Origin of the sequence: Streptococcus sp. k-402 (genome assembly GCF_013277515.1) — a bacterium.
Lineage (GTDB): Bacteria > Bacillota > Bacilli > Lactobacillales > Streptococcaceae > Streptococcus.
Genome location: NZ_VMNB01000004.1, coordinates 159227 through 203580 on the forward strand (window position 1 = coordinate 159227; position 44354 = coordinate 203580).

The 44354-nt window shown below is 40.1% G+C and carries 42 protein-coding genes and 2 pseudogenes; 36 read left to right on the plus strand and 8 right to left on the minus strand.

Annotation, left to right across the window (positions count from 1 at the left end; translation table 11 throughout):
- Positions 1–27: 27 nt before the first annotated feature.
- Positions 28–1035, plus strand: coding sequence for a 6-phosphofructokinase (pfkA, locus tag HT724_RS03510; RefSeq protein WP_173276226.1), 1008 nt, complete (start codon positions 28–30; stop codon positions 1033–1035).
- Between the two features lie 58 nt (positions 1036–1093).
- Positions 1094–2599 (plus strand): pyruvate kinase, encoded by a 1506-nt coding sequence (gene pyk / locus HT724_RS03515; RefSeq protein ID WP_050224194.1) that lies wholly within the window; start codon positions 1094–1096, stop codon positions 2597–2599.
- A 304-nt stretch (positions 2600–2903) separates the two neighbouring features.
- Here pyk and HT724_RS03520 read toward each other — a convergent pair whose 3' ends face one another.
- Positions 2904–3890: an L-lactate dehydrogenase gene (locus HT724_RS03520; protein ID WP_000204727.1), complete on the minus strand. Its 987-nt coding sequence runs from the start codon at positions 3888–3890 to the stop codon at positions 2904–2906.
- Between the two features lie 193 nt (positions 3891–4083).
- On the opposite strand from HT724_RS03520, the gene gyrA reads away from it, so the two are divergent.
- The 15 genes from gyrA to lepA all read left to right on the plus strand — a co-directional run bounded on the left by gyrA (position 4084) and on the right by lepA (position 20733).
- Entirely contained in the window at positions 4084–6552 is a 2469-nt protein-coding gene (gene gyrA / locus HT724_RS03525; protein WP_173276225.1) for a DNA gyrase subunit A, read from the plus strand.
- The gene (srtA, locus tag HT724_RS03530) at positions 6552–7295 is read left to right on the plus strand and encodes a sortase SrtA (protein WP_173251689.1); all 744 of its coding nucleotides are present in this window, start codon (positions 6552–6554) and stop codon (positions 7293–7295) included. Before gyrA ends, srtA begins: the two co-directional genes overlap by 1 nt.
- Before the next feature lie 136 nt (positions 7296–7431).
- On the plus strand, positions 7432–8229 hold the full coding sequence (locus HT724_RS03535) for a formate/nitrite transporter family protein (RefSeq protein WP_000254780.1): 798 nt from the start codon (positions 7432–7434) through the stop codon (positions 8227–8229).
- A gap of 145 nt (positions 8230–8374) precedes the next feature.
- Positions 8375–9655: an O-acetylhomoserine aminocarboxypropyltransferase/cysteine synthase family protein gene (locus HT724_RS03540; protein WP_060805569.1), complete on the plus strand. Its 1281-nt coding sequence runs from the start codon at positions 8375–8377 to the stop codon at positions 9653–9655.
- A 95-nt stretch (positions 9656–9750) separates the two neighbouring features.
- On the plus strand, positions 9751–11025 hold the full coding sequence (locus tag HT724_RS03545; protein ID WP_173276224.1) for a DUF2130 domain-containing protein: 1275 nt from the start codon (positions 9751–9753) through the stop codon (positions 11023–11025).
- A gap of 10 nt (positions 11026–11035) precedes the next feature.
- A complete protein-coding gene (gene truB, locus HT724_RS03550) occupies positions 11036–11914 on the plus strand; it encodes a tRNA pseudouridine(55) synthase TruB (RefSeq protein ID WP_173276223.1) in 879 nt (292 codons plus the stop codon).
- Between the two features lie 112 nt (positions 11915–12026).
- Entirely contained in the window at positions 12027–12665 is a 639-nt protein-coding gene (gene udk, locus HT724_RS03555) for a uridine kinase (protein ID WP_001181377.1), read from the plus strand.
- Positions 12666–12792: 127 nt separating this feature from the next.
- Positions 12793–14133: an exodeoxyribonuclease VII large subunit gene (gene xseA, locus HT724_RS03560; protein ID WP_173276222.1), complete on the plus strand. Its 1341-nt coding sequence runs from the start codon at positions 12793–12795 to the stop codon at positions 14131–14133.
- Complete coding sequence (locus tag HT724_RS03565; protein ID WP_000043226.1) at positions 14111–14323, plus strand: exodeoxyribonuclease VII small subunit; 213 nt, start codon at positions 14111–14113, stop codon at positions 14321–14323. Before xseA ends, HT724_RS03565 begins: the two co-directional genes overlap by 23 nt.
- Positions 14320–15195, plus strand: coding sequence for a polyprenyl synthetase family protein (locus tag HT724_RS03570; RefSeq protein WP_173218491.1), 876 nt, complete (start codon positions 14320–14322; stop codon positions 15193–15195). Before HT724_RS03565 ends, HT724_RS03570 begins: the two co-directional genes overlap by 4 nt.
- A complete protein-coding gene (locus HT724_RS03575) occupies positions 15188–16003 on the plus strand; it encodes a TlyA family RNA methyltransferase (protein ID WP_173276221.1) in 816 nt (271 codons plus the stop codon). The genes HT724_RS03570 and HT724_RS03575 overlap by 8 nt, the downstream gene beginning before the upstream one ends.
- On the plus strand, positions 15996–16427 hold the full coding sequence (locus HT724_RS03580) for an arginine repressor (protein ID WP_001034395.1): 432 nt from the start codon (positions 15996–15998) through the stop codon (positions 16425–16427). The genes HT724_RS03575 and HT724_RS03580 overlap by 8 nt, the downstream gene beginning before the upstream one ends.
- 6 nt (positions 16428–16433) lie before the next feature.
- Positions 16434–18101 (plus strand): DNA repair protein RecN, encoded by a 1668-nt coding sequence (gene recN, locus HT724_RS03585; RefSeq protein ID WP_173276220.1) that lies wholly within the window; start codon positions 16434–16436, stop codon positions 18099–18101.
- Between the two features lies 1 nt (position 18102).
- Positions 18103–18831 carry a metallophosphoesterase family protein gene (locus HT724_RS03590; RefSeq protein WP_024057651.1) on the plus strand — a complete coding sequence of 243 codons (729 nt, stop codon included), beginning with the start codon at positions 18103–18105 and terminating at the stop codon, positions 18829–18831.
- A 78-nt stretch (positions 18832–18909) separates the two neighbouring features.
- A complete protein-coding gene (lepA, locus tag HT724_RS03595; protein ID WP_001047207.1) occupies positions 18910–20733 on the plus strand; it encodes a translation elongation factor 4 in 1824 nt (607 codons plus the stop codon).
- A gap of 79 nt (positions 20734–20812) precedes the next feature.
- On the opposite strand, the gene HT724_RS10205 is transcribed toward lepA, so the two are convergent.
- Positions 20813–21010 (minus strand): hypothetical protein, encoded by a 198-nt coding sequence (locus HT724_RS10205; RefSeq protein WP_240156716.1) that lies wholly within the window; start codon positions 21008–21010, stop codon positions 20813–20815.
- 180 nt (positions 21011–21190) lie between these two features.
- On the opposite strand from HT724_RS10205, the gene HT724_RS03605 reads away from it, so the two are divergent.
- The 14 genes from HT724_RS03605 to HT724_RS03670 all read left to right on the plus strand — a co-directional run bounded on the left by HT724_RS03605 (position 21191) and on the right by HT724_RS03670 (position 32880).
- Positions 21191–21667: a PTS sugar transporter subunit IIA gene (locus HT724_RS03605; protein ID WP_000521974.1), complete on the plus strand. Its 477-nt coding sequence runs from the start codon at positions 21191–21193 to the stop codon at positions 21665–21667.
- Between the two features lie 38 nt (positions 21668–21705).
- Positions 21706–22011 carry a PTS sugar transporter subunit IIB gene (locus tag HT724_RS03610; protein ID WP_173276219.1) on the plus strand — a complete coding sequence of 102 codons (306 nt, stop codon included), beginning with the start codon at positions 21706–21708 and terminating at the stop codon, positions 22009–22011.
- A gap of 44 nt (positions 22012–22055) precedes the next feature.
- A complete protein-coding gene (locus tag HT724_RS03615; RefSeq protein ID WP_173276218.1) occupies positions 22056–23531 on the plus strand; it encodes a PTS galactitol transporter subunit IIC in 1476 nt (491 codons plus the stop codon).
- Positions 23532–23556: 25 nt separating this feature from the next.
- Complete coding sequence (locus tag HT724_RS03620) at positions 23557–23703, plus strand: chlorohydrolase (protein WP_082242418.1); 147 nt, start codon at positions 23557–23559, stop codon at positions 23701–23703.
- Between the two features lie 78 nt (positions 23704–23781).
- Positions 23782–24678 carry an aldose 1-epimerase family protein gene (locus HT724_RS03625; protein ID WP_173252907.1) on the plus strand — a complete coding sequence of 299 codons (897 nt, stop codon included), beginning with the start codon at positions 23782–23784 and terminating at the stop codon, positions 24676–24678.
- 156 nt (positions 24679–24834) lie between these two features.
- Complete coding sequence (lacA, locus tag HT724_RS03630) at positions 24835–25260, plus strand: galactose-6-phosphate isomerase subunit LacA (RefSeq protein WP_173276217.1); 426 nt, start codon at positions 24835–24837, stop codon at positions 25258–25260.
- 148 nt (positions 25261–25408) lie between these two features.
- The gene (gene lacB, locus HT724_RS03635) at positions 25409–25924 is read left to right on the plus strand and encodes a galactose-6-phosphate isomerase subunit LacB (RefSeq protein WP_001216910.1); all 516 of its coding nucleotides are present in this window, start codon (positions 25409–25411) and stop codon (positions 25922–25924) included.
- Positions 25925–25934: 10 nt separating this feature from the next.
- A complete protein-coding gene (locus HT724_RS03640) occupies positions 25935–26864 on the plus strand; it encodes a tagatose-6-phosphate kinase (RefSeq protein ID WP_173276216.1) in 930 nt (309 codons plus the stop codon).
- A gap of 1 nt (position 26865) precedes the next feature.
- On the plus strand, positions 26866–27846 hold the full coding sequence (lacD, locus tag HT724_RS03645; RefSeq protein ID WP_001229114.1) for a tagatose-bisphosphate aldolase: 981 nt from the start codon (positions 26866–26868) through the stop codon (positions 27844–27846).
- A 233-nt stretch (positions 27847–28079) separates the two neighbouring features.
- Positions 28080–28916 carry a transcription antiterminator gene (locus HT724_RS03650; protein ID WP_173276215.1) on the plus strand — a complete coding sequence of 279 codons (837 nt, stop codon included), beginning with the start codon at positions 28080–28082 and terminating at the stop codon, positions 28914–28916.
- Between the two features lie 34 nt (positions 28917–28950).
- A complete protein-coding gene (locus tag HT724_RS03655) occupies positions 28951–29268 on the plus strand; it encodes a PTS lactose/cellobiose transporter subunit IIA (RefSeq protein WP_001078335.1) in 318 nt (105 codons plus the stop codon).
- Positions 29268–30959, plus strand: a complete 1692-nt coding sequence (locus HT724_RS03660) for a lactose-specific PTS transporter subunit EIIC (protein ID WP_173276214.1) — start codon at positions 29268–29270, stop codon at positions 30957–30959. Before HT724_RS03655 ends, HT724_RS03660 begins: the two co-directional genes overlap by 1 nt.
- Positions 30960–31173: 214 nt before the next feature.
- Complete coding sequence (gene lacG / locus HT724_RS03665) at positions 31174–32580, plus strand: 6-phospho-beta-galactosidase (protein WP_173276213.1); 1407 nt, start codon at positions 31174–31176, stop codon at positions 32578–32580.
- Between the two features lie 42 nt (positions 32581–32622).
- On the plus strand, positions 32623–32880 hold the full coding sequence (locus tag HT724_RS03670) for a DUF3884 family protein (RefSeq protein ID WP_173276212.1): 258 nt from the start codon (positions 32623–32625) through the stop codon (positions 32878–32880).
- 283 nt (positions 32881–33163) lie between these two features.
- Here the strand turns inward: HT724_RS03670 and HT724_RS03680 are convergent, their stop codons facing one another.
- Positions 33164–33925 (minus strand): DeoR/GlpR family DNA-binding transcription regulator, encoded by a 762-nt coding sequence (locus tag HT724_RS03680; RefSeq protein WP_000917603.1) that lies wholly within the window; start codon positions 33923–33925, stop codon positions 33164–33166.
- Between the two features lie 189 nt (positions 33926–34114).
- Here HT724_RS03680 and HT724_RS10210 point away from each other — a divergent pair, with 189 nt between their 5' ends.
- Positions 34115–34261, plus strand: a complete 147-nt coding sequence (locus tag HT724_RS10210; protein ID WP_240156717.1) for a hypothetical protein — start codon at positions 34115–34117, stop codon at positions 34259–34261.
- Here HT724_RS10210 and nrdF read toward each other — a convergent pair.
- The 3 genes from nrdF to nrdH all read right to left on the minus strand — a co-directional run bounded on the left by nrdF (position 34258) and on the right by nrdH (position 37865).
- A complete protein-coding gene (gene nrdF, locus HT724_RS03690; RefSeq protein WP_000451369.1) occupies positions 34258–35220 on the minus strand; it encodes a class 1b ribonucleoside-diphosphate reductase subunit beta in 963 nt (320 codons plus the stop codon). The two genes, HT724_RS10210 and nrdF, sit on opposite strands and share 4 nt — an antisense overlap.
- Positions 35221–35407: 187 nt before the next feature.
- Positions 35408–37567, minus strand: a complete 2160-nt coding sequence (gene nrdE / locus HT724_RS03695; protein ID WP_173276210.1) for a class 1b ribonucleoside-diphosphate reductase subunit alpha — start codon at positions 37565–37567, stop codon at positions 35408–35410.
- A 79-nt stretch (positions 37568–37646) separates the two neighbouring features.
- Complete coding sequence (gene nrdH / locus HT724_RS03700; protein ID WP_000259243.1) at positions 37647–37865, minus strand: glutaredoxin-like protein NrdH; 219 nt, start codon at positions 37863–37865, stop codon at positions 37647–37649.
- 349 nt (positions 37866–38214) lie between these two features.
- Here nrdH and HT724_RS03705 point away from each other — a divergent pair, with 349 nt between their 5' ends.
- The 4 genes and pseudogenes from HT724_RS03705 to HT724_RS03720 all read left to right on the plus strand — a co-directional run bounded on the left by HT724_RS03705 (position 38215) and on the right by HT724_RS03720 (position 41442).
- Positions 38215–38478 (plus strand): phosphocarrier protein HPr, encoded by a 264-nt coding sequence (locus HT724_RS03705; protein ID WP_000146947.1) that lies wholly within the window; start codon positions 38215–38217, stop codon positions 38476–38478.
- 5 nt (positions 38479–38483) lie between these two features.
- A complete protein-coding gene (gene ptsP, locus HT724_RS03710) occupies positions 38484–40217 on the plus strand; it encodes a phosphoenolpyruvate--protein phosphotransferase (RefSeq protein WP_050253025.1) in 1734 nt (577 codons plus the stop codon).
- A 135-nt stretch (positions 40218–40352) separates the two neighbouring features.
- Positions 40353–40847, plus strand: coding sequence for a YkgJ family cysteine cluster protein (locus HT724_RS03715; RefSeq protein ID WP_000031484.1), 495 nt, complete (start codon positions 40353–40355; stop codon positions 40845–40847).
- 56 nt (positions 40848–40903) lie between these two features.
- Positions 40904–41442, plus strand: a pseudogene (locus HT724_RS03720) (ClbS/DfsB family four-helix bundle protein).
- Between the two features lie 739 nt (positions 41443–42181).
- Here the strand turns inward: HT724_RS03720 and HT724_RS03725 are convergent.
- The gene (locus tag HT724_RS03725) at positions 42182–43081 is read right to left on the minus strand and encodes an Rpn family recombination-promoting nuclease/putative transposase (RefSeq protein WP_057487138.1); all 900 of its coding nucleotides are present in this window, start codon (positions 43079–43081) and stop codon (positions 42182–42184) included.
- A gap of 998 nt (positions 43082–44079) precedes the next feature.
- Positions 44080–44354, minus strand: a pseudogene (locus HT724_RS03730) (choline-binding protein); the annotation flags it as partial.

The window sequence follows — 44354 nt, forward strand, 5'->3', positions numbered from 1 at the left end:
GTTAAAAGAAAAAGGAGCATAACCAATATGAAACGTATTGCTGTTTTGACTAGTGGTGGAGACGCCCCTGGTATGAACGCTGCTATCCGTGCAGTTGTTCGTCAAGCAATTTCAGAAGGAATGGAAGTGTTTGGTATCTATGACGGATATGCTGGTATGGTTGCCGGTGAAATTCATCCCTTAAATGCGGCTTCAGTAGGAAACATCATTTCTCGTGGTGGTACCTTCCTTCACTCAGCTCGTTACCCAGAGTTCGCTCAACTTGAAGGGCAACTTAAAGGGATTGAGCAATTGAAAAAACACGGCATTGAAGGTGTAGTTGTTATCGGTGGTGACGGTTCTTACCACGGCGCTATGCGTTTGACTGAGCATGGTTTCCCAGCTATCGGTCTTCCAGGTACAATTGATAACGATATCGTTGGTACTGACTTCACAATCGGTTTTGACACAGCGGTTACGACTGCTATGGACGCTATCGATAAGATTCGTGATACATCATTAAGTCACCGTCGTACTTTTGTCATCGAAGTTATGGGGCGTAACGCTGGTGATATCGCTCTTTGGGCTGGTATCGCAACTGGTGCTGATGAAATTATCATCCCTGAAGAAGACTTCAAAATTGAAGATATCGTAGCAAGTATCAGAGCTGGCTATGAATGTGGTAAAAGACACAATATCATCGTTTTGGCAGAAGGTGTTATGTCAGCAGATGAATTTGCTCAAAAACTAAAAGAAGCTGGAGATACGACCGATCTTCGTGTGACAGAACTTGGACATATTCAACGTGGTGGTTCTCCAACTGCGCGTGACCGTGTATTAGCGTCACGTATGGGTGCCCATGCCGTTAAACTTCTTAAAAAAGGTATCGGTGGTGTTGCAGTAGGTATTCGTAACGAAAAAATGGTTGAAAATCCAATTCTTGGTACTGCAGAAGAAGGAGCATTATTTAGTTTGGCAGCAGACGGTAAGATTATTGTAAATAATCCACACAAAGCTGATCTTGAACTGTCACAATTGAACAATTGCTTGTCATAATTCATAATTTAGTTAATAAGACCAAAAGGTCATATATATAAAGGAGTCACAAAAAATCATGAACAAACGTGTAAAAATCGTTGCAACTTTGGGTCCTGCGGTAGAAATCCGTGGTGGTAAAAAATTCGGTGATGACGGATACTGGGGTGAAAAACTTGATGTTGAAGCTTCAGCTAAAAACATTGCTAAATTGATTGAAGCTGGTGCTAACACATTCCGTTTCAACTTCTCACACGGTGACCACCAAGAACAAGGTGAGCGTATGGCAACTGTTAAACTTGCAGAAAAACTTGCAGGTAAAAAAGTTGGTTTCCTTCTTGATACAAAAGGACCAGAAATCCGTACAGAATTGTTCGAAGGTGAAGCTAAAGAGTATTCATACAAAACTGGTGAAAAAATCCGTGTTGCAACTAAACAAGGAATCAAATCAACTCGTGAAGTGATTGCATTAAACGTTGCTGGTGCTCTTGATATCTATGATGATGTTGAAGTTGGTCGTCAAGTTTTGGTTGACGATGGTAAACTTGGTCTTCGTGTGGTTGCTAAAGATGATGCAACTCGTGAGTTTGAAGTTGAAGTTGAAAATGACGGCGTAATTGCTAAACAAAAAGGTGTGAACATCCCTAACACTAAAATTCCTTTCCCAGCTCTTGCTGAACGCGATAACGACGATATCCGTTTCGGTCTTGAACAAGGTATCAACTTCATCGCGATTTCATTCGTACGTACTGCAAAAGACGTGAACGAAGTTCGTGCAATCTGTGAAGAAACTGGAAACGGACATGTTCAATTGTTCGCTAAAATCGAAAACCAACAAGGTATCGATAACTTGGATGAAATCATCGAAGCAGCTGATGGTATCATGATCGCTCGTGGTGACATGGGTATCGAAGTACCATTCGAAATGGTTCCAGTTTACCAAAAAATGATTATCAAGAAAGTCAATGCTGCAGGTAAGGTTGTTATCACTGCAACAAACATGCTTGAAACAATGACTGAAAAACCACGTGCAACTCGTTCAGAAGTATCAGACGTATTCAACGCTGTTATCGACGGAACTGACGCTACAATGCTATCAGGTGAGTCTGCAAACGGTAAATACCCACTCGAGTCAGTAACTACAATGGCTACAATCGACAAGAACGCTCAAACTCTTCTTAATGAATATGGACGTCTTGATTCAGATTCATTTGAGCGTAACTCTAAGACAGAAGTAATGGCTTCTGCTGTTAAAGATGCGACTAACTCAATGGACATTAAATTGGTTGTAACTCTTACTAAGACAGGTCACACTGCACGTTTGATCTCTAAATACCGTCCAAATGCTGACATCTTGGCATTGACATTTGATGAATTGACAGAACGTGGATTGATGTTGAACTGGGGTGTTATCCCAATGTTGACAGATGCTCCATCTTCAACTGACGATATGTTCGAAATCGCTGAACGTAAAGCGGTAGAAGCAGGTCTCGTTGAGTCAGGCGATGATATCGTTATCGTTGCTGGTGTGCCAGTAGGAGAAGCCGTTCGCACAAACACAATGCGTATCCGCACAGTACGTTAAGAAAAATATAAAAACCTATCATATCCAGCTTTAGAGCTTGTGTGATAGGCTTTTTTGTATAGAGGGTAAAGCTTTTACTTTTGATTTTATGCAACTGTAGCTAAAGAGTAGATAGTTGCTTGTTCCATACTTTTTGTGATGTGAGTATAAATCTGATTGGCCGTCTTTTTGTCTTCATGCTCAGACCATGACCTGATAGCTTTTAAAGGGATGTTATTTTTTGAACGAAAATTTCATAAAAAGTTTAGTTTTAATACAGAAAAAAACAACTCCCTGATGATTCAAGGAGTTGTCTATAGTTAAATTAGTTTTTAGAAGCTTCTTGGAATTCTGGGTTTTTCCATGCTTCGTCAATGATAGCTTGCAATTCTTTAGCAGATGCTTGCATTTTTTGAGTTTCTGCGTCGTTCAATGGGATATTTACTGGACGAACAATACCATGTGCACCAACAACAGCTGGTTGACCGATAAAGACGTTCTCAACTCCGTATTGCCCTTCTTGGAATACTGAAAGTGGAAGTACTGCATTTTCATCGTCAAGGATTGCTTTAGTGATACGAGCAAGGGCTACTGCGATACCGTAGTATGTTGCCCCTTTTTTGTTGATGATTGTGTAGGCTGCGTCACGAACACCTTCGAACAATTCAATCAATTCAGCTTCTTGAACATTTTGAGTGTCTTTAAGGAATTCTTCAAGGTTTACACCAGCGATGTTTGCGTGTGACCAAACAGCGAACTCAGAGTCACCGTGTTCACCCATGATGTAAGCGTGAACTGAACGAGCATCTACATCCAATTTTTCAGCAAGTGCTTGACGGAAACGAGCTGAGTCAAGTGAAGTACCTGAACCGATAACGCGTTCTTTAGGGAAACCAGAGAATTTCCAAGTTGAGTAAGTCAAAACGTCAACTGGGTTAGCAGCAACAAGGAAGATACCTTTGAAACCTGATTCAACAACTTGAGTTACGATTGATTTGTTGATAGCAAGGTTTTTACCTACAAGGTCAAGACGTGTTTCACCTGGTTTTTGAGGAGCACCTGCAGTGATTACAACAAGGTCAGCGTCTGCACAGTCAGAGTATTGAGCTGCATAGATTTTTTTAGGTGAAGTGAAGGCAAGGGCGTGACTAAGGTCAAGCGCGTCACCAACAGCTTTTTCATGCAATTGTGGAATTTCGATAATTCCAAGCTCTTGTGCAATTCCTTGGTTAACAAGTGCAAAAGCGTAAGATGAACCTACAGCACCATCACCGACAAGAATAACTTTTTTGTGTTGTTTAGTTGAAGTCATTGTTCTAAACATCTCCTTAATTTTATTAGGGGATTTTCCCCAGACAACTTCATTCTATCACTTTTAAAAAACTTTGTCACGAATATGCCTTATAGTTCTCGATGTAAACGTTTTAGTGGGTTAGAGTCTGAAATAGATGGGAATTTATGGTATAATGTTGTTACTTACTAATTGTGAAATGAGGCATTTATTAATGCAGGATAAAAATTTAGTGAATGTCAATCTGACAAAGGAGATGAAGACGAGCTTTATCGATTACGCCATGAGTGTTATCGTAGCCCGGGCTCTTCCTGATGTTCGAGATGGCTTGAAACCTGTTCACCGTCGCATTCTCTACGGAATGAATGAATTGGGTGTGACCCCAGACAAACCCCATAAAAAATCTGCTCGTATTACAGGGGATGTCATGGGGAAATACCACCCACACGGGGATTCCTCTATCTATGAAGCCATGGTTCGTATGGCTCAATGGTGGAGCTACCGTTACATGCTTGTTGATGGGCATGGAAACTTTGGTTCCATGGATGGAGATGGTGCTGCCGCCCAGCGTTATACTGAGGCACGTATGAGCAAGATTGCTCTGGAAATGCTTCGAGACATCAATAAGAATACGGTTGATTTCGTCGATAACTATGATGCCAATGAACGTGAACCCGTAGTCTTGCCAGCGCGCTTTCCAAACCTTTTGGTTAATGGAGCAACTGGTATTGCTGTTGGGATGGCAACCAATATTCCGCCTCACAACTTGGGTGAAACCATTGATGCAGTGAAGTTAGTTATGGACAATCCTGAAGTGACCACTAAGGACTTGATGGAAGTCTTGCCTGGTCCAGATTTTCCAACAGGTGCCCTTGTCATGGGGAAATCAGGCATTCATAAGGCTTATGAAACAGGTAAAGGTTCTATTGTTCTTCGTTCTCGTACTGAAATTGAAGAAACTAAGACTGGCCGTGAGCGCATCGTTGTAACGGAATTTCCTTACATGGTCAATAAAACCAAGGTGCATGAGCATATTGTTCGTTTGGTTCAGGAAAAACGCATTGAGGGGATCACAGCGGTTCGTGATGAATCTAACCGAGAAGGGGTTCGTTTCGTAATCGAGGTCAAACGTGATGCCTCTGCCAATGTTATCCTCAATAATCTTTTCAAGATGACCCAGATGCAAACCAACTTTGGTTTTAATATGCTTGCTATCCAAAATGGGGTACCGAAGATTTTGTCCCTTCGTCAGATTTTGGATGCTTATATTGAGCACCAAAAAGAAGTGGTTGTTCGTCGGACACGTTTTGATAAGGAAAAAGCGGAAGCACGCGCTCATATCTTAGAAGGTCTCTTAATTGCGCTAGACCATATCGACGAAGTGATTCGTATCATCCGTGCTAGTGAAACAGACGCAGAAGCACAAGCTGAGTTGATGAGTAAGTTCAAGCTTTCTGAACGTCAAAGTCAGGCTATACTAGACATGCGCCTTCGTCGTTTGACAGGTTTGGAACGTGATAAGATTCAGTCTGAATATGATGACCTCTTGGCTCTGATTGCGGATTTAGCAGATATTCTTGCTAAGCCAGAACGTGTTTCTCAAATTATCAAAGACGAATTAGATGAAGTTAAACGTAAATTTTCTGATAAACGCCGTACAGAGTTGATGGTCGGTGAAGTCTTGAGTCTCGAAGACGAAGATTTGATTGAAGAATCGGATGTCTTGATTACCCTTTCTAACAGAGGCTACATTAAACGTCTGGACCAAGCTGAATTTACTGCTCAAAAACGTGGGGGTCGTGGTGTCCAAGGAACGGGAGTGAAAGATGATGACTTTGTTCGTGAGTTAGTGTCAACTAGCACCCATGATCATCTGCTCTTCTTCACAAATAAAGGGCGAGTTTATCGTTTGAAAGGCTATGAAATTCCTGAGTATGGTCGAACTGCCAAAGGGCTACCAGTAGTCAATCTCTTGAAATTGGACGAAGGCGAAAGTATTCAGACTATTATCAATGTTGAGTCTGATCGCAGTGATGATGCCTATCTCTTCTTTACAACCCGTCACGGTATTGTGAAGAGAACCAGTGTTAAGGAATTTGCTAACATTCGTCAGAATGGACTTAAAGCACTGAATCTTAAGGATGAAGATGAGTTAATCAATGTCTTGTTGACGGAAGGAGATATGGACATTATCATTGGTACCAAGTTTGGTTATGCAGTTCGCTTTAATCAATCAGCCGTTCGCGGCATGAGTCGTATCGCCACAGGTGTGAAAGGTGTTAACCTTCGTGAAGGAGATACAGTTGTTGGTGCCAGCTTGATTACTGATCAAGATGAGGTTCTTATTATCACAGAAAAAGGATATGGTAAGCGTACAGTCGCTACTGAATACCCAACAAAAGGTCGTGGTGGTAAGGGAATGCAGACAGCTAAAATTACCGAAAAAAATGGCTTGCTGGCCGGTCTTATGACTGTTCAAGGGGATGAGGATTTGATGATTATCACTGATACAGGTGTCATGATTCGAACCAATCTTGCCAATATTTCACAAACAGGACGCGCAACTATGGGAGTTAAAGTAATGCGCCTGGATCAAGATGCTCAGATAGTGACCTTCACAACGGTTGCAGCGGCAGAAAAAGAAGAAGTTGGGACAGAAAATGAAACAGAAGGTGAAGCATAATGTCTCAAAAAAATAATAAAAAGAAAAATAAACGAAAAAATCTGCTGACAAATATCCTAGCAGGATTTCTGATAGTACTGTCACTGGCTTTGATTTTTAATGCGCAAATTCGTGATATGTTCATGGTCTGGAATACCAATAAGTATCAAGTTAGCCAGGTATCAAAAGAAAAAATAGAAGAAAATCAGGATACAGAAGGAAATTTTGATTTTGATTCGGTCAAAGCGATCTCTTCGGAAGCTGTTCTGGCTTCTCAATGGGATGCTCAAAAATTACCAGTTATTGGGGGAATTGCAATTCCTGAATTGGAAATGAATTTGCCGATTTTTAAAGGACTTGATAATGTTAATCTCTTCTACGGCGCTGGTACAATGAAACGCGAGCAAGTAATGGGAGAAGGAAATTATAGTCTAGCTAGTCATCATATTTTTGGTGTCAATAATGCTAATAAAATGTTATTTTCTCCTTTGGATAATGCTAAAAATGGTATGAAGATTTATCTAACCGATAAAAATAAAGTTTATACTTATGAGATACGTGAAGTCAAACGTGTGACACCGGATCGTGTTGATGAGGTTGATGATAGAGATGGGGTCAATGAAATCACATTAGTAACCTGTGAAGACCTTGCCGCTACAGAACGTATTATTGTAAAAGGCGATTTGAAAGAAACAAAAGATTATTCACAAACATCTGATGAAATCCTAACAGCTTTCAATCAACCATATAAACAATTTTATTAATACAAATCAGTGAAATCCAAGATTTCACTGATTTTTTAAGATTTTCATAAAAAAACTTTTATGAAATAGAGAAAACGCTTCCTAAAATCTAAAGTTTGTGATATAATTATCAAGAAAAAAGATTTAGGAGTTTATTATGGTTTCTTCAGAATTTATCTCAAAGATTGAATTTGCTTGCAAGAAGAAAGAAAGTCTTTATAGCCAAAGCAAATTTAAGTATGCGATTCGTTCTATGTTTGCAGGTGCATTTTTAACCTTCAGTACAGCTGCTGGTGCAGTTGGGGCTGACTTGATTAATAAAATTGCACCAGGTAGTGGACGTTTCCTCTTCCCCTTTGTTTTCGCTTGGGGCTTGGCCTACATTGTTTTCTTGAATGCCGAGTTGGTAACATCAAATATGATGTTCTTGACTGCTGGTAGTTTCTTGAAAAAAATCTCTTGGAGAAAGACAGCTGAAATTTTACTTTACTGTACCTTGTTCAACCTTATCGGAGCCTTAATAGCAGGTTGGGGCTTTGCTCATTCGGCAGCCTATGCAAATCTGACTCACGATAGTTTCATCTCAGGGGTTGTTGAGATGAAGTTAGGCCGTTCAAATGAATTAATCTTGCTTGAGGCGATTTTGGCAAATATTTTCGTAAATATTGCGATTCTTTCATTTGTTTTGGTTAAAGATGGTGGTGCTAAACTATGGCTCGTTTTATCAGCGATTTACATGTTTGTATTCTTAACAAACGAGCACATTGCTGCGAACTTTGCTTCTTTCGCGATTGTAAAATTCAGTGTTGCTGCTGACTCAATTGCCAACTTCGGTATTGGAAATATGCTTCGCCACTGGGGTGTAACCTTCATCGGAAACTTTATCGGAGGAGGCCTCTTGATGGGTCTTCCATATGCCTTCCTCAATAAAAATGAAGATACTTATGTAGATTAAGAAAATGAGCACGATTGAGTCGTGCTTTTTTTGTTTCGTAAGAAGTAATAGCCACTTCTTATATCAAAATATAGAAAAGAGCTATTAGTCAAGATAGGTCGATAGTGCTACAATATCCTTAATCAAACTATATGGAGGTCGCCTTATGACTCGTGATTTTAAATTTGAAACCTTACAATTGCATGCTGGGCAAGTAGTTGATCCAGCAACTAAGTCTCGTGCAGTGCCGATTTATCAAACAACATCTTTTGTTTTTGATGACACGCAGGAAGGTGCCGATCTGTTTGCCTTGAGGAAACCAGGGAACATTTATACTCGTATCACCAATCCTACAACAGCTGCCTTTGAAGAAAGAATTGCTGCCCTTGAAGGTGGTGTTGGAGCTCTTGCAACAGCATCAGGTATGGCCGCAGTGACTTATACGATTTTGGCTCTTGCCCATGCTGGTGACCATGTAGTGGCTGCTTCGACTATTTACGGTGGAACCTTCAATCTTTTGAAAGAAACCCTTCCTCGTTATGGTATCACAACAACCTTTGTGGACGTGGATAATTTGGAGGAAGTAGAAGCAGCTATCAATGACAATACCAAGCTTGTTTTGATTGAAACCTTGGGTAACCCTTTGATTAACATTCCTGACTTGGAAAAATTGGCTGAGATTGCGCATAAACACCAGATTCCACTTGTTTCTGACAATACCTTTGCCACACCTTACTTGATTAATGTCTTTTCTCACGGTGTAGATATTGCCATTCACTCTGCGACCAAGTTTATTGGCGGACATGGTACAACTATTGGTGGAGTGATCGTTGATAGTGGTCGTTTTGACTGGGCAGCTTCAGGAAAATTCCCTCAATTTGTTGAGGAAGACCCAAGCTACCACAATTTGAGCTATACTCGTGATGTGGGTGCAGCAGCTTTTATTATAGCTGTTCGTGTTCAATTGCTCCGTGATACAGGTGCAGCCTTGTCACCATTTAATGCCTTCTTGTTACTCCAAGGACTGGAAACCCTTTCTCTTCGTGTGGAACGCCATGTACAAAATGCAGAGAAAATTGTTGATTTCCTTGTCAACCATCCTAAGGTTGAAAAAGTCAATTATCCAAAACTTGCAGATAGTCCTTATCATGCCTTGGCTGAGAAATATTTGCCAAAAGGTGTGGGCTCAATCTTTACCTTCCATGTCAAAGGTGGGGAGGCAGAAGCACGCAAGGTAATTGATCATTTAGAAATCTTCTCTGACCTAGCAAACGTGGCAGATGCCAAATCGCTTGTTGTCCATCCAGCTACAACCACTCACGGTCAATTGTCAGAAAAAGACCTAGAAGCGGCAGGAGTCACACCAAACCAAATTCGTTTGTCAATCGGACTTGAAAATGTAGATGATTTGATCGAAGATTTGCGCTTGGCCTTGGAAAAAATTTAAAGTAACAGAAGATAAACAGTGGGTTTCGACTCGCTGTTTTTGATTTTCCTTCAGGCATGATATAATGGTTACAGAAGTCTAGAAAGAGGAAAGATATGAACGAAATCAAATGTCCCAACTGTGGGGAAGTTTTTACAGTAAATGAAAGTCAGTATGCTGAACTTTTATCCCAAGTGAGAACGGCAGAGTTTGATAAGGAACTACACGATAGGATGAGGCAAGAACTGGCCTTGGTTGAGCAAAAGGCCATGAATGAGCAACAGTCTAAACTAGCTCAAAAAGACCAAGAAATCGCGCAATTGCAGAGTCAAATCCAAAATTTTGCTACAGAGAAAGAGTTGGCCAAGAAAGAGGTTGAACAGACAAGCCATCAGGCTCTCTTGGCTAAGGATAAGGAAGTACAGGCCTTGGAAAACCAATTGGCTACCTTGCGTTTGGAACATGAAAATCAACTACAAAAGACCCTTTCTGACCTAGAAAAAGAACGAGATCAGGTCAAAAATCAGCTCCTACTGCAAGAAAAGGAAAATGAGTTATCTTTGGCTTCTGTCAAGCAAAACTACGAAGCACAGCTCAAAGCAGCGAGTGAACAGGTCGAGTTTTATAAGAATTTTAAGGCTCAACAATCTACAAAAGCGATTGGGGAAAGTCTGGAACAGTATGCGGAAAGTGAGTTTAACAAGGTTCGCAGTTTTGCCTTTCCAAATGCCTACTTTGAGAAGGATAACAAGGTTTCTGCGCGTGGGTCTAAGGGGGACTTTATCTTCCGTGAGAGTGATGAAAATGGGGTCGAAATTATTTCCATCATGTTTGAAATGAAAAATGAAGCAGATGGAACAGAGAAGAAGCACAAGAATGCAGATTTTTACAAGGAATTGGACAAGGACCGTCGGGAGAAGAACTGTGAGTATGCCGTTTTGGTGACCATGCTTGAGGCCGATAATGACTACTTTAACACGGGGATTGTTGACGTCAGCCACGAGTATGAAAAGATGTATGTTGTTCGTCCTCAATTCTTTATCCAGTTGATTGGGCTTTTGCGAAATGCGGCTCTTAATTCCCTTAAATACAAGCAGGAGTTGGCCTTGGTTCGCGAACAAAATATTGATATTACAAATTTTGAGGAAGATTTGGACGCCTTTAAACTAGCTTTTGCCAAGAACTATAACTCAGCTTCGACCAACTTTGGCAAAGCTATTGATGAAATCGACAAGGCCATCAAACGCATGGAAGAGGTTAAGAAGTTCCTAACCACATCCGAAAACCAACTCCGTCTAGCTAACAACAAATTGGAAGATGTCTCTGTTAAAAAATTGACTCGAAAAAATCCAACCATGAAAGCGAAATTTGAAGCACTGAAGGGGGAGTGAGAAAGCAAAAATGAACGGTATTATCAACTTAAGAAAAGAAGCGGGGATGACATCGCATGATGCGGTTTTTAAACTGCGCAAGATTTTGGGAACCAAGAAAATTGGTCATGGTGGGACCTTGGATCCGGATGTGGTGGGTGTTTTGCCCATTGCGGTTGGCAAGGCGACCCGCATGGTAGAATTTATGCAGGATGAGGGCAAGGTCTATGAGGGTGAAATCACTCTTGGCTATTCAACAACGACTGAGGATGCTAGTGGGGAAGTGGTCGCAGAGACACCTGTTTTGTCGCCCTTGGATGAAAAGCTTGTCGATGAAGCGATAGCCAATCTGATTGGGCCTATTACTCAGATTCCACCTATGTATTCGGCAGTCAAGGTCAATGGTCGCAAGCTCTATGAGTATGCGCGTGCTGGTCAGGAAGTGGAGCGTCCAGAACGTCAGGTGACCATTTATCACTTTGAACGAACAAGTCCGATTTCTTATGAGGATCACCTCGCACGATTCACTTTTCGTGTAAAATGTAGCAAGGGAACCTATATTCGTACCTTATCGGTTGACTTGGGAGAGAAGCTTGGTTATGCGGCTCATATGTCACATCTGACACGGACTAGTGCAGCCGGTTTGCAGCTAGAAGATGCTCTTAGCTTGGAAGAAATTGCTGCAAAAGTGGAGGCTGGTCAGCTGGATTTTCTCCATCCTTTAGAGATTGGGACAGGTGACCTTGTCAAAGTTTTCCTAAGTCCAGAAGAGGCTACGGAAGTTCTCTTTGGTCGTTTTATTGAGCTAGACCAAACGGACAAAGAACTGGCTGCCTTTGAAGATGATAAATTGTTAGCCATTCTAGAAAAACGAGGCAATCTCTACAAACCAAGGAAGGTTTTTAGCTAGTCTAACTGGGTGTAGGGATTGGAAATGTTTCCCTTAGACTATCCAAAATCAGACTATAAATTTTGTAAAAAATGTGATAGAATAGACGACGGATAAAAAAACGGAGGATAGCATGCAAAATAGACCAATCATTATCGGAGTGACAGGTGGTTCTGGTGGTGGTAAGACCAGTGTTTCAAGAGCCATTTTATCGCATTTTCCTGATGAAAAGATTTCCATGATTGAGCATGATTCATATTATAAGGATCAGTCTCATTTGACCTTTGAAGAGCGTGTCAAAACCAACTATGACCATCCTTTTGCCTTTGATACAGACTTGATGATCGAGCAAATTAAGGAATTGTTGGCAGGGCGTCCGGTGGACATTCCGACTTATGACTATACAGAGCATACACGAAGCAGCAAGACCTATCGTCAGGAGCCTCAAGATGTCTTTATCGTTGAGGGGATTTTGGTCTTGGAAGACAAGCGCCTACGCGATTTGATGGATATAAAGATTTTTGTGGATACGGATGATGATGTGCGCATTATTCGTCGTATCAAGCGTGATATGGAAGAGCGTGGCCGTAGCCTTGATAGCGTTATTGACCAGTATTTAGGTGTGGTTAAACCTATGTATCATCAGTTTATCGAGCCAACCAAGCGTTATGCTGATATCGTCATTCCTGAAGGGGTCAGCAATACGGTGGCTATCGACCTGTTGACGACCAAGATTGAAAAGATTTTGGAAGAAGCTCGAAACAGCAAATAATCAGATGTGGAGGCCTTGCCTCCTTTTTTTATTTTTCCCTCATAATGGTACATAAATGGAGATTTTTAGGCATATTTTTGGTATAATAATACCCATGAAAGAGCAAGAAAATGAATAGTAGGTGGAGATGGAAAAGTATTTATCGGTAACAACTTTGACCAAGTATCTGAAAATGAAATTCGATAAAGACCCTTACTTGGAACGGGTCTATTTAACTGGTCAAGTTTCCAATTTTCGTAAACGACCTACTCACCAATATTTCTCCCTAAAAGATGATCATGCAGTCATTCAAGCGACCATCTGGTCTGGAATTTATCAGAAATTAGGTTTTGACCTGGAAGAAGGAATGAAAATCAATGTGATTGGACGTGTGCAGGTCTATGAACCAAGTGGTAGCTACTCCATCATCATTGAAAAGGCAGAGCCTGATGGAGTTGGTGCGCTTGCGATTCAGTTTGAACAACTCAAGAAAAAATTGACAGAAGAAGGCCTGTTTCAAGAACGTTTCAAGCAACCTCTGCCCCAATTTTCTAAGAGAATTGGTGTAGTAACCAGTCGCAGTGGAGCCGTTATTCGAGATATTATCACGACCGTCAGTAGGCGATTTCCAGGTGTCGATATTCTGCTCTATCCGACCAAGGTTCAAGGTGAAGGTTCTGCGGAGGAAATTGCTCGAAATATTGCGCGTGCCAATCAACGGGACGATTTGGATTTGCTGATTATTGGTCGTGGTGGAGGTTCTATCGAGGATCTTTGGGCCTTTAACGAAGAAATCGTGGTACGAGCGATTTTTGAATCTCGTTTGCCAGTTATCTCTAGTGTGGGGCATGAGACGGATGTGACCTTGGCAGATTTTGTGGCGGATCGCCGCGCTGCCACACCAACAGCAGCTGCTGAACTGGCAACACCTGTGACCAAGTTGGATGTATTAGCTCATTTGCAAAATCAGGAAAAACGGATGGCAACAGCAGTCCGAAATATCCTATCGAAGAAACAAGAAGCTTTGAAAAAATGCAGTCAGTCAGTCATCTTTAGACAGCCAGAGCGCTTGTATGATGGCTATTTGCAACACTTGGATCAACTGCAACTGCGCTTAAAACAAAGTTTGCGAACACAGATTTCCGATAACAAACAGCTAGTACAAGCAAGGACGCATCAACTAGTCCAATTTTCACCTGTTACCAAAATCCAACGCTATCAAGACCGTCTAGCTCAGTTTGACAATCTCCTCCGTAGCCAAATGGCGCTGGTTTATGACGCCAAGGTTGCTGAGGTCAAGCGTCTTTCAGAAGCTTTGCTGATGTTGGATACCAGTCGAATCGTGGCGCGTGGCTATGCTATTGTCAAAAAAGAAGAGTCCGTAGTTGATTCGGTTGAGAGTTTGAAGAAAAAAGACCAAGTGACGCTTTTGATGCGAGATGGTCAAGTAGAATTAGAGGTTAAAGATGTCAAAACAAAAGAAATTTGAGGAAAATCTAGCAGAACTGGAGACCATTGTCCAAAGTTTGGAAAATGGTGAGATTGCTCTGGAAGATGCGATTGCTGCCTTTCAAAAGGGCATGGTCTTGTCAAAAGAGCTCCAAGCGACGCTGGACAAGGCTGAAAAGACCTTGGTCAAGGTTATGCAAGAAGACGGAACAGAAAGTGATTTTGAATGAAGAAGCAAGAAAAATTAGCTCTTGTCGAGTCAGTCCTGGAAGATTTTTATGGAGACCAGCAGTTTGCCTTTAGTTTGCGAGAGTCTGTTCTCTATTCCATTCATGCTGGTGGCAAGCGTATTCGGCCTTTTCTTCTGTTAGAAGTGTTGGAAGCCTTGCAGGTGGCTATTAAACCAGCACATGCACAGGTGGCTGCGGCCTTGGAGATGATTCATACAGGGAGTTTGATTCACGATGACCTTCCTGCTATGGATGATGATGATTACCGTCGGGGACGATTAACCAATCACAAGAAATTCGGTGAAGCTATGGCAATATTGTCAGGAGATGCTTTATTCCTAGATCCTTACGCCTTGATAGCGCAGGCAGATTTGCCAAGTCAGATAAAGGTAGACTTGATTGCCAACTTATCCCTTGCTTCAGGTAGTTTAGGCATGGTGGCAGGCCAGGTTTTGGACATGGAGGGGGAACACCAGCACTTGTCCTTGGAAGAACTTCAGACCATTCATGCCAATAAGACTGGGAAATTACTAGCCTATCCCTTCCAAGCAGCTGCTATCATTGCGGAATTGGCACCTGAGATGCAGGCAAAACTGAAAACTGTTGGTGAATTGATTGGACTTGCTTTTCAAGTTCGAGATGACGTACTGGATGTGACTGCTAGTTTTGAGGAAATCGGCAAGACACCTCAAAAGGATTTGCAGGCAGAAAAGTCAACCTATCCAGCCTTGTTGGGCTTGGAAGAGGCCATTGCCTTTTGTAACCAAACCCTGGATCAAGCTAATGCCAATTTAGAAGAAATTGCCCAGCAGATTCCCTTTGAAACAGAATCGATTGTAAAAGTAGTAGAAAGTTTGAGAATCAATGGCTAAGGAAAGAGTGGATGTACTAGCTTATAAACAGGGCTTGTTTGAAACGCGAGAGCAGGCCAAGCGCGGTGTCATGGCTGGCCTAGTCGTAGCAGTCCTGAATGGAGAACGGTTTGACAAGCCAGGAGAGAAAATCCCAGATGACACCGAACTAAAACTCAAGGGGGAGAAACTCAAGTATGTTAGCCGTGGTGGCTTGAAACTGGAAAAGGCCTTGCAGATCTTTGATTTGTCAGTGGATGGTGCGACCACGATTGATATCGGGGCCTCTACTGGTGGCTTTACCGATGTTATGCTACAGAATGGTGCCGAGTTAGTCTTTGCAGTTGATGTTGGTACCAATCAGTTGGCTTGGAAATTACGCCAAGACCCACGAGTTGTCAGTATGGAGCAGTTCAATTTTCGCTATGCTGAAAAGATTGATTTTGAGAAGGAGCCGAGCTTTGCCAGCATTGATGTGAGTTTCATTTCCCTAAGTCTGATTTTGCCGGCCTTACACCGTGTGTTATCTGATCAAGGTCAGGTTGTGGCTTTGGTTAAGCCTCAGTTTGAGGCAGGTCGAGAGCAGATTGGAAAAAATGGAATCATTCGCGATGCCAAGGTTCATCAACATGTCCTTGAATCTGTCACAGCTATGGCAGTAGAGGAAGGCTTTTCAGTCCTTGGTTTGGACTTTTCTCCCATCCAAGGTGGGCATGGAAATATTGAATTTTTGGCGTATTTGAAAAAAGAAGAGTCAGCAGGCAATCAGGTTCTTGCTGAAATTGAAGAAGTAGTAGAGAGGGCGCATAGTCAATTTAAAAATGAATAAAAAAGAGAGACTTGAAAAAATTAGACGATTTGTGACAGATTATCAAATCGGTACACAAGAAGAAATTGTAGAACACTTGAAAGAGGCAGGTATCAGTGCCACTCAGGCAACGGTATCACGAGATATCAAAGAACTGGGGATTGTCAAAATTCCTTTGAGAGATAACACCTATGTCTATGAATTGCCAAAATCAATCGTAAAAAGTTTGCAACTAGCTGAAGACAATATCGAATCGGCAGAATTGATGGACAAGATGATCAATCTCCAAGTTATCCCTGGAAATACAGCTTTTGTAAAAGCTCAGTTAACCGAGACTTTTGCGGACAAGATTTTTAGCTGTTTAGCTGATGATAGCTCGATTTTAGTCATTGCCAGAAGTGAAAGTCTAGCTGAGGAAATCTTTGAACAAGTAAAAAATTGGTAGGTCTATATGTTACTTGAAATTTCGATAAAAAACTTTGCCATTATTGAGGCTATTTCCCTCAATTTTGAAAAGGGAATGACTGTCCTGACTGGTGAAACGGGTGCAGGGAAGTCGATTATCATTGATGCCATGAATATGATGTTGGGAGCTCGTGCGACGACAGATGTTATTCGTCATGGGGAGCCAAAGGCAGAGATTGAGGGGCTTTTTTCAGTTGAGAATAGTCGCCTTTTACAGGAAATTTTTGATGAGCAAGGTTTGGAAATGGGTGATGAAATTATCATCCGTCGAGAAATTCTGCAAAATGGTCGTAGTATTAGTCGTGTCAATGGCCAGATGGTTAATCTGTCTGTTTTGCGTGCTATTGGGCAACATCTTGTGGACATTCATGGTCAGCATGACCAAGAAGAGTTAATGCGTCCTCAACTGCACATCCAAATGTTGGATGAATTTGGCGATGCAGCTTTTTGGGACTTGAAAGAAACCTATCAAACGAGTTTTGATGCCTATCGAAAAATGCGCAAGCAGGTTCTGGAAGTTAAGAAAAACCAACAGGAACACAAGGCACGTATCGAAATGTTGGAATTTCAAATGGCAGAGATTGAGGCAGCAAACTTGCAGGCTGGAGAAGACCTAGCTCTCAACCAAGAGCGAGAGAAGCTTCTCAACCATAAAAATATCGCGGATACGCTGACCAATGCCTACAGTATGTTGGACAATGAAGACTTTTCGAGTCTAGCCAATGTTCGTTCAGCCATGAATGACATGGAAAGTGTCGAAGAGTATGACCCTGAATACCGTGAAATTTCAAGCTCTCTGTCTGAGACCTACTATGTCTTAGAAGATATTAGCAAACGTTTGGAAGCTATCATTGAGGATCTTGATTTTGACGGCAATCGTCTCATGCAGGTTGAGAATCGTTTGGACCTCCTTCATACCATTACGCGTAAATATGGTGGGACTGTAGACGATGTCTTGCTTTATTTTGCCAAAATTACAGAAGAATACAATCTCCTGACAGGCAATAATCTTTCTTCTGAAGACATGGAAGCAGAGCTCAAGAAATTAGAAGTCAATCTTGTTGATTTGGCAGGTCAGCTTGCATCTGCTCGTCATGATTTGGCCCAGCAGCTAGAAGCAGAGATTAAACAAGAACTGCAAGACCTCTATATGGAAAAAACCCAGTTTCAGGTTCGTTTTAGCAAGGGAAAATTCAGTCGTGAGGGAAATGAAATGGTCGAGTTTTACATTTCAACCAACCCTGGCGAAGACTTTAAACCCTTGGTTAAGGTTGCGTCTGGTGGGGAATTATCCCGTCTCATGCTAGCCATTAAGTCTGCCTTTTCACGTAAAGAAGGCAAGACCAGCATAGTCTTTGATGAGGTGGATACAGGAGTTTCAGGCCGTGTAGCTCAGGCTATTGCACAGAAGATTCACAAGATTGGCCAGCATGGTCAGGTTCTGGCTATTTCCCATTTGCCACAAGTGATTGCGATTGCGGATTATCAATTCTTTATTGAGAAGATTAGCAATGACCATTCAACAGTTTCGACTGTTCGTCTTTTGACGGTTGAAGAGCGAGTGGAGGAAGTTGCCAAGATGTTGGCAGGTGATGATGTGACGGAAGCAGCCCTGACGCAAGCCAGAGAATTGTTGAGAAACAGGGAGAAATAAGATGACAGACTATTATGTAATTGGAGATGTTCATGGAAAAGCTGGGATGCTAGAAGACCTTCTCAAAACATGGGATGGTCAGACCCAGTTGCTCTTTCTAGGGGACTTGATTGATCGTGGTGAAGATAGTCGCCGTGTCCTTGAAATGGTCAAGGACTTGGTTGACAATCAAGGGGCTATCTGTTTGTCAGGAAATCACGAGTATATGTTTTTGACTTGGCTAGATGACCCAGAAGAAAGCTATGACCACTATCGTCGCAATGGTGGAGATACAACCATTAACTCTATCCTAGGTCGTCCCTTGGATGCACCAGTTGATGGAGTTGAGGATGCCAAGCGTGTTGCTACTGAAGCGGCAGACTTGGTCGAATTTATTCGTCAAATGCCTTTTGTGGTAGAGACAGACAAGTATATCTTTGTTCACGCAGGTATTGATTTGACCTTGGACGACTGGCATGAAACCACAGATTATAAAAAGGTCTGGCTTAGAAAACCATTCCATGAAGCCGAAAATCATACTGGAAAAATCATTGTCTTTGGTCATACACCGGTTTATGGTTTGTTGAAGCAAGAGCGTGGTACTGCTGAGCTTTGGACTACAGAAGATGGCAAGATTGGAATGGATGGAGGAGCTGTTTATGGTGGTGTCCTTCATGGGATTGTCTTTACAGACCAAGGAATGACAGAACACCACTTTATCGAAAATGACGGCTTTGTTGCTGAAGATTAGTACTCCTAGCAGGGTATGGTCTTGTCAAAATGTCAAAAACAATTTATAATAAATAGATACCCTGAAAGGAAGAGAATCATGAACTTAGAAGAATTGAAAAAACGACAGGAGAAGATCCGTAACTTCTCTATTATCGCCCATATTGACCACGGGAAATCAACTCTAGCAGACCGCATTTTGGAAAAGACAGAGACAGTTTCCAGTCGTGAAATGCAGGCCCAACTTTTGGATAGTATGGATTTAGAGCGGGAACGTGGGATTACCATTAAGTTGAATGCCATCGAGTTGAATTACACTGCAAAAGATGGGGAAACTTATATTTTTCACTTGATTGATACACCAGGACACGTTGACTTTACCTATGAAGTTTCTCGTTCGCTAGCTGCCTGTGAGGGTGCTATTTTGGTGGTTGATGCTGCCCAAGGAATTGAGGCTCAAACCCTTGCCAACGTTTATCTGGCCTTGGACAATGATTTGGAAATCATGCCAGTCATTAACAAAATTGACCTGCCTGCTGCAGATCCAGAGCGCGTGCGTACAGAGATTGAAGATGTGATTGGTTTGGATGCCAGTGAAGCAGTCTTAGCATCTGCCAAGGCTGGTATCGGTATCGAAGAAATTCTTGAGCAAATCGTAGAAAAAGTGCCAGCGCCAACGGGTGATGTGACGGCACCACTTAAGGCCTTGATTTTCGACTCTGTTTACGATGCCTACCGTGGAGTTATTCTCCAAGTTCGTGTCATGGATGGGGTGGTCAAACCTGGCGATAAGATTCAGCTCATGAGCAATGGCAAGACCTTTGATGTGACGGAAGTTGGTATTTTTACACCCAAAGCAGTTGGTCGTGATTTTCTTGCGACTGGTGACGTTGGTTACATTGCGGCTTCTATCAAGACGGTTCAGGACACTCGTGTGGGTGATACCGTTACCTTGGCAACCAATCCTGCGGCAGAGCCATTACATGGCTACAAGCAGATGAATCCTATGGTCTTTGCGGGTCTCTATCCAATTGAGTCAAACAAGTACAATGACCTACGTGAAGCTCTTGAAAAATTGCAACTGAATGATGCTAGTCTCCAATTTGAACCAGAAACATCTCAGGCACTTGGATTTGGTTTCCGTTGTGGTTTCCTTGGACTTCTCCATATGGATGTTATCCAAGAACGTTTGGAACGTGAGTTCAACATCGATCTCATCATGACAGCTCCATCCGTTATTTATAAGGTTAATTTGACCGATGGTGAGTCAATGGATGTGTCTAACCCGTCTGAGTTCCCAGACCCAACTAAGATTGCGACCATTGAAGAACCATATGTTAAAGCGCAAATCATGGTACCACAGGAATTCGTCGGAGCAGTAATGGAATTGGCTCAGCGCAAGCGTGGGGACTTTGTGACTATGGACTATATCGATGATAACCGTGTTAATGTCATCTATCAAATTCCGCTTGCTGAAATCGTCTTTGATTTCTTTGATAAGCTCAAGTCTTCAACTCGTGGTTATGCAAGCTTTGACTACGAATTGTCAGAATATCGCCCATCTAAGCTGGTCAAAATGGACATCCTTCTCAATGGAGACAAGGTGGATGCCCTCAGCTTCATCGTTCACAAGGACTTTGCCTACGAACGTGGGAAACTCATCGTTGATAAACTAAAGAAAATCATCCCTCGCCAACAATTTGAGGTTCCAATCCAAGCAGCTATTGGACACAAGATTGTCGCTCGTACTGATATCAAGGCCCTTCGTAAGAACGTACTTGCTAAATGTTATGGTGGTGACGTTTCTCGTAAACGTAAGCTCCTTGAAAAACAAAAAGCTGGTAAGAAACGTATGAAAGCCATCGGATCAGTTGAAGTCCCACAAGAAGCCTTCCTCAGCGTCTTGAGTATGGATGAAGAATAAGTTATCAGAATTGTTTTTCTTGTTAATAGGAAATTTATATAAGAATCAATAGTAAAGCAGGCTTAGATGGTCTGCTTTTTTAGTTTTTATACTCTTCGAAAATCTCTTCAAACCACGTCAGCGTCGCCTTGCCGTATGTATGGTTACTGACTTCGTCAGTTCTATCTACAACCTCAAAACCATGTTTTGAGCTGACTTCGTCAGTCTTATCTACAACCTCAAAACAGTGTTTTGAGCAACCTGCGGCTAGCTTCCTAGTTTGCTCTTTGATTTTCATTGAGTATTAGAACAGAAAAAATGCTTGGAGTATTTGTTTGTGTGTTTATTTTTATATAACAAACTATAAACACAACAAAAATATAAAAAAAGAGACAAAAAACAACAGAAAAATATTGACAACGATTTCATATAGTGTTATACTTATAGCATAAAGTTAATGGAAAGAAGGGAAAACCTTATGGGATTAGATCATTTCTTTGACAAAAACCTTGTGTTTTGCTTAGAAGCGGATAATCAAGAACATCTCTTTGATCAGGTTGCAACTTTATTGGAAGAACGAGAAATCGTAACTCCAACCTATCGTGAAGCCTTGATCACGCGTGAAAAGTCATTTCCAACTGGCTTAGATATGGAATTTTTAGGTAAGGATTTGCCGAATGTGGCTATTCCTCATACAGATATTGTTCATAATCTAGCTGAAAAAGTTGTGGTCGTTCGATTAGAAAAACCAGTGACTTTCCACAATATGATTGCACCAGATAAGGAAGTAGAAGTATCCTTGCTCTTCTTTATCATTAATAACTCAAGTTCAAGTCAAACCAACATTCTTGCTCAGTTGATGGACTTCTTTACTGGAAATGGTCATCTTGAAGACCTATCAAAAATTTCTGAACCAGAAGCCCTCTATGCTTATATCGCTGAAGCAATCGCTTAATCTTGTCTATTAAAAATATTAAATCGGAGGAAATCCATATGATTAAAATTCTTGCCGCCTGCGGTGCAGGTGTTAACTCAAGCCACCAAATTAAAAGTGCTCTTGAAGAAGAACTTTCAAACCGTGGTTACGATGTTCACTGTGATGCAGTTATGGTAAAAGACGTTAACGAAGACCTTATCAAAGGTTATGACATCTTCACACCAATTGCTGCGACAGATCTTGGTTTTGAACCAGGTATCCCAGTTATCGAAGCTGGGCCAATCTTGTTCCGTATTCCAGCTATGAGTGCTCCAGTATATGATAATATTGAAGTAGCTATCAAAGAATACGGATTAAGCTAATTTTAATTTGTTAACATTCATAAATAAAAAAGGGAGGAACTGTTATGGATGCAATCTTTGGTCTAATCAAAGACTTTTTCACACCTATCTTAGATATGGGTGGACCTGTCATCATGCTAATCATTTTGACGGTATTGGCTTTACTTTTTGGAGTGAAATTCTCCAAAGCGCTTGAAGGTGGTATCAAACTTGCCATCGCTCTTACAGGTATCGGTGCCATCATCGGTATGCTAAACACTGCTTTCTCAGCATCACTAGCAAAATTCGTTGAAAACACAGGTATCCAATTGAGTATCACTGACGTTGGTTGGGCACCACTTGCCACAATCACTTGGGGATCTGCTTGGACACTTTACTTCTTGCTCATCATGTTGATTGTCAACGTAGTGATGCTTGCTATGAAGAAAACTGATACACTTGACGTTGATATCTTCGATATCTGGCACTTGTCTATCACAGGTCTTTTGATTAAATGGTATGCAGACAACAACGGTGTGAGCCAAGGGGTTTCACTATTGATTGCTACAGCAGCTATTGTACTTGTTGGGGTTCTTAAAATTATCAACTCTGACTTGATGAAACCTACATTTGATGACCTTCTTAACGCACCAAGTTCATCTCCAATGACTTCAACTCACATGAACTACATGATGAACCCAGTTATCATGGTTTTGGATAAGATTTTTGAAAAATTCTTCCCAGGTCTTGATAAATATGACTTTGATGCTGCTAAATTGAACAAGAAAATCGGTTTCTGGGGATCTAAATTCTTCATCGGTTTCATTCTTGGTATCGTTATCGGTATTATGGGAACTCCACATCCAATTGAAGGTGTTGCCGATGCAGATAAATGGCGTCTCGTTATCAAAGGTTGGTTGTCTCTTGGTTTGACTGCCGGTGTATCTTTGGAACTCTTCTCACTTATCGGTTCATGGTTCATCGCCGCTGTAGAACCTCTTTCACAAGGTATTACAAACGTTGCTACTAAACGTCTTCAAGGACGTAAATTCAATATCGGTCTTGACTGGCCATTCATCGCTGGTCGTGCTGAAATCTGGGCTTGTGCCAACGTACTTGCACCAATCATGTTGATTGAAGCTGTGCTTCTTTCAAAAGTCGGAAATGGTATTTTGCCACTTGCAGGTATCATCGCTATGGGTGTTACTCCAGCTCTCTTGGTTGTAACTCGTGGTAAATTGCTCCGTATGATCATCTTCGGAACACTCTTGTTGCCACTCTTCCTTCTTTCAGGTACACTTATCGCACCATTTGCAACAGAACTTGCTAAAGGTGTAGGTGCCTTCCCAGCAGGTGTGAGTGAAACTCAATTGATTACTCACTCTACTCTTGAAGGACCAATCGAAAAACTTCTTGGCTGGACAATTGGTAACACTACAACTGGTGATATCAAAGCAATCCTTGGTGCTGTAGTCTTCCTTGTATTCTATATCGGTATCTTTGCTTGGTACAGAAAACAAATGATCAAACGTAATGAAGAGTACGCAGCAAAAGCAAAATAATTCGCTCCTATAAAATGTAAGCTCAATGAAAATCAAAGAGCAAACTAGAAAGCGAGTCGCAGGTTGCTCAAAATACAGTTTTGAGGTTGTAGATAAGACTGACGAAGTCAGTGACCATATCTACGGCAAGGCGACGCTGACGAAGTTTGAATTGGATTTTCGCAGAGTGTAAATTGTTGAAACTAGGTTGTCATACCATTAGGAGTGACAGCCTAGTTTTTTATAAACTATCAAGAAATCGGAGAAAATAATGGTAATTGAATTAAAATCAGAACAATTAAGAGTTCAATTTAACAGTTTTGGTGGGGCTCTTTCTTCTATAAAAGATGCTGAAGGTCTTGAGTATTTGTGGCAAGGAGATGCTACATATTGGAGTGGACAAGCTCCTGTTCTCTTTCCCATTTGTGGTTCATTGAGAGAGGATACAGCACTTTATATAGATGATAATGGACAAGAAAGTAAAGGAAAGATTCCTCGTCATGGTCTGGTCCGCAAGAAAGAATTTGAATTAGTTGAACAGACAGACAAGAGTGTAACTTTTGCAATTGAAGACGATGAAAATAGCTATCAGAACTACCCTTATCATTTCCGCCTAGAAATCACTTATATCCTTACTGGCAAGACAGTACGAACTCAATACAAAATATTTAATAAAGAAACTAGCAAGGTCATGCCTTACTTTATTGGTGGACATCCAGGCTTTAATTGTCCTCTACTGGATGATGAGGTCTATGAAGATTACTATTTAGAGTTTGAGAAAGAAGAGACTTGCTCTGTTCCACGCCCTTTCCCAGAAACAGGTATGTTGGATTTCCAAGATAGAAGTCCATGGCTAGAGGGACAAAAAGAAATAGATCTTAGTTATGATCTTTTCAGCACAGATGCAGTGACTTTGGATGAATTGCAATCTCGAACAATTGTCCTTCGTTCTCGTAAACATGATAAGGGATTGAAAGTGCACTTTGCAGAGTTTCCAAACCTCATCATCTGGTCAACTTTGAACAAGGGACCTTTCATTGCCTTTGAACCATGGTCTGGCTTGTCAACATCCCTTGAAGAAGGAGATCATTTAGAAGATAAGAAGAATGTTCGTCTCTTAGAAGCCAATCAGGTTGAAGAAATAGGGTTTGAGATAGAAGTTTTATAAAAAAGTAAAAAATAAATAACAAAAACAAACATAAACTGTTGACTTTTTCAAACAATAGTAGTATATTATGTTTGTGAGGACTAATTGACTGTTTTTTAAATACAGCCAATACACTGCTGGAATCCAGCATAGAAAAAATAAAAAGGAGTATACAATATGTCTATTGTTATCGGTGCAGATGCTGCAGGTTTGAGATTGAAAGAAGTTGTGAAAGACTTCTTAGAAAAAGAAAATTTCCACGTTGTGGATGTTACAGCTGAAGGTCAAGACTTTGTTGATGTGACTCTCGCTGTTGCTGCAGAAGTTAACAAAGAAGAACAAAATCTTGGTATTGTGATTGATGCTTACGGTGCTGGTCCATTTATGGTCGCAAGAAAAATCAAAGGAATGGTTGCTGCAGAAGTATCTGATGAACGTTCTGCTTATATGACTCGTGGTCACAACAACTCACGTATGATCACTATGGGTGCACAACTTGTTGGTGATGAATTGGCTAAAAACATTGCTAAAGGATTTGTTAACGGTAAATACGATGGTGGACGTCACCAAATTAGGGTCGACATGTTGAACAAAATGTGCTAATACTCTTCAAAAATCAAGATAATCTGTCGTCAGCTCACTTTAGCTAACCTCAGTTATGCTTGCAGCTCGCTTCCTAAGCTAATCTTGATTTTTCTTGAGTAAGGATAAATGATATTAGATTTATATAATTAATCGGAGGGAATAACTAATGAGAATTGCAATTGGATGTGACCACATCGTAACAGATGAAAAAATGGCGGTTTCAGAATTTTTGAAATCAAAAGGATATGAAGTCATTGACTTTGGTACATATGACCATACACGTACTCACTACCCAATCTTTGGTAAAAAAGTAGGGGAAGCTGTAACTAGCGGTCAAGCTGATCTTGGGGTATGTATCTGTGGTACTGGTGTTGGTATCAACAACGCTGTAAATAAAGTTCCTGGTGTTCGTTCTGCCTTGGTTCGTGATATGACAACAGCTCTTTATGCTAAAGAACAATTGAACGCTAACGTTATCGGTTTTGGTGGTAAGATTACTGGAGAATTGCTCATGTGTGACATCATTGAAGCTTTCATCCATGCTGAATACAAACCATCTGAAGAAAACAAAAAATTGATTGCGAAAATTGAACACCTTGAAAGTCACAATGCTCAACAAACAGACGCAAACTTCTTCACTGAATTCCTTGAAAAATGGGATCGCGGAGAATACCACGACTAAGAGGTGACTTATGATTTTAACAGTCACAATGAACCCATCCATTGATATTTCCTATCCCTTGGATGAGTTGAAGATTGATACTGTCAATCGTGTGGTGGATGTAACCAAAACGGCTGGTGGTAAGGGACTCAATGTTACCCGAGTACTTTCAGAATTTGGAGATTCAGTTCTTGCTACTGGTTTAGTGGGTGGCAAACTTGGTGAGTTTTTGGTTGAACATATCGATGATCAAGTAAAGAAAGATTTCTTCTCAATTCAGGGAGAAACTCGTAACTGTATTGCTATTCTCCACGGTGACAACCAAACTGAAGTTCTTGAAAAAGGACCTGAAGTTCTTGAACAAGAAGGTCAAGACTTTTTGGATCATTTCAAAAAACTCTTGGAGTCAGTTGAAGTAGTAGCTATCTCAGGTAGTCTGCCAGCTGGCCTTCCAGTTGATTACTATGCGAGCTTGGTAGAACTTGCTAATCAAGCTGGCAAGCCTGTTGTCTTGGACTGCTCTGGTGCAGCACTTCAGGCGGTTCTTGAATCATCACATAAACCAACAGTCATCAAACCAAATAATGAGGAATTGTCTCAGCTTCTTGGAAGAGAAGTTTCTGAGGATTTGGATGAATTAAAAGAAGTCCTTCAAGAACCTTTGTTTGCAGGTATTGAATGGATTATCGTTTCACTTGGTGCCAACGGTGCTTTTGCCAAACATGGTGACACTTTCTACAAGGTAGATATTCCTAGAATTCAAGTGGTTAACCCTGTCGGATCTGGAGATTCGACTGTGGCAGGTATTTCTTCAGGACTGCTTCATAAAGAATCGGATGCAGAACTACTCATCAAGGCAAATGTCCTTGGTATGCTCAATGCTCAAGAAAAAATGACTGGTCATGTCAACATGGCCAACTATCAAGCTCTATATGATCAATTAATAGTAAAAGAGGTATAAAATGGCTTTAACAGAACAAAAACGTGCACGCTTAGAAAAACTTTCTGATGAAAATGGAATCATCTCAGCTCTTGCATTTGACCAACGTGGTGCTTTGAAACGCCTTATGGCTCAACACCAAACAGAAGAACCAACAGTGGCTCAAATGGAAGAACTGAAAGTCTTGGTAGCAGATGAATTGACTAAATACGCTTCATCTATGCTTCTTGACCCTGAATATGGACTTCCAGCGACTAAAGCTCTTGATGAAAAAGCTGGTCTTCTCCTTGCTTATGAAAAAACAGGTTATGACACAACAAGCACAAAACGTTTGCCAGACTGTTTGGATGTTTGGTCTGCAAAACGTATCAAAGAAGAAGGTGCAGATGCAGTTAAATTCTTGCTTTACTATGATGTAGATAGCTCAGACGAACTCAACCAAGAAAAACAAGCTTACATCGAACGTATCGGTTCTGAATGTGTAGCTGAAGATATTCCATTCTTCCTTGAAATCCTTGCTTACGATGAAAAAATTGCTGACGCAGGTTCTGTAGAATACGCGAAAGTAAAACCACACAAAGTTATTGGTGCTATGAAAGTCTTCTCAGACCCACGCTTTAACATTGATGTCTTGAAAGTAGAAGTTCCTGTTAACATTAAATATGTTGAAGGCTTCGCTGAAGGTGAAGTAGTTTATACACGTGAAGAAGCAGCAGCCTTCTTCAAAGCTCAAGATGAAGCAACTAACTTGCCATACATCTACTTGAGCGCTGGTGTATCAGCTAAACTCTTCCAAGATACTCTTGTATTTGCTCATGAATCAGGTGCAAACTTTAACGGAGTTCTTTGTGGCCGTGCTACATGGGCTGGATCAGTTGAAGCATACATCAAAGATGGTGAAGCAGCAGCTCGCGAATGGCTACGTACAACTGGATTTGAAAATATTGACGAACTCAATAAAGTTCTTCAAACAACAGCGACTTCATGGAAAGAACGCGTGTAAGAAAGTCCTTCTAGTTTAGGAACATGAATCTAAAAAATTTTAAAAAAAGTTGTATGTAAAGGTTTACAAAATAACTTACTTGTGCTATACTTAAATCACAAGTTAATACAAGGTGAGTGTTACTAAGTAATATTAGGCATGATCACGGATGAATTAGGAATCGACTGATTTTCTAGTTCATTTGTGGTCATTTTTTGTACTCATATACCTTTAAGATATAAAAGGAGGTTGACATGTATCGAATTCTAAATCCAATGAATCATAATGTTTCACTTGTCAGAAATGATAAAGGAGAAGAGGTGATTGTAATTGGTAAGGGGATTGCATTTGGAAAGAAGAAGGGGGATTTGATTGCTGAACATCAGGTTGAGAAAATCTTTCGGATGAAGACCGAAGAGTCCAGAGAAAACTTTATGGCTCTCCTCAAAGATGTTCCGCTTGATTTTATCACAGTGACTTATGAAATCATTGATAAGCTATCAAAGAAATATCATTATCCGATTCAAGAGTATCTCTACGTAACCTTGACAGATCATATTTACTGTTCTTACCAAGCTCTAGCACAAGGAAGGTACAAGGATAGTAATCTGCCAGATATTTCCGCTAAGTATCCTGTCGCTTTTCAAATCGCAAATGAAGCATTTGAAATTTACCGTCAGAAGCTAGCAGATCATTTTCCTGAGGATGAAATTATTCGGATTGCTTATCATTTCATTAATGCCGAAGGTGAAAATGAAGTGGAACTTGTGGAGTCGATTGATAAGAGGAAAGAAATTCTCAGGAATGTTGAAGAAGTTCTAAAGGAATATGCAATTCAACGAACCAAAGAGAATACCCATTTCTATGATCGCTTTATGATTCATTTGAATTATTTCTTGGATTATTTAGACAGATCTAGAGATGATAACCAATCACTTCTGGATATGGAAAATCATATCAAACAATCCTATCCAAAAGCGTTCGAGATTGGTTCCAAGATCTATGATGTGATTACGCAACATACGGGTCTTGATTTGTATAAAAGTGAACGAGTTTATCTAGTTCTACATATCCAACGTTTATTATCATAAAAATTATTTAAAATTATATAAGGAGAATTCTATCATGAATAGAGAAGAAGTAACATTGTTAGGTTTTGAAATCGTAGCCTATGCTGGCGATGCTCGTTCAAAACTATTGGAAGCCTTGAAGGCTGCTGAAGTTGGTGATTTTGAAAAAGCGGACGCTCTTGTAGAGGAAGCTGGTAGCTGTATCGCAGAGGCTCACCACGCGCAAACAAGTCTATTGACTAAGGAAGCTTCTGGTGAGGACTTAGCGTATAGTGTCACCATGATGCACGGTCAAGACCACTTGATGACAACCATCTTGTTAAAAGATTTGATGCACCACTTAATCGAACTCTATAAGAGAGGAGTTAAATAATGAATAAACTAATTGCATTTATCGAGAAAGGAAAGCCTTTCTTTGAGAAACTATCTCGTAATATCTATCTTCGTGCTATTCGTGATGGTTTCATTGCAGGTATGCCTGTTATTCTCTTCTCAAGTATTTTTATCTTGATTGCTTTTGTACCAAACTCATGGGGTTTTAAATGGTCTGATGAAGTTGTAGCCTTTCTGATGAAACCTTACAGCTATTCAATGGGGATTTTGGCTCTCTTGGTAGCTGGTACAACAGCTAAGTCATTGACCGACTCAGTAAACCGTAGCATGGAGAAAACCAATCAAATCAACTATATGTCAACATTGTTGGCAGCAATTGTTGGTTTGTTGATGTTGGCAGCTGATCCTATCGAAAATGGTCTAGCTACTGGATTCTTGGGGACAAAAGGTTTGCTTTCAGCCTTCCTTGCTGCCTTTGTTACTGTAGCCATCTATAAGGTTTGTGTTAAGAACAACGTCACTATTCGTATGCCTGACGAAGTTCCACCAAATATCTCACAAGTATTTAAAGATGTGATTCCATTCACTCTATCAGTGGTTTCTCTTTATGCTCTTGACTTATTAGCACGTCATTTTGTTGGTGCAAGCGTAGCTGAATCAATCGGTAAATTCTTTGCACCATTATTCTCTGCAGCTGATGGCTATCTTGGTATTACCATTATCTTTGGTGCTTTTGCCTTCTTTTGGTTTGTTGGTATCCATGGTCCATCTATCGTTGAACCAGCAATCGCAGCTATTACCTATGCTAATGCTGAAGTCAACTTGAACCTTCTCCAACAAGGTATGCACGCTGACAAGATTCTTACTTCTGGTACACAAATGTTTATCGTTACCATGGGTGGTACAGGTGCGACACTAGTTGTTCCATTCATGTTCATGTGGTTAACAAAATCTAAACGTAACCGTGCAATCGGTCGTGCTTCAGTAGTTCCAACTTTCTTTGGTGTAAACGAACCAATCTTGTTTGGTGCACCGCTTGTATTGAACCCAATCTTCTTCATTCCATTTATCTTTGCTCCAATCGCAAACGTATGGATTTTCAAATTCTTTATTGAAACTCTTGGAATGAACTCATTTACTGCTAATCTACCATGGACAACTCCAGCTCCACTAGGTCTAGTTCTTGGTACGAACTTCCAAGTTCTATCATTCATTCTTGTTGCCCTTCTAATCGTGGTTGACGTTGTCATTTACTATCCATTCCTTAAAGTTTATGACGAACAAATTCTTGAAGAAGAACGTTCAGGTAAGTCTAATGATGAATTGAAAGAAAAAGTTGCTGCAAACTTCAATACTACAAAAGCAGATGCTATTCTTGAGAAAGCGGGTGTCGATGCAGCACAAAATACCATCACTGAAGAAACAAATGTCCTCGTTCTCTGTGCAGGTGGAGGTACAAGTGGTCTCCTTGCAAATGCTTTGAACAAGGCAGCAGCAGAGTACAATGTTCCTGTGAAAGCAGCAGCAGGTGGCTATGGTGCTCACCGTGAAATGTTGCCAGAGTTTGATCTAGTTATCCTTGCCCCTCAAGTTGCCTCAAACTTTGAAGATATGAAAGCAGAAACTGATAAACTCGGTATTAAACTTGCCAAGACAGAAGGCGCTCAATACATCAAATTAACTCGTGATGGAAAAGGTGCTCTTGCATTCGTACAAGCTCAATTCGATTAACGATAGGGACTGTGAAACAGTCTCCTCTCGTTACGGAAATCGCTATGGCGAATTTCCTAATCGCCTTGTTAATTCGTCGGTAAAAAGATATCGTTTTTACCTCCTCATGTCACAATTCGGTGACTTGGTACAAGAAGTGAGATGGAGAAGGATGGCTCACTGACTCCTCTCCTCTCACTTTTACTTTATTTAAATCAAGAAATAGGTGAAAAAAATGACAAAAACATTACCAAAAGACTTTATTTTCGGTGGCGCAACAGCTGCCTATCAAGCAGAAGGTGCTACACATACTGATGGTAAAGGACCAGTAGCGTGGGATAAGTATCTTGAAGATAACTACTGGTACACTGCAGAACCAGCCAGTGACTTTTACAATCGATATCCAGTTGACCTCAAGCTAGCAGAAGAGTATGGTGTCAATGGTATTCGAATTTCTATTGCCTGGTCACGTATTTTCCCGACTGGTTATGGTGAAGTAAATGCTAAAGGTGTTGAGTTTTATCATAATTTATTTGCAGAGTGTCACAAACGTCATGTTGAGCCCTTTGTAACTCTTCATCACTTTGACACGCCAGAAGCTCTACATTCAAATGGCGACTTCTTAAACCGTGAAAACATTGAACACTTTGTAGACTACGCTGCCTTCTGTTTTGAAGAATTCCCAGAAGTAAACTATTGGACAACCTTTAATGAAATTGGGCCAATCGGTGATGGTCAATACTTGGTTGGAAAATTCCCTCCAGGTATTCAGTACGACCTTGCCAAAGTTTTCCAATCGCACCACAATATGATGGTTTCTCATGCGCGCGCTGTAAAACTATATAAAGATAAAGGATATAAAGGTGAAATTGGTGTTGTTCACGCTCTGCCAACCAAGTACCCACTTAATCCTGAAAATCCTGCAGATGTTATTGCGGCAGAGTTGGAGGACATTATCCATAATAAATTTATCTTGGATGCAACTTATCTGGGTCACTACTCTGAAAAGACCCTGGCAGGGGTAGAGGCTATCTTGGCTGCCAATGGTGGTAGCTTGGATCTTCGTGAAGAAGATTTCACAGCATTAGAAGCTGCAAAAGACTTGAACGACTTCCTTGGAATCAATTACTATATGAGTGACTGGATGGAAGCCTTTGATGGAGAAACTGAAATTATCCATAATGGTAAAGGTGAAAAGGGAAGCTCTAAATACCAAATCAAAGGTGTTGGTCATCGTGTAGCTCCGGATTATGTACCACGTACGGACTGGGATTGGATTATCTACCCTCAGGGTTTGTATGACCAAATCATGCGTGTGAAGAAAGATTATCCTAACTATAAGAAGATTTACATCACTGAAAATGGTCTTGGATATAAAGATGAGTTCGTTGATAACACTGTTTACGATGATGGCCGTATTGATTATGTAAAACAGCACTTGGAGGTCTTGTCAGATGCGATTGCAGATGGAGCTAATGTAAAAGGTTACTTCATTTGGTCATTAATGGATGTCTTCTCATGGTCAAACGGTTATGAAAAACGTTACGGTCTCTTCTATGTAGACTTTGAAACTCAAGAACGTTATCCTAAGAAATCAGCTCACTGGTACAAGAAAGTAGCGGAAACTCAGATTATAGACTAGTAGATTTAGTCATTAGATATAGAATTTTAGTGAGGCAAAAAGATGTTCAAAGATTTTATTCAATCTATTTATGAAAAAGTTTATATTATCAACTTTGAAAAATGCTCTCAAATACCGTGTTTGACGAATGAAGAACTGAAAAGCCTTGGGAAATGGTATGTCTCTACCGGTAAAGAATGGATTTGTCATTCAGATTATGAGCTGGAAGAATTTAAAAATTTGTTTTTAAATTTTATCAATCCTGAAGAACGGGATACTATCTCCTTTGATTCAGATTTTATGCCGTTTCAACAATCGTAACCAATTTCCAAAAAAGTTAAATCTCGTATTTAGTACGCTGCAAAACTTTTATCTAATCACGTTGCTTATACTCAATGAAAATCAAAGAGCAACTTTAAACTAGAAAGCAAGTCGCAGGTTTCTCAATGCATAGCTTTGAGGTGGCAGATAAAGCAATTGGGCAAAAAGTCTTTAACGCAGAAAAACGCATAATATCAGGTGTTGAAAACCTTGATACTATGCGTTTTATTGTGGGAAGATTTACTTCTGAAATTGAGTTGTTAACCAGAATCTTTCAGGTTTATTAAGGCTTGATGACTTTAGTAAGTTTAGATAGCTCAAAAAGGATTGAATCACTTAGTTTAGAATCTGAAACAATAGTATCAAGATTTGATACATTATAAAAAGTATAAAAATCAAACTTATTGAACTTACTATGATCTGCGAGTAAATATTTTTTATTAGAATTATTTAAAGCGATGCGTTGAGCCTCTCCCTCTTCCTCGCTAAAAGTAGCTAGAGCTCCGTTTTGAATACCATTACAGCTAACGAAAGCTTTAGAAAATTGGAGATTAGAGAGATTTTGTAGGGTCAATGTGCCAACAAAAGCACCTGTAATATCGCGATAATTTCCACCTATCAAAATCAAATCTGTTAATTTTCGTTCGCTTAAAATCAGAAAAACAGGTAGACTGTTGGTCACGACGCGGATATTGTCAATAGGCAACTCACGCGCAAAAAATTCTAATGTTGTTCCTGGTCCAATAAAAATAGTTTCTCTTTCTTCTACTAGACTGCCTGCAAAACGGGCTATTTCTTGTTTTTCTGCCGTTTGGAGGGCTTGTTTTTCAATATTTGATCGCTCATTAGTCAAAAGGGAGTTGGTTCGAAGTTTTTCAGCTCCACCATGCACACGAATCAGCAAATCTTTATCAGCTAATTCCTGTAAATAGCGCCTTGCAGTCATATCTGAAACGGCTATTTCGTCCATAATCTGTTTAACCGTTATGGTTCCTTTACTATTTACTATCTCTAAAATTTTGGTTAATTTTTCTTGTTTGAGCATATTATCACCTCGTTTCCTACTACTATCTTACCATAAACTAGCTCATCATTCAAATACAAAAACAACAAAATAAAACAAAAACAAAAATATCGAGGTTCATTTTCAAAACTTTCGATATTTTTATTAAGTTATTATTTTGTTGTTTCTAGTTTATTTTTTATGATTGAGAGTGGTGGAGAATTATACTCAATGAAAATCAAAGAGCAAACTAGGAAGCTAGCCGTAGGTTGCTCAAAACACAGTTTTGAGGTTGTAGATAAGACTGACGAAGTCAGTGAGCATATCTACGGCAAGGCGAAGCTGACGTGGTTTGAAGAGATTTTCGAAGAGCATTAGTCCAAACCGTAGTTGTAGTCATCATCTTGCATGGCTTCAACTTCGCCAAGAAGGTAACCATTTCCGACTTGAGAGAAGAAGTCATGGTTGGAAGTTCCTGTTGAAATACCGTTCATAACGATTGGGTTGACATCTTCAGCTGAATCTGGGAAAAGTGGATCTTGTCCCATGTTCATGAGAGCTTTATTGGCATTGTAGCGAAGGAAGGTTTTAACCTCTTCAGTCCAACCAACACCGTCATAAAGACTCTCTGTGTAGCCTTCTTCATTTTCATAAAGAGTATAGAGTAGGTCGTACATCCATTCTTTGAGTTTTTCTTGCTCTTCTTCAGGCAATTCATTGAAACCAAGTTGGAATTTGTAACCAATGTAGGTTCCGTGAACAGACTCGTCACGAATAATCAATTTAATGATTTCTGCAACGTTGGCTAGTTTGTTGTTACCGAGATAGTAGAGGGGAGTGAAGAAACCAGAGTAGAAGAGGAAGGTTTCGAGGAAGACGCTGGCAACTTTCTTTTCAAGTGGGCTGCCGTTTAGGTAGATTTCGTTGACAATCTCAGCCTTCTTTTGTAGGTAAGGATTGGTATTGGTCCATTCGAAAATTTCTTCAATCTCAGCCTTAGTATTCAAGGTAGAAAAGATTGATGAGTAAGATTTAGCGTGGACAGATTCCATAAATTGGATGTTATTGAAAACAGCTTCCTCATGTGGTGTACGGATGTCTGCGCGAAGGGCTTGAACCCCAGTTTCAGATTGCATAGTGTCAAGAAGGGTTAAACCACCAAAAACTTTTCCGACCAAGTCTTTCTCTTTGTTAGATAGCTTTCTCCAGTCATCCAAGTCGTTTGATAAGGGAATACGTGTATCGAGCCAAAATTGCTCCGTCAGTTTTTCCCAAGTTGATTTGTCGATGACATCTTCGATGGCATTCCAGTTAATGGCTTTGTAGTAAGTTTCCATTTAAAATCTCTTTCTGTGTTTAGTATTGCGAACTCACAATTATTTCTACTTTACCATAATTCTATAGGAGTATCGCACAAAAAGTCGGAAGCCCGACTTTTAAAATGTTACATAAATTATGTTATGACATAGTAGATTTGATTTTATCAGTGCTGCTTAGGGAAAAATAATGTTTCTATGCTAGAAACTAAATCACACAGCTTTCACATTGGTTGGCACCGACTTCTCCACCATCATCTGTAAAGGTACGGACGTAGTAGATAGACTTGATACCCTTGTTAAAGGCATAGTTACGAAGGATAGACAAGTCACGTGTCGTTTGTTTGTTTTCTTTTTTCCATTCGTAAAGACCTTTTGGGATGTCACTACGCATGAAGAGGGTGAGTGAAAGTCCTTGGTCCACGTGCTCAGTCGCAGCAGCGTAAACATCAATCACCTTACGCATATCCATGTCGTAGGCAGAAGTGTAGTAAGGAATGGTTTCTGTTGACAAACCAGCAGCAGGATAGTAGATTTTACCGATTTTCTTCTCTTGGCGTTCTTCGATACGTTGCGTAATCGGGTGGATAGAAGCAGAAACGTCGTTGATGTAGCTGATAGAACCATTTGGCGCTACAGCAAGGCGGTTTTGGTGGTAAAGACCATCTGCTTGAACCTTGTCACGAAGCTCAGCCCAATCAGCAGCACTTGGGATAAAGACATCTTTGAAGAGTTCTTTGACACGGTCTGATTTTGGAACAAACTCGCCAGTCACATACTTGTCAAAGTAGCTTCCCTTAGCATAGTCTGATTTTTCAAAGTTGTGGAAGGTGATACCACGTTCACGCGCAATATTGTTTGACTCAACTAAAGTCCAGTAGTTCATGAGCATGAAGTAGATGCTTGTAAATTCAACAGACTCAGGCGATCCATATTCAATGAGTTGTTGGGCAAGGTAGCTGTGAAGTCCCATGGCACCAAGTCCAAAGGTGTGGGCTTGGCTATTTCCATGGTCAATCGTAGGTACAGCCACGATGTGTGAACTATCTGTAACGAAAGTTAAAGCACGAACCATAGCACGGATAGAACGACCAAAGTCAGGTGAAGTCATCATGTTGACTACGTTGGTTGAACCAAGGTTACATGAAACGTCCGTTCCCATTTGAAGGAATTCTTGAGCATCGTTGATCAAGCTTGGTTCTTGAACTTGAAGAATCTCAGAACACAAGTTGCTCATGATAATCTTACCATCAACAGGATTTGCACGGTTAGCTGTGTCGATGTTGACTACATAAGGGTAGCCAGATTCTTGTTGCAATTTAGAGATTTCAGTTTCCAAATCACGCGCCTTGATTTTTGTCTTGCGGATATTTGGATTTGCGACTAGTTCATCGTATTTTTCAGTGATGTCGATGTAGTTGAATGGCACACCGTATTCAAGCTCTACTGAGTAAGGGCTGAAGAGGTACATTTCTTCATTTTTACGAGCCAATTCGTAGAATTTATCGGGCACCACAACACCAAGTGAGAGGGTCTTAACACGAACTTTTTCATCGGCGTTTTCTTTCTTAGTTGAAAGGAAGGCGATAATATCTGGGTGGAAGACGTTGAGATAGACAACACCGGCACCTTGACGTTGCCCCAATTGGTTAGAGTAAGAGAAGCTGTCTTCGAAGAGTTTCATAACTGGAACGACACCTGAAGCAGCTCCTTCATAGCCTTTAATAGGTGCACCAGCTTCACGAAGGTTGCTGAGGGTAATTCCCACACCACCACCGATACGTGAAAGTTGAAGAGCTGAGTTGATAGAACGTCCGATAGAGTTCATATCATCAGTTACTTGGATTAGGAAACATGATACCAATTCACCACGACGAGCACGTCCAGCATTCAAGAAGGAAGGAGTAGCAGGTTGGTAGCGTTGGTGGATGATTTCATTGGCAATATCGATTGCAATAGCTTCATTCCCATCAGCAAAATAAAGGGCGTTAAAGAAGACACGGTCTTCCATGCTTTCAAGATAATATTCACCGTCATTAGTCTTTAAGGCATATTGATTGTAAAATTTATAAGCTGCCATGAATGACTTGAATTGGAAGTTTTGATCTTTGATAAATTGTGACAATTCTTCCAAAAATTCTGGACGGTATTTCTTGATAAAGGCTGTTTCGATGTAGTTGTGTTCAATGAGGTAGTTGATTTTATCCTTGATTGAATCAAAAACCATAGTGTTTGGAACGACATTTTCTTTAAAGAAGGCATCCAAGGCTTCCTTATCTTTATGAAGCATGATTTGTCCATTAACAGGACGGTTAATTTCGTTATTGAGACGGAAGTAAGTCACGTCTTCAAGATGTTTTAATCCCATAAAATTTCCCTTATCTAATTACAAAAGAAAGGCCTCTAAGTCAGCCCTAGAAGCAGTTTCTTCTGGATGATTACTAAGCTTATGCTAATTGTTTCAGTTTTCCTGGTTGGAAACCTGAAAAGACTTCAGTTGGTGTTTGGATAACAGGAGCTGCGCTAAAACCGAGTTCTTTGACTTGATCGATGTACTCAGGCTGCTCATCAAGATTGATTTCTTTATATTCAACGTTATTACTGTCCAAGAAACGCTTGGTCATTTTACATTGGACACAATTGTTTTTAGAATAAACGGTTACCATTGTGTAACTCCTCTTTAAAATTTAATTCTATCCTAGTATATCAGAAAATAAAATTTTGTCAATGATTTGAACTAAATATAGTGGTCTATTTTTCTAGTCAAGCTCACAAAACACAATATGTAGTGTTTGTTTTATAAAACAGCAATGATTATCCTATAAATCGTTTTTAAAGAAACTATATCCTGTGTTTTGTTATCTAGGATAGAAGATTTTCAGCAAGTTATCTGAAAGGAAATTGAAGGAAAATCCAGAAAATGCTTGAAAAAAATCCTAGAAGATGGTATAATACCAAATTGTAAGGGTTATCACATATAACTCAAAAAAGAAAGAACAAAAGGAGAGTCAAACTATGGCTTCTAAAGATTTCCACGTAGTGGCAGAAACAGGTATTCACGCACGTCCAGCAACATTGTTGGTACAAACTGCTAGCAAATTTGCTTCAGATATCACTCTTGAGTACAAAGGTAAATCAGTTAACCTTAAATCAATTATGGGTGTTATGAGTCTTGGTGTTGGCCAAGGTGCTGACGTAACTATCTCAGCTGAAGGTGCAGATGCAGATGACGCTATCGCTGCAATCTCAGAAACAATGGAAAAAGAAGGATTGGCATAAGGGAAATGACAGAAATGCTTAAAGGAATCGCAGCATCTGACGGTGTTGCAGTTGCAAAAGCATATCTACTCGTTCAACCGGATTTGTCATTCGAGACTATTTCAGTCGAAGATACAAACGCAGAAGAGGCTCGTTTGGATGTTGCTCTTGAAGCTTCTCAAAACGAGCTTTCTCTTATCCGCGAGAAAGCTGTAGGTACGCTTGGTGAAGAAGCGGCTCAAGTTTTTGACGCTCATTTGATGGTTCTTTCTGACCCAGAATTGATTGGTCAGATTAAAGAAACAATCCGTGCTAAGAAAGTCAATGCAGAAGCAGGTCTTAAAGAAGTGACTGACATGTTCATCACTATCTTTGAAGGCATGGAAGACAACCCATACATGCAAGAACGTGCAGCGGATATCCGCGACGTGACAAAACGTGTATTGGCAAACCTTCTTGGTAAGAAATTGCCAAACCCAGCTTCTATCAATGAAGAAGTAATCGTGATTGCGCATGACTTGACACCATCTGATACAGCTCAATTGGACAAAAACTTTGTAAAAGCTTTTGTAACAAACATCGGTGGACGTACAAGCCACTCAGCTATCATGGCACGTACACTTGAAATTGCAGCTGTATTGGGAACAAATAATATCACTGAAGTGGTGAAAGACGGTGATATCCTTGCCGTTAACGGAATTACTGGTGAAGTGATTATCAACCCAACAGATGAACAAGCGGCAGAATTTAAAGCAGCTGGTGAAGCTTATGCTAAACAAAAAGCTGAATGGGCACTTTTGAAAGATGCTCAAACAGTGACTGCTGACGGTAAACACTTCGAGTTGGCTGCTAACATCGGTACTCCAAAAGACGTTGAAGGTGTTAACAACAACGGTGCAGAAGCTGTTGGACTTTACCGTACAGAATTCTTGTACATGGATTCTCAAGACTTCCCAACTGAAGATGAGCAGTATGAAGCATACAAGGCTGTTCTTGAGGGAATGAATGGTAAACCAGTGGTTGTTCGTACAATGGATATTGGTGGAGATAAGGAACTTCCTTACTTCGATATGCCACATGAAATGAACCCATTCCTTGGATTCCGCGCCCTTCGTATCTCTATTTCTGAAACTGGAGATGCAATGTTCCGTACACAGATCCGTGCCCTTCTTCGTGCTTCTGTTCATGGTCAATTGCGTATCATGTTCCCAATGGTTGCCCTTTTGAAAGAATTCCGTGCAGCTAAAGCAGTCTTTGACGAAGAAAAAGCAAACCTTCTTGCTGAAGGAGTTGCAGTTGCGGATGATATCCAAGTTGGTATCATGATTGAAATTCCTGCAGCAGCGATGCTTGCAGACCAATTTGCTAAAGAAGTAGACTTCTTCTCAATTGGTACAAACGACTTGATCCAATATACAATGGCAGCAGACCGTATGAACGAACAAGTTTCATACCTTTACCAACCATATAACCCATCAATCCTTCGCTTGATCAACAACGTTATCAAGGCAGCTCACGCTGAAGGTAAATGGGCTGGTATGTGTGGTGAGATGGCTGGTGACCAAAAAGCTGTTCCACTTCTTGTCGGAATGGGCTTGGATGAGTTCTCTATGTCAGCAACATCAGTCCTTCGTACACGTAGCTTGATGAAGAAATTGGATACTGCTAAGATGGAAGAGTACGCTAACCGTGCCCTTACAGAGTGTTCAACAATGGAAGAAGTTCTTGAACTTCAAAAAGAATACGTTAACTTCGATTAATGTGTGATCAACCTTGTAACCTAGTTGCAAGGTTTTTTGATGCATTTTGGAAAAGTATAGTCCTATAAAGTCCACTTTTCAATGCTCCAGAGGCATGATATAATATAGGAAAGTAATTAGAATAAGAGAGAAACCATGTCTAAAGAAATTGATATTGAGTATTACCATCAGCTAGCCTTGCAAAAGCAGAAGGAGCACCGTAAAGTTTTAGCCAATCTAAAGAAAAAACCTCCTAAAAACCTAGACAAGATAGCCCAGCAGATTCACCAAGAAGTCTTTTCGGAGATTGATTGCACTGCCTGTGCTAACTGTTGTAAGACTTTGGGTCCTGACTTCAAAGAGGCAGACATCACCCGTATTGCCAAATATTTCAAAATGAAATTGCCGGCCTTTGAAGCTGAATTTCTGCAGGTGGATGAAGATGGAGACAAGGTTTTCAAATCCATGCCTTGCCCATTTTTAGGAGGAGATAATCTCTGCTCTATCTATGATGTTCGTCCAAAGGCCTGTCGTGAATTCCCTCATACTGACCGCAAAAAGATCCATCAAATCAACCATTTGACGATTAAGAATACCTTGACCTGTCCAGCAGCCTATCTCTTTGTTGAGAAATTAAAGGATAAGTTATAGAGATTTAAGGAATAAAAAATTTCTAATAATAACTGGTAATATGAAGGGAGAACTCTGTGCCTAGACCGAAAACAAAAGAGGAGCTAATGCTGGCCTCTAAGGAAAATTATGAAAGCTTAACCTCTTCATCTCCCAACTAAGTGAAGATGAGCTACAGACTCCATTTGATTTTTCAAGAGACCAAAAGAAAAAAGAAGCTCACTGGAAAAGGGATAAAAATCTGCGGGATGTCTTGATCCATCTTTATGAATGGCAGCAGTTACTTTTGACTTGGGTACATTCTAATCAAAAAGGTCACGAAAGACCTTTTCTTCCTGAACCTTATAATTGGAAAACTTATGGAGAAATGAATGTCGCTTTTTGGAAGAAGCACCAGAAAACGACATTAGAAGAAGCAACTAGAATCTTGGTGCAATCACATAGAGAGGTTTTAGAGTTGGTGGAAGGCTTTAGCACTGACGAACTCTTTACCAAAGGTGTCTATAAGTGGACAGGTGGGACAAGTCTAGGTTCCTACTTTGTCAGTAGTACCTCCAGTCATTATGATTGGGCTCTGAAAAAACTCAAAGCTCATCAGAAGAATTGTAAGGGATAGATGGACTGTTTGAAATAGAAAGAATGAGTTCTTTTAAACGTAATACTCTTCGAAAATCAAATTCAAACTGCGTCAACGTCGCCTTGCCGTACTCAAGTACAGCCTGCGGCTAGTTTCCTAGTTTGCTCTTTGATTTTCATTGAGTATTAGTTTTTCTAAAATAATTCTAATCTATTATTCTAGCACTAATAGACTCTTTGGCTAAATCTCCTTTCTACATCTCGTTTCACCAAGAACTTTTTAAGAGAGAAATACTCTAAATTAGTTTTGTTACCGTTTTCAATTAGAGTATACTTTTTTTTTTTAGCATTTCAAGTCTTTTTCTAATTTGGAATTTAGTTTCAAATCTTTTTAACTATATCAACTACATTAAAAGTACTTTCAAAAATAAGTAGACTCTTGCAAGACTTGTTTCGAGTGGACAAGATAAAAAACAGAAAAAAGAAGAAAGTGTAAAAAACTCAATTTTAGGAGAAAACAAGGTTAATAGTCGCATGATATAATGCAATGATGTAAAAATCGAATAAATTGATTGGAAAATTCAAACTAATTTCTAACAATGATTTAAGAATTGTAGTGTCCTAATATAGATTCACTGCACTATAAAACGCATAGTATCAAGGTTGTTCAATACCTGATACTATGCGTGTTTGTGATTTTTAAGATTTTGTGCTTAGAGTTTTTTAATTCCAAGAATGCCATCTTAACCAGATGGTTTTCTTGTCTATTATTGCTGATCTTACAACAACGCCTCAAACTCAGATACTGACATACCCAACTGCTGACTGGCAACCTCGGAAGTCAGAAGTCCTTGGCGAACCATATCCAGAAAGGCAAAAAGTTTTCCACGTTCAAGTCCTTCTGCCCGACCTCTCTCCAACCCTTTTTCTTCAGCTTGTTCCAAGGCATAGTCCTGTGCTAACAAGGCTTGTTCTTCTCGCATACGTAGTTGACTAAACATTTTCCTGTCCTCCTCGGACCAGCTCTTGTAGTCCAGCAGTTGATCTGCTTGGCTGATGGCTCGCTCGGGGCGCTGGGTAAAGGGTTTGTTCCCAAAAAACTCCAACCACGGTTTGCGAATGCTATCTTTGCTGGTTTCTCTGTATTTTCTTAATTCCAAGAACGCCATCTTGACTAGATGGTTTGCTTGACCGTTATTTGTGATGGTTAAGACCTCACCTGTCGTATCCTCGCGCATGCTAAAGCTATGAAAAGCTAAGTCATCTTGGAAATAATTACTATCCACAATGGCGATAGCGTAAACAGGTGCGATATGCTTGTAACTTTGATGAGTATTGCCTTCTTGCTGGCGAATTTTTTCAAGATTTTGATTGACCTGACTGCAAAGGTAAGCCCACAGGCGATTGATGAAAAAATTCTGATGATGTACTTGTATCTCAATGATTACTTGAGTGCCATTATCTAACTCCGCTAAAACATCTATACTGGTATAGAAATCCTGCGCTGAGTACGGCATGGAAGGTAAGACGTGAATATTGCTCCCCTCCAAAATGGTCACATTTTTTGCTGGCAAGTCCAGCATATCGCGGATAAATTGACAAGTGATTTCTGGATTGCTAAAGATTTTCTTAGCAACCAAATCATTAGTCGGGCTGATTCCCGGATGACGTAATGTCATATTCTTTCTCCTTTCATTATAGCACATTTTTAATCTAGGTTTGCTAGATTCAATGCTTCTATCTATTTATTCGTAAAAGAAAGACAAAAGAAGCGAGAAACTTCAAAACTATTACCCCTAATCACTTTCAAAGAGATGAATTTTACTCATATTATTTATTAAAGACTATATTTTACAAAAAAGATTACAAAATCAACCATTTTAGAAAATCCTTACCACTTCCTAGACTATTAATTCTAATGTTTTTTTATACTACTAGCTTGCTCGTCAATAGGTCGTAAAGCAAAATCAGTTGATCCATTCCCCGTACTCGTTCACTCTATAGCCGTCTGGTGTTAGCGATACGAAATTTTCCTAAACCTTTTAAATATAAAAACATCTTTTTCCTCACTTTAGTTTCTAATACTTATTTATCCAGATATAATAGCTTACAATCTTTTAAAATCTTCAAATAAGTTATGATTGTTTCATACTCTTCAAACCATATCAACCTTGCCGTGTATATGTTACTGACTTCATCAGTTTCATCTACAACCTCAAAACGGTGTTTTGAGCAGGCTACGGCTAGCTTCCTAATTTGCTCTTTGATTTTTTGAGTATAAGGACATGTTGGATTCTATGTGCTGTATTGTCAACAATACACTCTTCTTCCTGTATATCTACCAACATGATTTACAGAATTTTATTTTACTATAATTTTACCTATATTCCAAGACAGAAATAAAATAATCAAGAACAAAAACGCATATAACCAATAACTAGCTATATGCATTTTAACACTTAAAGCGAACTGTTAAGTTGCGACTAGTGGTATCCAGTCCTAAGTAAGTCGGAAATATACAGTTTATTTACGACTAGCAAGGCATTTATCCGGCAATAAGAGCTCATCTAAATTGACTTTTTCTTAAAGTAGAAATTTCTACGAAAACTATCTAAATAAACTTTTTATCTCTATGACGGACAAAACATGTCTCAGTTATTCATCAACATCCAAGGTTCTAGTAGTTGACCCACTCCCCATTGGAGTTAACTTTATAACCATCTACTATAGTATTAACCGCTAATCTTCCGCTTTCATTGACATAGTACCATTTGTCTCCAACTTGGAACCATTGATTTACCTTCATTGCACCAGATGATTCCTGATAGTACCAATGGTCTCCATCTTTTATCCAACCAGTTGCCATTGAACCGTTAGCATTGAGATAGTACCACACACCACTGGATTCAACCCAGCCAGTAGACATTGCTCCGCTCTCACTCAAATAATACC

Bases quoted from the DNA above. Each gene is read 5' to 3' on its own strand.
- pfkA (WP_173276226.1), top strand. From the start codon at position 28: ATGAAACGTATTGCTGTTTTGACTAGTGGTGGAGACGCCCCTGGTATG.
- pyk (WP_050224194.1), top strand. From the start codon at position 1,094: ATGAACAAACGTGTAAAAATCGTTGCAACTTTGGGTCCTGCGGTAGAA.
- HT724_RS03520 (WP_000204727.1), bottom strand. From the start codon at position 3,890: ATGACTTCAACTAAACAACACAAAAAAGTTATTCTTGTCGGTGATGGT.
- gyrA (WP_173276225.1), top strand. From the start codon at position 4,084: ATGCAGGATAAAAATTTAGTGAATGTCAATCTGACAAAGGAGATGAAG.
- srtA (WP_173251689.1), top strand. From the start codon at position 6,552: ATGTCTCAAAAAAATAATAAAAAGAAAAATAAACGAAAAAATCTGCTG.
- HT724_RS03535 (WP_000254780.1), top strand. From the start codon at position 7,432: ATGGTTTCTTCAGAATTTATCTCAAAGATTGAATTTGCTTGCAAGAAG.
- HT724_RS03540 (WP_060805569.1), top strand. From the start codon at position 8,375: ATGACTCGTGATTTTAAATTTGAAACCTTACAATTGCATGCTGGGCAA.
- HT724_RS03545 (WP_173276224.1), top strand. From the start codon at position 9,751: ATGAACGAAATCAAATGTCCCAACTGTGGGGAAGTTTTTACAGTAAAT.
- truB (WP_173276223.1), top strand. From the start codon at position 11,036: ATGAACGGTATTATCAACTTAAGAAAAGAAGCGGGGATGACATCGCAT.
- udk (WP_001181377.1), top strand. From the start codon at position 12,027: ATGCAAAATAGACCAATCATTATCGGAGTGACAGGTGGTTCTGGTGGT.
- xseA (WP_173276222.1), top strand. From the start codon at position 12,793: ATGGAAAAGTATTTATCGGTAACAACTTTGACCAAGTATCTGAAAATG.
- HT724_RS03565 (WP_000043226.1), top strand. From the start codon at position 14,111: ATGTCAAAACAAAAGAAATTTGAGGAAAATCTAGCAGAACTGGAGACC.
- HT724_RS03570 (WP_173218491.1), top strand. From the start codon at position 14,320: ATGAAGAAGCAAGAAAAATTAGCTCTTGTCGAGTCAGTCCTGGAAGAT.
- HT724_RS03575 (WP_173276221.1), top strand. From the start codon at position 15,188: ATGGCTAAGGAAAGAGTGGATGTACTAGCTTATAAACAGGGCTTGTTT.
- HT724_RS03580 (WP_001034395.1), top strand. From the start codon at position 15,996: ATGAATAAAAAAGAGAGACTTGAAAAAATTAGACGATTTGTGACAGAT.
- recN (WP_173276220.1), top strand. From the start codon at position 16,434: ATGTTACTTGAAATTTCGATAAAAAACTTTGCCATTATTGAGGCTATT.
- HT724_RS03590 (WP_024057651.1), top strand. From the start codon at position 18,103: ATGACAGACTATTATGTAATTGGAGATGTTCATGGAAAAGCTGGGATG.
- lepA (WP_001047207.1), top strand. From the start codon at position 18,910: ATGAACTTAGAAGAATTGAAAAAACGACAGGAGAAGATCCGTAACTTC.
- HT724_RS10205 (WP_240156716.1), bottom strand. From the start codon at position 21,010: ATGAAAATCAAAGAGCAAACTAGGAAGCTAGCCGCAGGTTGCTCAAAA.
- HT724_RS03605 (WP_000521974.1), top strand. From the start codon at position 21,191: ATGGGATTAGATCATTTCTTTGACAAAAACCTTGTGTTTTGCTTAGAA.
- HT724_RS03610 (WP_173276219.1), top strand. From the start codon at position 21,706: ATGATTAAAATTCTTGCCGCCTGCGGTGCAGGTGTTAACTCAAGCCAC.
- HT724_RS03615 (WP_173276218.1), top strand. From the start codon at position 22,056: ATGGATGCAATCTTTGGTCTAATCAAAGACTTTTTCACACCTATCTTA.
- HT724_RS03620 (WP_082242418.1), top strand. From the start codon at position 23,557: ATGAAAATCAAAGAGCAAACTAGAAAGCGAGTCGCAGGTTGCTCAAAA.
- HT724_RS03625 (WP_173252907.1), top strand. From the start codon at position 23,782: ATGGTAATTGAATTAAAATCAGAACAATTAAGAGTTCAATTTAACAGT.
- lacA (WP_173276217.1), top strand. From the start codon at position 24,835: ATGTCTATTGTTATCGGTGCAGATGCTGCAGGTTTGAGATTGAAAGAA.
- lacB (WP_001216910.1), top strand. From the start codon at position 25,409: ATGAGAATTGCAATTGGATGTGACCACATCGTAACAGATGAAAAAATG.
- HT724_RS03640 (WP_173276216.1), top strand. From the start codon at position 25,935: ATGATTTTAACAGTCACAATGAACCCATCCATTGATATTTCCTATCCC.
- lacD (WP_001229114.1), top strand. From the start codon at position 26,866: ATGGCTTTAACAGAACAAAAACGTGCACGCTTAGAAAAACTTTCTGAT.
- HT724_RS03650 (WP_173276215.1), top strand. From the start codon at position 28,080: ATGTATCGAATTCTAAATCCAATGAATCATAATGTTTCACTTGTCAGA.
- HT724_RS03655 (WP_001078335.1), top strand. From the start codon at position 28,951: ATGAATAGAGAAGAAGTAACATTGTTAGGTTTTGAAATCGTAGCCTAT.
- HT724_RS03660 (WP_173276214.1), top strand. From the start codon at position 29,268: ATGAATAAACTAATTGCATTTATCGAGAAAGGAAAGCCTTTCTTTGAG.
- lacG (WP_173276213.1), top strand. From the start codon at position 31,174: ATGACAAAAACATTACCAAAAGACTTTATTTTCGGTGGCGCAACAGCT.
- HT724_RS03670 (WP_173276212.1), top strand. From the start codon at position 32,623: ATGTTCAAAGATTTTATTCAATCTATTTATGAAAAAGTTTATATTATC.
- HT724_RS03680 (WP_000917603.1), bottom strand. From the start codon at position 33,925: ATGCTCAAACAAGAAAAATTAACCAAAATTTTAGAGATAGTAAATAGT.
- HT724_RS10210 (WP_240156717.1), top strand. From the start codon at position 34,115: ATGAAAATCAAAGAGCAAACTAGGAAGCTAGCCGTAGGTTGCTCAAAA.
- nrdF (WP_000451369.1), bottom strand. From the start codon at position 35,220: ATGGAAACTTACTACAAAGCCATTAACTGGAATGCCATCGAAGATGTC.
- nrdE (WP_173276210.1), bottom strand. From the start codon at position 37,567: ATGGGATTAAAACATCTTGAAGACGTGACTTACTTCCGTCTCAATAAC.
- nrdH (WP_000259243.1), bottom strand. From the start codon at position 37,865: ATGGTAACCGTTTATTCTAAAAACAATTGTGTCCAATGTAAAATGACC.
- HT724_RS03705 (WP_000146947.1), top strand. From the start codon at position 38,215: ATGGCTTCTAAAGATTTCCACGTAGTGGCAGAAACAGGTATTCACGCA.
- ptsP (WP_050253025.1), top strand. From the start codon at position 38,484: ATGACAGAAATGCTTAAAGGAATCGCAGCATCTGACGGTGTTGCAGTT.
- HT724_RS03715 (WP_000031484.1), top strand. From the start codon at position 40,353: ATGTCTAAAGAAATTGATATTGAGTATTACCATCAGCTAGCCTTGCAA.
- HT724_RS03725 (WP_057487138.1), bottom strand. From the start codon at position 43,081: ATGACATTACGTCATCCGGGAATCAGCCCGACTAATGATTTGGTTGCT.